Consider the following 57,671-nt stretch of genomic DNA (forward strand, 5'->3'; position numbering starts at 1 on the left):
CAAAACTGAAAAGACGAGAAAAGCAAGGATTGAGCAATTAGCTGAACTATCTGCGAAAGGAGAAAAATTAAAGGGAAGTTAAGTAATAAGGTGGGAAATAAGAGCTATCGTATCCCGGGTCAAGTGCATTCTCCCAATTGATAATAAAATTTTATGATTATCCGATTTCGCACCCGTAACCATATTTTATTACGCACACACCTTAAAATCAGCTGTTTTTGACTGTTGCCCGTCAAGATTATCAGCTTGATTCTTTCGTTTTATTAAATTACTGGTGTCATAGCGGATAATCATGTAAAATTGTTTGAAGAAACCTCACTCAATTTCAATTGCCAAACTCGACACTTTCTTAAAAACACAACTGACAATAAACCAATAGGTAAGGATTTTATTTTGTAAAGAGAAAGGGATTACCCGTACCCTCATAGCATGCCGCACTGCCACTATTGAATCTCCCTATAGTCGATTTCGAACTAGGTTTGTTTGGAGAGTATTCTCATCCTTTATTCATTCTATTCACGTAATCTTTAGGAAATAAAAAAACCAACTCTATTTCTAAAGTTGGCTTTTAGCAGAGAGGAAGGGATTACTCGTACACACATGGCATGCCGCACAGCCCCTCGTGAATCTCTCTTCGGTCGATTTCGAACCAAGTTTTTATTAAAAGGGCTCTCATCCCTTCCTCCTACTATATTCGTCGAATCTTGTGGAAATAAAAAAACCAACTCTATTTCTAAAGTTGGTTTTTTTGCAGAGAGGAAGGGATTCGAACCCTCGATACCCTTTAGGGGTATACACGCTTTCCAGGCGTGCTCCTTCAACCACTCGGACACCTCTCTAGTTGCTGTCTTGTTGATTCGGAGTGCAAAGAAAATTATAAAATCTACCCTAAGCAAACATTGACCCATATTTTCTTTACTTAAGATTGGATCGGACTGGAGGTTAGGGGATTGGGGATTAGTTATTGGGGATTGGGGATTGGGGATTAGGGATTAGTGGTTATTGGGGATTAGTTATTGGGGGATTAGTTATTGGGTAACTGTGTAATTGATTAATTGTGCAGAGTTTTAATCGATTACACGATTACACAATTCATCAAGAAATTGGGGATTTCAAATTTTTAGTAACCCGTATTTCTCCTTTATAACTGATAAATATTACCTTATTTCTTGATTAGCTCAACTTAAACCTGAGCAGTCAAGGACATCTCTCCTGCTATAGGTTGGATGAGCTTTCTTCGGATTTCGGAGTCGCTGTTTTCATTAGCGAGAAGAAACATCAATTTGGTGATGGCAGCCTCCGTGGTGATGTCTCCTCCACTCAAGACACCAATGCGCTTGAGGTCTTTGCTTGTCTCGTACCTACCCTGAATCACCCTGCCTCCATTGCATTGAGACACATTAAGGATAATTAGCCCTTTTTTTACTGCTTTTTCCAAAGACTCAATAAACCAACGCTCACTTGGACTATTTCCAGAGCCATAGGTTTCCAAAACCACCCCTCTCAATCCTTTTGTCGCAAAGCAACTATCCATGATGTTTTGGGTAATACCTGGGAATAGTTTGAGTACCATGACATTGTTATCCAATTGATTGAAATACTTGAGTTTCTTCCCTTCCTCAAATGGTTTGATTGAAGCATAGTTATAATCTATCACAATTCCCGATTCGGCCAAGGGAGGGTAATTCTCAGATTCGAAGGCATCAAAATGCACACTTTGTACTTTCTTAGATCTATTTCCCCTGAGAAGCATGTGGTTGAAGAAAATACAAACTTCGGGCACAATAGGCTTACCATTGGCTTTTGCCGTAGCAATCTCTAGGGAAGTCATCAAATTCTCCCGCGCGTCGGAACGCATGGCAGAGATGGGCAACTGCGCTCCTGTGAATATCACTGGCTTGCTCAAACCTTGGAGCATATAACTCATCATGGATGCGGAGTAGGCCATGGTATCTGTTCCATGAAGTACTACAAAACCATCATAGCTATCGTAATTTTCATAAATGATATAAGCCATATCTACCCAATGTTGCATGTTGACATTGGACGAATCAATAGGCTCGGGAAAGGAGATGACTGTAATCGCTGCATTCATACTAGTCAAGGTGGGGATTTTCTCCAAGATCTGCCCAAAGTTGAATGGAACAAGGGCACCACTTTCGTCATAAGCCATTCCCAGGGTTCCCCCTGTGTAAATGATCAAAACAGAGCTAGTAATCTCGCTCTTTGCAGCAGTATTCAGTCTTACGATTTTATAATTCATGGCTGAAAACGATGAAATATATTTTGGGTATTTGTTTCGGTGATTCTGGAAACCTCCTCTAGGCTGGTTTCACAAAGGTCTGCCACACGCTGGGCAATGATTGGGATATATTCCGGGGAATTTCTCTTTCCTCTATGGGGTACAGGGGCAAGATACGGTCCGTCAGTTTCTAATACAAGGTGTGCTAATCCTATCTCAGGAATAACCTTATCAAGCCCTCCATTTTTGTAGGTAGATACGCCTCCGATTCCCAGAAGAAAACCAAGATCGATGATGGCTTTTGCTTGCTCAACTGTACCCGTAAAACAATGAAAAATCCCTCTCAATCGATCATCTTTCAATTCTTGTATGATGGCGATGGTCTCATCCATGGATTCCCTACAATGCAGGATGATCGGCCACTCTTTGTCTTTTGCCCATTGTATTTGAATCCTGAGGGCTTCCTTTTGTTGCTCAAAGAAGGTCTTATCCCAATATAAATCCAAGCCTGTCTCCCCAATCCCTGCAAACTCCCGCTTATTGATCCAGTCTTCCATGATGTAAAGGTCTTTTTCAAAATCCTTTTTGACATCACAAGGGTGTAGTCCCATCATGGGGTGGCATTGATCAGGATGATTCAACTCTACTTCCAGCATGGCATCGATGGTCTCCACATCCACATTGGGCATGTAGATCTTACTTACACCTGATTCAAAGGTTCTTCGAATCACCTCCTCTCGGTCTGATTCATATTTGCTAGAATATATGTGTGCGTGCGTATCTGAGAATTGATGCATTTGAGATCTTAGATTTTAGTCCCGAGAAATCAGGGAGATTTTGGATTGGTGTTGAGAGGGTGATTGGAAATGGCCTACAATTCAAGAATAATAACTTAATACCTTAATACTATTAAATCCGCCACGGCGGACAAGCTATTCCAACTTTCAAACTCCTATAGACTCCTTCACACTTCAATACTTTCTTCCTTTCCAGTTTGTTTTGGATGGCCAAAAATAGTAAAGTATAGTGGTCCAAGCTGTAAATAAGTAATAAATTTCAAAGAAGATCAGGGCTAGGATGTTCGCCTTTTGTGAGATTTTCTTTTTGAATAGGTAGATAAAATATGACTGAATGGACCATTTTGTCAACCAAAACAGCCAGCCTAAAAATGTATAATTGACAATCAATAAGATCACCAATGGAAGAAATAGAGCCTGCAAAGCCAAAAGTGCTTTGATGGTCAGTGGCAACTTCATCGCTCCATGCATCCAGCGTTTGCGCTGCTCCAGCAGGCTAAATAGATTGGGCTGCGCCTTAGTGGTGATCAGATTTTGATCGCTAACCTGATGAATCCCTTTGAAGCCTTTCTGTTGAATGGCCTGTGCAATTTCAAAATCTTCGGTAAGGGAAAACTTCAGCCCAGAAAAGCCTCCTACGGCGTCATAGGCTTTTTTGGTGATCAGCATGTTATTGCCCATAGTCGTCACTGATAGTCCCAGATCTGATAACACCTTGACCATCCCAAGGGTAAAGAGCCAGTCATAGTCCTGCATCTTGGCATAAAACCCTAGAGACTGCACTGAAGTCACACCAGTAACGAAGCCAATTTGCTCACTGCTCTGTACTGCTAGTACCATTTCTTTGGCCCAGGAAGTAGGAACTATACAATCTGCGTCAGTAAAAAGCAGGTATTCACCCGTGGCAAAATCACCCATCTGTGCCAAGGCATTGGCTTTTCCATTGATTTTTCGAGTTCTCTCAGCAACAGTGGGCACAATGTCGACCAAAGAAGCATAAGGCTTTTCTGCAACCCATGCTTCTATGATCTCAGCAGTATCATCTATACTCTGATCATTGCCTAGGATTACCTGAAGCTTTGTTGTGGGATAATCCAATTGCTCAAGTGCTTGCAGACAGTGACGAATGATGCCAGCTTCGTTTCTTGCAGGGATCAGAATACTGATTTGAGGAAGTTCTTGGGCTTCTTTTTGATGGTATGATCTGAAATTTGTACGAAAAAAAACAACCAGGAATAAATTCTGGCAAAGTAAAAGCATTACACAAATTAGTTCTATCGCGACCATTATAATAAAGCTGTTTCAAAACCTGCATCTTGAAGATACGACAAATAATCATCGAGCATGGATTTCAAGATAGGAAGAGATTTCTGTTGGTCGTGAAATACAATTACCGAACCATTCCGCGTATACTTGATGGCCTTTTCCAGACATTTTTCTGGTGATTGTCGCTGATCATAATCTCCTGTCAAGACATCCCACATGACCAACTCCAGGGATGCGTCAATTTGCTTGAATTGACTTTTCTTGATCCTGCCGTAAGGTGGACGAAAAAGTTTCACCTCCATATCCAGTATCTCTTGGATGATTTCTTGGCAAGCTTTGATTTCTTCAAGGTAAAGCGCATCGGCTGTTTTAAAACCATTGACATGGTGGAAAGTGTGGTTGCCTACACCATGACCTTGGCTCTGAACAGCTTTGGCTAGCTGAGGATGTTTACGTACATTATCTCCAACCATAAAAAAGGTCGCTTTCATTCCTCTTTTTGCTAATAGCTCCAAGACAAAATCCGTCACTCCTGGTACAGGTCCATCGTCAAATGTCAAGTAGATTTTATTGACTTTCCTATCCCGATTCCAGGTGACTTCTTTGAATATCTTAGGAAAGAAAAAGGGTATATGGTGAATGATCATGCTTATTGAAATCTAAGGCTCATCAAGGTGATGTCATCAGAGCGCTCTTTTCCATTCGAAAATCTATCTAATTCCTCAAAAAAGTCTTTGTGGAAAATTTCTGGATCTACACAAAGTTGTGTTTTGATGTATTTTTCAAAGCGCTCATCTCCATACTCCTCTCCTGCCTCATTGAAGCTCTCGGTCAAGCCATCTGTATAGAGATGTATGCTGAAACCTTTCAAATGAGCACGATGTCCGACTTCCATAAATGGCAAGGCTTCAAAAGCCCCAAGAATCGTGGTGCCAGCGCCAAGTTTTTCGCTTCGCATCTCCCCTTCCCAACACAAAATTGGCGCGTTGTGCCCCGCATTGATGTAGGAAAGCTCTCTGGTTTTGTAATTGTAATACCCCAAAAAAAAGGTAATAAACTTCTCTCCATTGGTGTTTTCAAAAATAGTGTAATTCAATTGTTCCACGATCATTTTCAGATCGGAGGTACTTCTGAGTAAAGTTCTCAAAGCTGCCTGAAAATTGGACATGAGCAATGCCGCTGGCATTCCTTTACCCGACACATCGGCTATACAAAAGAAAACCTCATCTTCAGACTTTCTAATCAGATCATAATAATCTCCTCCTACGGTAGAATGAGGTATATAGGTCACTTTCGCTTTGAGCTTCCCCCCATCTGGTAGATTGGCAGGAAATAGCATCCGCTGCACATTGGATGCTATCTCCACTTCTCGCTTCAATCGCTCCTGCTCCAATTGTCTCCTTGCAAAGCGCTTATTCTCCAAAGCTACTACCAAGATATTGGTCAATGCTTGCGTAAAATCAAGGTCTAGCTCTAGGGAATCATCTTTCTTTTTGAGAAAAAGAATGGCGAGCATTTTATCCTTGTGATAAACGGGCAGGTATGTTTCCAATTCAGCAAAGGAATAGCCTTCCTCCACGATGATATTTAAGGCTCCACTTTCCTTGTCATCTTTTACACTATCCAAAGGGATTTTATCAGGGACTTTAGCTTTGATACCATGTGCTATACTTTGGGCATAGCCTTCCTGATCTGCTACGTAAAGGATCATGGATCTGATATTCAAATGCACCAAGCAAGTGAATTTGAATATATTTAAAAGAACAGAGGAGGTCTTGTTTTCATTGATAGCCTGTGTGATCTCCAGCAAGGCCTTCAATTCCAATTCTTTTCTTTGATATTTGAGCGTTTCTGAAGTCAAGGGGAATTTTTATAGTGCGTGATGGTTCATCAATCCTTTTTTGGTCGCCAGAAAATAGAGTTCCTTGCCTGAAGCCATTAGGTCGATCTTGGTGAAAATTTCCAAGTCAGGTTCTTTGAGACATTTGATATATTCTTTTTCAAAAAGGGATTGCAAGGTACTCAGGAGTATTTCATCCTCCCAACCCAATACCTCTTTGAGGTAAGTGTAATGCTGAACAAAGTACAGCTCGTCAATCAAATCAAATTCTCTATCTGTCATATTGAAGTATATAATCGCTAAATTATGGCTTTTTGATGATTCAATAAGGTTAAATTAGAAAATTTAAGATAAAGTATATGAGTATCCGCAATGTTTCATGTTATAAAAAATAAGGCATTACATTATGCGAATACTTATCAACAGACAACAGTCAACGAAATTGAAATCGTTCATTCTATCATTAATTGTTCGGCTACGCGCCAATAAGCGGATATACATAACAAAGTATAAAGCTGGATTAAACTCGAAGTAAATCTGGAAATTACTCTTATCCCCTACCTTTCCAATGATAATTTCCTCCAAATACTTTGACTACAGTGAAGATCACATAAAATGGATGTATCATACTTGTCCTTAACAAAGCCTGCATTGGTACTTCGTATTTTAAACTCTTCAATACTTTACCCAATGCTATCCATTCTGCCATCAACTTCATTGTCCAGAGTATACCCAAAGCTATCAACCCACAAGTAAAATCAATAAAAGTCAAAGTAAAACTTCCTAACCAAAATAGCTGTAAAAGGGCTGGCATAAAAGAAAACAAGGCATGCAACCTATTATGCGCTTTCCACTTAGATGCCCATCTAACCCTTTGGTCAAATAAGGATGCCCAATCCTTATGAGCATTGGTCATTACCAAACAATTGGGGCTATTTTGATATACTACAGCAGATGCTCCGTACTTACTGGTTATTTTTTTGAGAAGAAATTCATCATCACCTGATGCGACTGCTCTATTCCCTGCATAGCCTTCTACGGCGATAAATGCACTTTTACGGTAGGCCAAGTTTGCTCCACTACACATCAAGGGCTGCTTCATTTTGATAGAAAAATTGGATACCAATAAGATGCTTGCCCAATCAATCTGTTGAAATTTATGAAAAAAAGAATTTCCACTTTTAGTCAACACAGGACCTGCGACAAGTTGTGTACCCGTATTTTGAAAACCGTAAATCATCTCTTTTACCCAATATCGAGGCAAAACACAATCCGCATCAGTGGTCAAGATAATTTCACCAGTCGCTCGCTGAACGCCAGTTTCTAAGGCAGCCTTTTTACCTATTCCTGAAGAGGTTAGGACAAGATGATCGAAGCTACTACTCTGCTTGCCAATCAAAGCAACAAGCATTTCCAAAGATTCATCTTCGCTATGGTCATTGATCCAGACTACCTGCATGTGATCCATATCGAGTTGTTCAATGGAGTGGAAAATTTCAGGCAAATTATTTACTTCATTTCTAAAAGGAACCAAAAGGCTGACTGAATGAATGTTGGATATTGTGCCAGACATATCCTGCTCGCTCGACCATTTTGAAGCGAGTAGTAGCAAGGTAATGGCATAAACTATCCCAACAAAAAGAGCCAATATTATCATGAATTGAATTAAATTGCAGCGATGGGTAAAGAAGAGAAAAAAGCGCCAAAGGAAAAAATAATTTTAGGAATTGACCCTGGTACCAACATCATGGGTTATGGTTTGATTCTGATTGAAGGCAAAAAGTACAGCTTACTACAATTTGGCGTCATCCATCTCAAAAAGTACAATACGCATGAATTGAAACTGAAAAAGATTTTTGAAAGGGTCACTGGAATCATTGATGAATTCAATCCCGATTCAGTAGCCCTTGAAGCTCCTTTCTATGGGGAAAACATACAATCCATGCTCAAGCTGGGTAGGGCACAAGGCGTGGCCATGGCAGCGGCATTGGCAAGAGAAATCCCGATCACGGAATATTCTCCAAAGAAGGTAAAGCAGTCCGTCACGGGTAATGGAAATGCTTCCAAGGAACAAGTGGCTGAGATGCTCAAAACCCTTTTAAACATCAAGGAATTACCCAAGCTCCTGGATGGGACTGATGCATTAGCAGTGGCTTTATGTCATCATTTCCACGACGGTAGGATTCAGTCTAGGGGAAGAACAGCTGGCTGGAAATCATTTTTAGAAGAAAACCCAGACCGAGTGAAAGGCCTATAAAAAAAACCGCTCTATGATTCTAGAGCGGTTTTTTTATTGGTTTGATGTATATTAGAAACTGTAACCAAGAGATAATTTAAATCCTCTGTTATAGATAGCTGCGTCTGAATCTTTGAAGACAGGAGAAGTTCCGTAGTCATAGCTCCCTTGGATATTCAAGCCCTTGGGCAAGTTATAACCTATACCGACAACAAAACCTAGGTCTGTTTTGGTAATGGCATCTGTTTCATAACTGAATGAGGACCCAAAGAAATCCCCTTCAAATCTTGAACCTGTCAGAAAAGAAGCTTGAGGACCTCCAAAAACATTCAAGCCATCAGATAGGTAAAGTCTTAAAAGTAAAGGAACATCTACGTAGTTAAGAATTGCTCTGCTATTAGCAAAATCATCATTCTGTGTACCCTTGATCGAGTAATACACCCCGGGCTCCAACGCAATTCTAGAACCTAAGAACATATTGGCATAAAGCCCCCCATGAAAACCTACGCGATTGTCATAGTCATTATTGGAAGCATCAGACCCACCGAAATTGAAAAAATTAGCACCACCTCTGATACCGAATCCTCCAATTGCATCATTTCTATCATAATTCTGTGCATTGATATCAAATGTGAACAATGCCAATACTGCAAATAATAAAATGGATTTTTTCATAGTAATAAATAATAGTTGGTTATAGTAATAAGTTCTCCAAGACCATGCCAAAAAAATACCCGAATGTCGTCATCCGGGCTTCAACTTATTTTACAAAGATGACAATCAGCTACTTATCTTTTTATCGACATAGCTAGAGTTCATGATACTCAAGGCTCCCATGTATTTCAGCCCAAACTTAACTGTATCACCCACCTTGTAATTCTTTGGATTAAGGCCAAGGTTGAGGATGATCATATCCGAACTTGCCCCTAATATTTCCAACTCACCATCCTCTGCGATCAGGTATTTGGGATCTACATCTAGCAGTCCAATATCTAAGATTGCTCGGTAGGAAGATTTCCCGTATAAGCTTTCATCTATTTCAATTACTTCGCCTTGTGGATTGGCTGCCAAGGAGCCAGAAGGCAACATGGGTTTTTCCTGCATCTCGATAATTTCTGCAAAGAGCTCAAAAACATCACCATTCATCCCCTCTATCACTTTCTCTTCAAATAAATCCACACCAAAATAAAGCGTTTCTCCCACCCTGAAGTGATTGACTCCTTTAGGCAATTGCTTGTGCAGGAGCAACGGGATGGTCACAGATGTACCTGCAGAGACCCAAGGAATTTTTTTATTAAATTTCAATTCAATGATTTGCTTGTATAGAGAAAGCTGAATCAATTTATCAGCTGAAGGCATCACACCATTGAGACAGTTGAGGTTGGTTCCTAGACCTACGATTTCTATGTTGGGTAAATCGAAAATCTTCGCATAGAAATCTATCAGGTGATCACCCATGACTCCTTCACGCAGGTCTCCTGTTTCCACCATGATGATAATCTTATGCTTTTTATTTTGATTGACAGCTTCTTCACTGATCCACTTAATAGTAGTGAGCTCACTATTGAGGCTGACATCTGCATATTTGACCATTTTAGGGATATTCCTTTTGGATGCCGGCTTGATATAAACCGTCTGCACACTTGGCTCTATTTCCTTGACTTTAGCCAAGTTGCTGATTCTTGAATCATGAATTTCTCTGACACCTAAGCTGATCAGTTCATTCAAATAGGTTCTATTACCACAGAAAAGCTTGGATACCACTCCCCAAGAAATATTTTCTTCCTCGAAGATATCCTTGAGGTAATCGAAATTCTCCTTGAGTTTTCCTTTATGTAAATTTAAAAATGCCATGATTTATTATTGGTTTTGAATAGATAAATAGTATGATGCAAAAGTCTGAATTGGAAGCAGATTAACCTTATTCCCAATATTTACTGATATTATCCTTATGCTACAGGGTTAGATATTAATCAGTAACCCATAATTAGCCTTATTTTTTCAACCTCATTTCAAGGTACTTATTGGTAAAGCCTAATTTTTCGTAGAGTTTTCTAGCTGGGTTATCCGGCTCTACATGAAGTGCAATATCACCATTGGCCATATCGATGGCTGTCTTCATTAATTTTTGGCCCACTCCCTTACCTCTTTGAGAAGCATCTACAGCAATATAAACCAAAATATTCTCAGGAATATAACCTGACATACCCGTTTTATTCATAACTACAGCTCCTACAATTTGATTACCTTCTCTTGCCATCACAGTAAATCCACCTTTATCGACAGCCTGATCGAGTGCATAATCAAGACATTTCATGATGTCATCTATGGGATCTCCATATTGCTCTAGGTGCGTAAAAAGAAAATCTGCTATCTCTTTTTTCTGAAGGTAGGTTGCATGATCGAGTGCTGATAGGGTTTCAATTTTAAGCATATTTATAATTTTATTTTGAATGAATCGATTTTCTACCGTAGTATACAAGCAAATACATTGCTAAAGACGTAAAAACACCGAAAAAATTTGGATCTAATCCAAAAGGTAGGCCAACATCAAGGATTCCAAGCCCGGCAGTTACAGCTCCTCCCGACAGCATGGCAGTCAAGGCGGCGTATGGATCTTTCTTCGAAGAGAACAAGCCAAACAAAACTGGAATCAAAAGACCTGACACCATAAAAGCATAAGAATATAGCATCAGGTCTAGTACATTGGTCATTTGCAAAGCCACAATTAGCGCAATGGCTCCTAAAATCAATGTGAATAGTTGCGAATAGCGAATTTGAATTTTCTCTGATTTTCGATTGAGCCAACCACCAAATATATCCGTACTTAAATTCCCCGAGGCTGCCATCAAGCAAGAATCAGCTGTAGACAATACCGCTGAGAAATATGCTGACATCATCAAACCTAGAATTCCCGATGGAAGAATAGTTCTTAGCAAAACAGGAAGACCCATCTCCGGATCTAAATTCTCTACATCGAAAATCAAAAGGCCTTGTTCAAATGCCACGCGAGAAAGTAATCCCAAAGACACTCCCATAAAAGCCATGATCGGCCACTCGAAAAGACCAGCGATAAACCATGCTTTTTTAGCTGAAGCTGTATCTCTGCTAGCAAAAATCCTTTGGTATAAGGTCATACCAATAAACCAAATTGGCAAAATGGTAATTCCCCAGTTGGCAAAATCCTGCCAAGTCAAATTGGTTAAGGTAAAAAATTCAGGTGGCAATGTCTGTCGGATTACTTCCCAACCACCCACATGATAATAAGCCACAGGTAGCCCAATAAAGATGAATCCAAGCATTAAGATGATCCATTGCACCGTATCCGTGTAGATCACAGCTTTGAGCCCTCCCAGTACAGTGTAGACTACAGCAATCGCACCCATGATCCAAAGTGCTTGGGTGATGCTTAATACCTCGAATGTCCCTGCTGCTAATTTCGCTCCTGCAAGGAGCTGGGAAGATGTAAAACCTAAGTAGCCTATCAAACAGATCGCTGCCGCTACAAGACCTGCTTTTTTGTCAAATAGAAAATTGAAAATCTGAGGAAATGTATAAAACCCTCCAAATGCCTGATCCTGCTTGACTCTTGGAATTAAAAAAACAGCAGCTAACCAAGCACCAAACAATCCAGTAAAGAGCATCCAACTTCCTGAGAGCCCCATCACAAAACCTAAGCCACCTAAGCCAACAGAGAAACCTCCTCCTACATCAGTAGCCACCACCGACAGCCCGATATGCCAACTACCAATGTTTCGACCACCAACGTAATAATCGTCTTGATTTTTATTCTGATGCATGAAGTAGTACCCTACTCCCAACATGACCAACATGTACCCGACAAATATGCCTAGGTCGATGTAATTCATGAGCTCCCTTTCTTCTTTGTTTAACTAAAATTAAAATTGGATATAAACTTAAAGATACGCAATCTCAATGGGGGCTAAAAGGATACGCTAATCTAATTGGCAGATTAGCAAAATATTAAAAATTTGCCTTCTAATAATCCCATGAACAGGTATCAAAAGCAAAGAGCCGGACTAGCCGGCTCTTCTAAATATACTACTACTGTTCGTATTACAGCGTATCACTGCTCACTACTGCAGAAAAGTATTCTCTGTTCATTCTAGCAATGTTGGTAATGCTGATACCTTTTGGACATTCTGCTTCACAAGCACCAGTGTTGGTACATGCACCGAAACCTTCTGCATCCATTTGAGCCACCATTTTCTCTGCACGGATTTTCCTTTCAACTTGTCCCTGTGGCAATAGAGCCAATTGTGACACTTTAGCAGAAGTAAATAGCATGGCAGATGCATTTTTACAAGCAGCTACACAAGCACCACATCCAATACATTGAGCAGCGTCCATCGCCAAGTCAGCGATTGACTTAGGGATAGGAATCTCGTTGGCATCAGGCACACCTCCTGTATTGACTGACACATACCCCCCTGCTTGGATGATTCTATCGAATGCTGATCTATCTACCACCAAATCTTTCATTACTGGGAAAGGCTTTGCTCTCCAAGGCTCGATCGTGATCACATCACCATCACTGAAAGATCTCATGTGTAATTGACATGTAGTCGTCTGCTGCGGACCGTGAGGCTTCCCATCGATGTACAAGGAACACATTCCGCAGATACCTTCTCTACAATCATGATCGAAGTGAACTGGATCCTCCCCTTTTTCAGACAAGTTTTCGTTCAATACGTCCAACATTTCGAGGAAAGACATGTCTTTAGAAATGTCAGAAATTTTATATTCTTTAAAATCACCTTTGTCGGCGTTGTTTTTCTGTCTCCAGATTTTTAAGGTTAAATTCATAGCTCAGATGAGTTTAATACTTTTCTATTATTTGTAACTTCTTTGGGTCAACTTCACATTTTCAAACACAAGAGGCTCTTTGTGCAATTCCTCTTCTTGTCCTTCACCCAAATATTTCCAGGCTGCTACATATGCAAAGTTTTCATCATCTCTCAGAGCTTCGCCTTCAGGAGTTTGGTATTCTTCCCTGAAGTGACCTCCACAAGATTCATTTCTGTGAAGCGCATCATCTACCATCAGCTCTCCCAATTCTAAGAAGTCAGATACTCTATTTGCTTTCTCCAATGATAGATTCAATTCTTCATTGGAACCTAATACGTTTACATTGGTCCAGAATTCTTTTTTCAATTCTTTGATCATGGCCTTTGCCTTAGTCAAGCCTTCTTCTGTTCTGGCCATACCGCAGTAATCCCACATGATCTTACCAAGCTTCTTATGGAAATAATCTACAGTCTTCTCTCCCTTGATGCTCAGAAGCTTCTGAAGTCTATCGCTTACCTCTTTCTCAGCTTTTTTGAATTCTGGATGATCTACTGGAATTCTATCAGCTGAATTTGAAGCCAAATAGTCTCCAATGGTGTAAGGAATTACAAAATAACCGTCAGCAAGCCCCTGCATCAAAGCAGAAGCTCCAAGTCTATTGGCACCATGATCAGAGAAGTTAGCTTCTCCAAGTGCATAAAGACCAGGGATAGTTGTCATCAAATTGTAATCTACCCAAAGGCCACCCATGGTGTAGTGTACAGCAGGATAGATCATCATCGGTACTTCGTATGGATTATCACCAGTGATTTGCATATACATATCGAAGAGGTTGCCATACTTTGCCTCGATCACATTTCTACCATCTCTTTTGATAGCATCTCTGAAATCCAAGAATACTGCTTCACCAGTTTCGTTTACCCCTCTTCCTTCATCACATACATATTTGGCATTTCTAGAGGCCACATCACGCGGTACCAAGTTTCCAAACGAAGGATATTTTCTTTCTAAATAATAGTCTCTATCCTCTTCCTTGATGTCATTTGCAGTGATTTGACCTTTTCTTAACTTTTCAGCAGTCTCTACAGTAGCAGGTACCCAAACTCTACCATCATTTCTCAATGATTCAGACATCAAAGTCAATTTAGACTGATGATCACCCGATACAGGGATACAAGTTGGGTGAATCTGAGTGAATGATGGGTTGGAGAAGAAAGCACCTTTCTTGTGCGCTCTCCATGCAGCAGTCACATTAGATCCCATAGCATTGGTCGAAAGGAAGAATACATTTCCATATCCACCAGTACAAAGCAATACTGCATGAGCGCTGTGTGATTCAATAGCTCCTGTGATTAGATTTCTAGTGACAATTCCTCTAGCCTTGCCATCGATCATCACCACATCCATCATTTCAGTTCTTGGATAAAGCTTCACTTTACCATTGGCTACTTGTCTACTCAAAGCAGAGTAAGCGCCCAAAAGCAATTGTTGTCCTGTCTGTCCTTTGGCGTAGAAAGTTCTAGAAACCTGTGCTCCACCAAATGAACGGTTGGCCAACAATCCTCCATATTCTCTTGCAAAAGGTACACCTTGCGCTACACACTGGTCAATGATATTTACTGAAACTTCAGCTAGTCGGTACACATTACCTTCTCTTGCCCTGTAGTCACCACCTTTGATGGTATCATAGAAAAGTCTGTAGACAGAGTCGCCATCATTTTGATAGTTTTTTGCAGCGTTGATACCACCCTGAGCGGCGATAGAGTGTGCTCTTCTAGGGCTATCTTGGAAACAAAATGCTTTCACATTGTACCCAAGTTCTGCGAGTGATGCAGCAGCAGAGGCTCCGGCAAGCCCAGTACCTACTACAATCACATCATATTTTCTTTTGTTGGCAGGGTTGACCAACTTGACATTGAATTTATGTTTGGTCCATTTATCAGCCAATGGGCCTTCTGGTATTTTGGAATCAAGTATCATCGATCTTTTGATTTTAATTTCTCATTTAATTAACTACTAAACTGGCTACTAGTTTTGAAAAAACATCACCAAGGGTATCAATGCAAATAAAGCGGGTATCAAAATCGAAAAACCCAAACCAACTTTCTTGATCAATGGAGAATATTTCACGTGATTCAAACCCAAGGTCTGAAATGCACTCGCAAAACCATGTGATAAGTGGAAGGCCAAGAAACCCATACTCAAAACATAAAATGCCACATAAAGTATGTTACCATAGGCATTAGCAACGATGGCATACACATCCTTGAATTCCACTCCTTCATAAGAAGTCATAGGAACAGAACCAAACTTAATTTCATAATAGAATCCCTTTAGATGGACAATTAGGAAAATCAGAATAATGGTACCCAAAATCCCCATGTTTCTAGACGCCCAAACACTGTTGGTCGATGCCTTAGAAACAGCATAAGCAACCGGTCTGGATTGCTTGTTTCTTCTAGTTAAGATGATAGAGTAGATGACGTGAAGGAGGATAAAGGCAAAGTTTCCGATAGAAACTACTCTGATAAAAGGATTGCTAGCCATGGTGGCTGCATACTTATTGAATGATTCCCCACCATCAGGGAACAATAACTGAAGATTACCTGCTAAATGTACTACCAAGAATAAAATTAGAAATAATCCAGTGAGAGCCATCAATAATTTTTGGCCCAATGTGCTACTTAAGGTCTTAGATACCCAGCTCATATTTTTTGATTAGATGTAGAATGTTTACAGATTATACTTTGGGCTCAAATTTACACGTGGAAAGTTTAGCAAACAATCAAAGCGCAATCGTTTGAACTTATTTTAAAACGTTCTAAATAGAGCCTCAAAATAGGCCTCTTTTGGGTGAATTAATTTGATTTAGTAACCAACTGTCTAATTTTATTGTTTCATATTAGGTAATAAATTCTCCATCCTTTAGTTATTTTCGTATATCTTGTCAACTATAAGAAAGGCATCCATGAAAATTCAATATTTACTTTTATCCTTCTTGGCGCTAGTTCTCTGTATCTCCCAAGAAGCTTTGGCAACACACATCCGTGCCGGGGAGATCATCGCCGAGAGAGTATCTACTCAAACCCTCACCTATAGGATCACTGTGGTCGGTTACACTGATACCCGTTCCAACGTTGTATTCGGACCAGGGAGCATCAATTTTGGTGATGGCAGGGAAGTTCAATTGAACACCGAAAGTGATTTTGTTGTGACAGAAGCATTGGGTAACCAAATAGAAAAAAATACTTTTGTCATTACCCATACCTATCAAGGACCTGGCGAATACATTATTCGTTTCAAGGAATTTAATAGAAATGATAATACTTTAAACATGGATAATTCCGTAGATACGCCTTTCTATGTAGAAACCATGATTAGAATTGATCCATTTTTTGGGGTAAATAATTCCCCCGTATTGACCATTCCGCCTGTAGATAATGGTGGTGTCAATATCAGATATATCCACAATCCAGGCGCATATGACCCTGATGGAGATAGCCTGGCCTATTCCATGGATATTCCTAAGCAAGATTTTCAAAGAGCTGTTAATAATTACAGAAGCCCTGCTTCATCAGAATTTAGCTTCAATAGAGAAGATGGAGGCACCCCGCCGTTTTTAACCTTGGATCCAAGAACGGGTGACTTAATATGGGATGCGCCAGGATTAGCAGGTCAATATAATGTAGCCTTTAGAATTGAAGAATACAGGAAAATAGATGGGCAGTTTAGATTGATAGGCTATGTGGTGCGTGATATGCAAATCATCATTGAAAACACCAACAACCAAAGACCTGAATTGATCCTGCCTGATGACCTTTGTGTGGTAGCGGGAACTAATATCGAAGAGATCATCCAAGGCTCAGATCCTGATGGAGATCCTATAAAAATTGAGGTTTTCGGTGACCCGATAGAAATATCATCCTCGCCAGCATCTTATTCTCCTGTATCAGTTTTCCAACCAAGTCCAGGTATTGTCAATTTCAATTGGCAAACGGTATGTAGTCATGTGAGAGAAAGAGAATATCAGGTAAGAGTCAGAATCACTGACCAACCACGGTCTGGTCCTGCATTGGTTGATATTCGAACTTGGAATATCCGAGTCATCGGACCTCCTCCCGTTATTGATGATATTGTGCAAGAGCAGGGCCGATCTGTGGACATCAAATGGGATCCATATACTTGTGGTAGCACTGCTGAGACTATGCAAGTATGGAGAAGGCTGAATAGTGACCCATACGAGCCAGATTCATGTGAGACAGGAATCAGGGCTGGATATGAACTGGTAGGAACTACTAATATGGGCACTTTCAATTTCCTTGATACTAATGGTGGAGAGGGACTCTCACCAGGTAATACATATTGTTATAGACTAGTAGCAGGTTTTCCTGCTCCAAGATTGGGAGAGAGTATTGTTTCTGAGGAGTTTTGTGTGACAGTGGATGTGGATGTACCCTTGATTACCAATGTAAGTGTAGAAAACACGGATACCAATGATGGAGAAATCCTGATCAGGTGGACTCCTCCCTATGATATAGACGCGGAGCAATTCCCTGGACCATTTACCTATGAATTGGTGAGAAGTACAGGCTTTACAGGGAATCAAAATAGGGAATCTATCATTACGACATCAGATACAGTCTTCACAGATACTGGACTCAATACTGAAAACCTTGTATATAATTATCGAGTTCTCTTACGCGAAGGCCAAACTCTGATAGATAGTTCTAGTACAGCTTCTAGTGTACGTCTGGAGCCAGTCATCATCAATGAAGCCATAGAATTGAATTGGTCATTTACAGTTCCTTGGAATAATTTGACCTCGGAGTTTAGGCACGAAGTATATAGAAATAAAACAGATGCTGATGCCCAAGATGCGGATACATTTACATTGATAGCAGAAGTAGATGTAATCGCTGATGGTTTTACTTATTTTGATGATGGCAGTCATAATGGTATCCCTTTGAGAAAAGAGATAGAATACTGCTACTATGTCATCACCAAAGGGTCTTATAATGTGGACCTCCTCACTTATCCTTTGGAAAACAAATCTCAGATCATCTGTGCAAGACCAGATGATGACCGCTTGCCTTGTCCTCCAATTTTGGCCTTCGAAGGGCCAGCGTGTAGTGAGTTTCTGGCTGACAAGCCATGTGGCTTCAATTCATTTGAGCATAACCTAAGCTGGGAAGGCGACTTTACTGGTGAGTGTGATGATGAATTGAGTGCATATAGACTTTATTTTAGTACTGATGGTGAAGATGGTGAATTTACGCTAATCCAAACTTTACCTGCCATCAGTAGCACGGCTAGAATCACCAATCTACCAACCTATAAAGGTTGCTATTACATCACCGCAGTAGATAGGTCAGGTAATGAAAGTGACCCAAGCAATATCGTATGCGTGGACAATTGTCCTTATTACGAGTTACCTAATGCCTTTACTCCTAATGGAGACGGAGCAAATGATACTTTCATGGCTTTTGACAATCCATTTGCTAAATGTCCGCGATTTGTGGAAGGTGTAGAAATATTCATTGTCAACAGGTGGGGCGTAGAAGTGTTTAGCTATAATTCTTTCACAGCCAATGAATCCGACATTTATATCAGATGGGATGGAAGAGATAAAAATGGAAAAGAGTTGCCAGCAGGGACTTATTTCTACAATGCTGTAGTTCGCTTTGACGCCTTCGATCCAGCCCTAAGGGAGCAAAAGATGAAAGGAACCGTACAAATAATTCGATGAGAATTCAAGACCAATATAAAGTAGTTTTATTTGATGGGGTCTGCAACTTATGTAACAATGCTGTGGACTTTATCATCAGAAAAGATAAAAAAAATAGGTTTAAAGTAGGTGCCTTGCAAGACGAGCAGGTCAAAGAAATCTTAGAAGATTATACCATTGATTCAGATTATTTGGATTCGCTCGTATTGATAGATGGTGATCAAGTATATTACAAAAGCACTGCAGCGCTTCATATTTCAAAGAACTTAGGAGGCTTGTGGCCATTATTATATGGGCTTGTAATCTTACCAAAAATTCTTCGTGACCCCATTTATGATTGGGTAGCGAGAAATAGGTATAGGTGGTTTGGCAAAAAAGAAACATGCAGGCTGCCTACCGAAGAAGAAAGGAATAAATTTATTTGAGTATCTAAAACAACCGAGAGGGAAGTGATCAAAAGATTGCTTCTCTTTTTTTTGATATATTTGTTTCGAATTTCAAATTAGAAAATAATGAAAGCATATGTTTTTCCGGGACAAGGCGCCCAATTTTCCGGAATGGGAAAAGACTTGTATGAAAGCAATCCAATCGCAAAAGAGTTGTTTGAAAAAGCCAATGAAATATTGGGCTTTAGTATCACAGATATCATGTTTGAGGGTTCGGAAGAGGACTTGAAGCAAACAAAGGTCACGCAGCCTGCTATATTTTTGCATTCCGTAATCTTGGCTAAAACCAGTGAAAACTTCAAACCAGACATGGTGGCAGGTCACTCTTTGGGTGAGTTTTCAGCTTTAGTTGCCAATGGTACTTTGGCATTTGAAGATGGATTGAGATTAGTCTATCAAAGGGCACTTGCGATGCAAGAAGCCTGCGAAATCAATCCTTCTGGAATGGCAGCCATTCTAGGACTAGAGGATGCGAAAGTAGAAGAAATCTGTGCTGCTATCCATGGTGAGATAGTTGTCGCTGCTAATTATAACTGCCCTGGTCAATTGGTCATCTCTGGCTCAAACAAAGGCATAGAAATCGCCTGTGAGAAAATGAAAGAGGCGGGCGCCAAAAGAGCCCTTCCCCTTCCTGTTGGTGGAGCATTTCACTCTCCGCTGATGGAGCCTGCTAGGGAAAAACTACAAGCAGCCATTGAAAACACGACTTTCAATGAACCTTCTTGTCCTGTTTATCAAAATGTGAGCACTACAGGTGTCAGCGATGTGGCAGAAATCAAAAAGAACCTGATTGCCCAATTGACCGCACCTGTGAAATGGACTCAGTCTGTGCAACAAATGGTGGCTGATGGAGCGACGGAGTTTGTAGAATGTGGCCCAGGAAAAGTACTCCAAGGGCTTGTAAAGAAAATACACAAGGAATCAGAAGTTTCCAGCATCTAATAATAAAAAGCCCGGTCTCAGAACGGGCTTTTTTGATAGATATCCACACTTGATTCATCTTGACATCGCGCCAATATTTCACGATTAGTCAATTTTAGTGTAGGATGCTGCTGATCAGGAAGGATTTCAGTCAATGGTATCAACACAAACTGTCGCTCTGGTAAATAAGGATGCGGTATTTTTAAATGATCTTCTGAAATGACCAAATCATTATAATATAAAATATCAATATCCATGGTTCTGTTTCCCCATTTTTCCTCCCTAATTCTTCCTAATTCATTTTCGATATTTTGGATAGTCTTTAATAATTGATTTGGCGATAAGCTTGTATTCAAAACTAAAACTTGATTGAGGTAGGCGCCTTCAGAATTCCCTCCCCAGGCGGCTGTTTCATAAATGGAGGAGCTTTTGTCTAAAGGACCCACTCTATCGATAAGCTTTTTGGTAGTCTCTGCTATCAATAGTGCTCTGTCTCCAAGATTGCCCCCTATGATCAATACGACAGTATTCTTTTGAATTAATCCCATGGTCTGTTTATCCATAAATAAAATTACAGTATTTTAGGAGCTTAATTAGAATTAAATATGAAATTTCTAGGAAACGTCTTAGCTGTTATAGTCGGGTTATTGGTATTCTCGGTGCTCAGCTTTTTTATTTTAGCAGGAATCATTGCCATTGCTTCATCTTCAGATAGTGATGTCAAAATCAAAGAAAATACCGTTTTGGTACTTAATCTCAACGGAAGAACCATTGTAGAAAGGACAAATGATGATGATATCGATTTATCGTCTTTCGGTCCATTTGGCTCTGCTCCTACCATCGGTTTGATGAATTTGAAAACAGCCATCAACACCGCCAAAGACAATGAAAATGTCAAAGGTATCTACTTACGTAGCGGAATGCTCTTCGCTGGTCAGTCCATGCTGGAAGAACTCAGAAATGAATTACAAGCGTTTAGAAATACTGGCAAGTTCATCATCGCCTATGATGAAATATACACAGAAAGTGCCTATTTCCTCAATTCGGTAGCCGATGAAGTCTATCTCAATCCGCAAGGCGGAATTGAGTACAATGGCTTTTCTAGTGAAATCATCTTTTTCAAAGGCTTATTCGAAAAACTGGAAATTGAGCCAGTCGTATTCCGTGTAGGTGAATTCAAAAGTGCTGTGGAGCCATTTCTTTTGGATAAAATGAGTGAGGAAAACAGACTACAAACTACCTCATTTCTAAATGATTTGAATGATTATGCCATTTCCAAAGTAGCAGAAAGTAGAGGAATTGCTTTTGATAGCTTGAAGGTTATCAATTCCAAAATGTTGGTAAGAAAAAATAAAGATGCCTTGGATTATGGCTTGGTGGATGGACTTTGGTACGAAGATCAAGTTCGGGATTTGATCAAAGAAAAACTGGGCTTGGAAGAAGATGATAAGATCAATACGATCAATGTGACCACGATCAATAAAAATGCAAAAGCGAAAAACAGGTTGTCCAAAAATAAAATCGCAGTCATCATCGCTGAAGGGGAAATCGTAAGTGGCAAGGCTGATGGCGTAATCGCTTCCGAATCACTCGTGCAAGAAATCAACAAAGCCAAAAACGATAAGGATGTCAGAGCCATCGTTCTGAGAGTAAATTCTCCGGGAGGTTCTGCCTTGGCTTCGGAAGTGATTTGGAGGGCATTGGGTGAAGCTAAGAAAGAAAAACCGCTGATTGCTTCGATGAGTGAACTCGCAGCATCAGGAGGATACTATATCTCCGCCCCTGCAGATACCATCATCGCTCAGCCAAACACCATCACAGGTTCTATTGGGATATTTGGGCTTTGGTTCAATGCAGAAGGCTTATTGAAAAACAAAATGGGAATCACCACTGATGTGGTCAAAACTGGAGAGCTTTCAGATTTCCTCAGCGTGACTAGAAAGCTAACCGATATTGAAAAATCCATCTATCAGGAAACCATAGAAGATGGCTATGATACCTTCATCTCCAGAGTAGCAGAAGGCAGAGGTATGAGCAAGGAAGAAGTATTGCAAGTGGCTGGAGGTCGTGTTTGGTCAGGAATTCAAGCCAAAGAAAATGGCCTCGTAGATTTATTAGGGAGCCTAGAAGATGCCATAGCCATCGCTGCTGAGAAAACAGAAGTAGCCGATGACTTTAAAGTGGTGTACTACCCACAACAAAAACCATGGTTCGAAACCCTGCTAGCTAGCCTAGGAAATGATGTACAATCCCGCTACATGAAAAATAAATTCGGAGACCTTTATCCAGTTATCCATCAACTGGAGGGTTTGAAAAAGTATGAAGGCGCATTGTATAGGACGCCGTTTGATATTGTTATCAAGTGATCGATTATCCGCAAGGACATCTGAACCCATTTTAATCACAAATAATCTTGCGGGTAATCGTCATTGGTGATTAATCAATTAGTTATCAGTGCAAGAATTGCTTTAAAATAGCAGCACTTGGGTGGCATCAGGAAACAAGAATGATATTTATAAAAATTACAAAGCCTGCTTGAAGTTTCAAGCAGGCTTCTGTTTTTTAGGCACATATTGAATTGCTTTCGCGATTACTATGTTGACCATTTAACGGCGAATAGACATCTAATCTTGTAAAAGTACTTTCCATGCATCCATCACTAAGCCTTCTTCGAGTAGGGATTTGGCGTGTTCATGGAGGAAATAAACCATGCTTTCTGGATCATTTTGATACCTGATTTTCATCTCTACAATCTCTGGTCTATCGCCATATTCTAGTATTTCAAACTTTGATGGTAGTGCCTCTACATTACCAAGTCTTCCAAGATTGTTTCCAGTGAGCACTAGACTATTTTTGATCTGATCTGGGATTTGATCTACACCAATTCCCTTGGTCCGAAGTGGTTTGGGGATTTCAAACAAAGCGGACCCATTGGCTCGACAATACCAATCTCCTCCCATCCGAGCGACTGCATCCAATTTGAATGGGTCGATCTTTCCATCAGCATCCAAAATAGCATCATCCACCCTAGCTAAAATCACCTCACAAATAATCAAATTCCCCGCTCCTCCCTGATCACCAAGAGAAATGATATCTTTGACAACACATTCAAAGGCTACAGGTGCTTCTTTTACCCTTGGCGGTTGGACTTTTTCGGAGGGCTCTTCTGTCAATCCTGCTTTGGTAAATTCATTGATCCCTTTGTCATACTCAGTGCTGGATAAGGACATCTGCTCCACCATGGCAAAATCCACGATGTTGATCACCACTTCTTTGACTTCCTGCACATTCTCCAAAGTATGCTTGGTCGTATTGTCCCTGACTCTCCTAGATGGTGAAAAAACCAAGATCGGAGGATTGGAACTGAACACATTGAAAAAACTAAATGGGCTGAGGTTCACTTGTCCCTCAGCATTAATGGTGCTGGCAAAAGCAATCGGTCTCGGCGCCACTGCTCCTTGCAAGTAGGCTTGAAAAGCAGCTGGGGATATGTTTTTCGGGTCTATGATCATGGTCTTATCACACTTATAAAGAAATGCTCCTCAAAATCAAATTTATCAAATCAGATGAACTAGATACAATTGATTCATAAAGTATCAAACAAAAAGTAAAATGAAACGGGTCAAATGACCCGTTCCCTTTTACTTGGTAATCGCTTCCAAGATATCATGCTTGGTAATGATATGAATCTGATGCTTATCATCCCGAACTAAGACTGCCTTCTCTTTGTCCACCATGGAAGAAAGTACGTCTAGCGTACTGTCCAAAGCAACAAACTTCATGGAGTCTTCCATCACTTCCGATACAGGTGCATCTTTCAAATCAGGATTATCAATGATCTTACTCAAGAGCTTGTTGTCCGTCAGGCAACCCACCACATGGTCTCCATCCATGACAGGGATTTGAGATACGCTGGTCTTATTCATCAGTGCAATGGCAGCTTTGACTGTATCAGTTTGCTGTGTGACCAAAAGTTGATAGTCACCATTGCGCGCGGCGATGATATCTCTGGCTGTACCAAAAGTCTTGTCTTCCAAGAAGCCATGATTGCGCATCCAGTCATCATTGTAAATCTTCCCTAAGTAGCGCGTACCATGATCAGGCAGGATGATGACCATGCGGTCGCCCTCTTTGAGGTTTTCCTTGGCATATTCCAAAGCACCATGCACTGCCGAGCCACATGACCAGCCTACAAATAAGCCTTCCTCGCGGGAAAGCCTCCTCGTCATCACTGCCGCATCCTTGTCTGTTACTTTCACGAAGTGATCGATCATGTCAAAATCCACATTCTTTGGCAAGATATCCTCTCCTATGCCTTCTGTCAGGTAAGGATAGACTTCATTTTCATCAAAAATGCCAGTTTCCTTATACTTCTTGAAGACCGAACCATAGGTATCAATTCCTACTGTGACGATTGCTGGATTTTGCTCCTTGAGGTATTTGGCTGTCCCACACATGGAACCACCAGTACCTACACCAGCTGCATAGTGGGTGATTTTGCCTGCTGTATCCTTCCAAATCTCCGGACCAGTCGTCTCATAATGCGCAAGTGCGTTGGAGAGGTTGTCATACTGATTTGGATAAAAAGAATTGGGGATATCTTTGTTCAACTTCTTGGCTACAGAATAATAAGATCTTGGATCCTCAGGTGAAACATTTGTAGGACAGACTATCACTTCTGCACCAACTGCCTTAAGAATATCTATTTTTTCCTTTGACTGCTTGTCAGCCATGGTGAAGATACATTTGTATCCTTTAGCAATCGCAGCCAATGCTAGGCCCATTCCTGTATTTCCACTTGTCCCTTCGATGATTGTACCTCCTGGCTTGAGGATACCTGAGGCTTCAGCATCCTCCACCATTTTGATAGCCATCCTATCTTTCATGGAATTGCCTGGATTGAAGTATTCTACTTTTACCAAAATCTCACCCTTGATACCCTGATTAACCTTATTCAGGCGGACCAATGGTGTATTTCCTATCGTTTCAATTATTGAATTATAAATCATAAAATGGTAATTGCTAATTTGACGGCAAGTTACAAATAATTTTAAAGGGCTTTGTTGGAAAAATTGATTTTTCAGAAGATTATTTGGTAAGTTGTATTCACATGCATGAGCTTAACTTTATTTAACAGTTTCGTTTCAAGAAACTATAATCTATTGGAGTAACTTACACTAGTTAATTCAAAGTAATAAGTAAATAACTTAATTTTTCAACAAAGGAAATGGTTCATTTGAATCAAATTCACCTACTCTATCGGAGTTATCGATTAAAAAATTTTGCTTCAAAATTTTACAATGCTGAAAATTATTTTATTTGGTTTCAGAGATTCAGTCTACAGTGAGAAATAAGTACCATTTGATCTATATGGAGTTAACTTCTTGACTGAGAATAAAATATTGGAATCTTCAATGAATGAGTTAGCGTTTAAATTATCATCTTAAATTTTTGTGTTTAACAAGGTTTTTTTTGTACAAAATTATAATAAATCATGAAATATAAATCTATTTACATATACATACCTTTGATTATCTTTGGATGCAGAAATCCAGAGACTCCACAAACAATTTCAATTAACGAAAACACAAAAATATCTAAAGAATTACCACTCGTTGAAGATAAAAAGTTTAATCAACTTTTCGAATATGTCGGTGGTACACCTTATGAATTTTTTGAAGTTGACACAGGAATGTACATTTTTGATATAAAAGCGAAAGAAAATAAAATCATTCATTTTTTTAGTTTTGGTGAGCAGGAAATAATTAAAAGTATGATTAACAAGGGAAATGGTTTATATGAATCTTTTTCTCCTAAAACCACAAACATTAAAAATGAAATCATGACAATTCATGATTTTTCAATGAAGAAAATCATAGAGTTAAAATTAAATTCGGATGAATCAGTTCGCGAAGTAAAATTACCTAATTACTTTAATGAAGTTAAAATCATAAATAAATCTTCTTTAATCGGAAATGGCTCTTTAAATTCTAATAAAAAATTTCAAATAATCAATTTATCAAATGGTGAAATCATGGAAGAATTTGGAGACTACTTGAATATCCCAGAAAATCTAATTACCGAAACACTTAAGCAATACTTTCAATTCACTTCAACAACAAACCCCGATGGATCAAAAATTGCATCGGGGTACAGATGGCATGATCAAATTGAAATTTTCAACTTGGAAAGTAAAAAAAGTTTTGCAATCAAATTGCCAACTCTTATAAATAATCTCTTTGCACTACAAATAGATCCTTCTGGCAGATATTCCCTTGAGAGAGGTGGTGAAATCCAACATTGCTTTATGAACATTTCCTCTACTGAAAATTATATCTATGGATTGTTTTCAGGAAAAAAAGATTTTGAAGAAAATGCTTTTTTTGGAAGACATGTATATGTTTATGACTGGGAAGGTAATCCTATCAAACAAATCAATCTTGATAGAGATGTGATGACCATTTCTGTTTCACCCGATGATAAAAGACTTTATGCTTTTGATATAGATACAAGTGAGGTTTTATTTATCGATTTATGAAAACTGGTTTGAAAATCACCCCTTTCATCATTATAGTTTTAGCATTCTCGTTTTGTAATACTAAAAACAATACAGAAAATGTAGTAAGGAATGAGGAGAGTTTGGCAAATACTGTCCTTACTCTTCCTGATTCCTTAAGGCGCTACAAATCAGAGTTCAGCGAAGTTCCAAGATCTGTAGCAATCAATTCAACTTCCGTTGTTGTGTTCATCAATGTGTCTTGTGTAACTTGCATAGGTGATCTTGATTATTGGATGGAAAATTCAGTAAAACTTCAAGAGAAAAACATTCCAATGATCTTTATTTTAAGGGCGAGTGATGATTTTTATTTCTTTAAATTCCTCGTAGAAAATGAAAATAAAGAACTCCCAGAAGGAAGTTTCTACTTAGATATCAAGGATGAGTTTAGGGTCTTGAATGAAAAATTATTGACCCATGAAGTGAATACCTTCTTGATTGACCAAGGGTTAAAAGTTATCAAATCAGGTAATCCCATTAAAAGTTCCTCCTTCGCTAAAGACCTTTTTGAATGGGAATTTTAAAGCCTACATTCGAATGAAAAAGCGCATTGGTAGATTCTAATTTTATATTTAGCTTCTTTATTCTTTATAGACACTAGATCAAACATGTGTATATTTTTTTGTATTTTTGTGTATAAACAAGTGAAGCTATGAGAACCAATATAGAAATAGATCAAAAAGTCATTGATGAGATTTTAGAAAAAACTAATATCAAAACAAAGCGTGAGGCAGTTGATTTAGCATTGAAGGAATTTCTCCGAATGATTAAGTTGAAAGAACTGTCTGAATTGGCTGGTAAAGTCAATTGGTCTGGAGATTTAGATGCCATGAGGACTGACTGAAATGGACAATGTATTGATAGATACAAGTGTATGGATTAATTTTTTTGGAGGAAAAGACCAAAAGATTATCAGTGCTGTTCAGGAATTATTGCACAAGGATCAAGTGATAATCTGTCCTCCTGTCTACCAAGAGATTTTACAGGGAATCAAGTATCCCAAAGAGTTTTTAGACATGAAGGATAAGTTAAATGCATTGAGACAAATCCACGCCGATCCTTTTGAGGCTGCTGAAGGTGCAGCTCAGATATATTCTGTATTGAGGTCAAAAGGTGTTACAATAAGAAAGAGTTATGATTGTCTTATCGCTTGGTATGCCATTACAACTAACTCTATTCTATTTCATTTAGACAGGGATTTTATTTCAATTTCCAAGCACTTTAAATTTGAATGCTTTCAGATAAATTAAGTTAATTTGAGTTACAGTAATTAAAAAAGAGAAGTTTTCCCAATTCCGCATACTCTTTTACCCCTCCTGCTCCTTAAACTCAATCTTGCTGATCAAATCCATGGCTACATGGAGCATCACGCCTGTGACTAGCAGCATCCCTACGCATATCCCAATCATGCCATAAGCAAACTGCTTGCTGATAATAAAGACAAACAGACCGCTTCCTATAGCTGGTAAGAAACCAAACAGCAATACGCCTATTGTCATCACCGGTTTGATCAATTTCCTGTCCCAACCTTCTTCAAAACCCACATTGGTCACCGTAGTCATCGCAAATCCCGACAAGTAAAACATCAGCATCGCCAATACAAATGCAGGAATCAGCAAAAGACTCAATTTGGCGATCAATACGGTAGGCACGATCAGGATCGAAGAGAAAATCAAGGTTTGCATCAGATCCAAGCGGATCAGGTTCCAAAATTTCGCTCCCCACGATGCCGGTATCAGAATAAAGTAGGGCTTCTTCAAGTCTCCCACATTGTTGCGTCCCATTCCAGCGATCCAATAAATAAATATCAAAATCAATAGATAGAAATAGATTACATGGTGGGAAAACCAATCAAACCTAGATAAGGCTGCAAACAAGATCCCCAGTCCAGCAAAACCTAATCCATACAAGCCAAAGAAGGGATGGAAATCCTGCCTTGAGCTATGGACATAGTTTCTCCAATACAAGGCCTTTGCCCCAAATCCAAAATTGGGAATATCCAGCTGCTTTTTGGCATTGAGGCTCATGGCAGATTCTGAAGCTTCTTTTTTGCCTTTTACTTTTTCCTTTGCTTCTTCTTTTGATTTGGTTGACTCCAGCACATCTTCATAGTAGTATCCCGCATGCTGCAATACAGCTTGGAGGATCATGAAAAATGTCAGCAAGTACACCAATGAAAAACCACCCACCAACCAAAGGTTCTCATGGGAAGGGTACAGTATAATCGCCCTGCTCCAGCCTACCAATGGAAAAAAGTCAAACCAAGGAGAGCCTAGCCAGGCAAACATCCCATGCCAAAACTTATCTGCCATCACACCAGGTATCACGATCATCAGCAGCAATATCACTCCAAATCCAAATACACCTCTTTTGATATGCTCCATGATGTCATACTTGGTGTGCAAAGTATAGATCAGAAACTTGATCGGAAAAAGGATGAAAACAAAAAACGCCAAGCCCAGTCCCATCACCACTACTTGAATCACTTCCAATCCCAACTGCTCCACTACTTGTGCACTTGCATAGAGCATAAATAAAATACTCCCTCCCAATATCGGCAAGATTGATCTGATCAGGTAGTAAACCAATATACTGGATGGTGCCACTGGAGCAGTAAAAAGCATATTGACATCCGCCATGGAAAAGAAGCTGATGTTCTTCTTGGTCGCTCTAAACAACTGAAACAGTAAGACACCCAAAGCCAATAGCGTAAGTCCTCCTATGATCGCCAGTTTGGCATAGAGCTTTGCATCTGGAATGACATCCATGGCACTAGCTGCCTCTTGAAGCTGCTCCAAATCCACTTCTTGTATGGAGGCTGAAGATCTCTTGGCTCTTCTGAAATAGAAAAAACTAAAATACCCTACCACAAATAAATAGGGCAATAACCTTAAGGGATTCTTAAGGATCAACTTGATATTATTGATCAGGATAAAAAGATCTTTCCTGAGTAGCAGCTTGAACTCATTCATCCTTTGTCAATTCTAAAAACAAATCCTCTAAACTATACCCCGCTTCCACCATCTGACGCTTGAGGTTCTCCAAAGTATCATTGCCGACGATGTTGCCATCTTTCATGATCATGATGCGATCAGCGATGCTTTCCACTGAATCGATCAAGTGAGTACTGACCAGAATGGTCTTGCCTTGCGCCTTGAGGTCTTTGAAGATTTTCTTGGTATTTCTGATTGCCTTGGGATCTAGACCAATCATGGGTTCATCAAAAAACAGCAACTGTGGATCTGGCAGCAGTGCACAGCAGATTGAAACCTTCTGTCGCATCCCTTTGGAAAGGTCTCTGCCCAATTTGTCCTTTTTATCATTGAGGTCATAGTATTCAAAAAGCTCCTCCGCCTTCTGCTTCCAATCCGGCACCGCATAGGCCTGGGCAATAAACTGCATGTGTTCTTGGACGGTCAATAAGTCATAGACGCTGGGTGTCTCTGGGATATAGGAAAAATATCGCTTGGCAGCCACACTTAAGTGATCATGCCCACCAATATAAATTTCCCCGGCAGTTTTCCTCAAAAGCCCTACAATACACTTCATTGTGGTACTTTTACCCGCACCATTCGGACCGAGCAAACCTACTACTTCTCCACCTTGGAGAGAAAAGGAGATGTCATTGACAGCGTTTTGCTTGCCATACTTCTTGACTAAGCCAATTACTTCCAGCATTTTTCATGTTTATTTCTGGCAAGATAATCAATAGAACTAAAAATCCTCAAAAAACTATACCCCAACGAAGGGAAAGGTTATTGAAAATGTAACTTTCTTCCAAAACGCTATCAAATCCCGGGTTGATCCCTCCAATAGGAGGTCTACCAATAGTGCCAAAACCTTCAAAAGAAGCTGCATGTTGACGCTTGTAGCCTAGCATCCAAGTAAAGCTATGCCTACCTTTTTTTGATTTTTTCCGGATTCCAATGGCTGGAGCTACCATTCCACCTCCTTCATACCAAGCCTCTCTGTTGTTTTCAATCTCACGCTTCTCAAGGCAAGAAGTGCCATAACCTACGTCTAAGGCAAAATTTAAGGTGTATTTTTTAGCAGGATTGAGCTCATGGCGCCATCCAAAGCCAAGTGGCATCAACCTAAAACCAGGATAGGTATCCAAACCCACAAAAAAACCCACACGATTATGATAGTCAATCTGAACCCCATGAAAAGTCTGAAAACTAAGATTGATGCGATCATCATCATTTAATTTCCCCATCAATGGTCCTATCTCAACATGATGAATATAAGAGCCAATCTCCCTTTGAGAAAAGGAAAATTGGCTCGAAATGAAAAATAGAACAAACAGAAGAAAAGTAGATTTCATCAAACCACGATAGGATTTTTAACATCAATACAGCTCAACTGCACGAGTTTTTCAGGATTGGAATAGTCAAACTGACAAACCCCATCAGGTCCGATAACTATCAGGGATTTTGGCCCAGGAATGATATCTACTGACTTAAGAGAACGGAAGTGTTCAATCTGATTTCGAGAAATATTCATCACATCGGCGGCATCAAAACTCTTCAGTCCATGTTTTCCCTCAGCGATATAGAGGTAATCTCCCGCTAATGCAAGCCCGTGTGGATTCTCCATAGGATAGGTTTTGAGTAATTTGGGTTCATACAAGTTTTCGATATTGAGCACATGCAATTCATCCACACCAAACCTACAATTGACGCCTGTTCTCAAAGTGACAAAGGCATGGGTTTCATTGACCACTACTGGATCGCAGGCTGTGACGTGTTGGTAGACCGACATTTTACTTGGAGATGCTGGCTCAGTTGCATCATAGATATGCATCCCCGTATTGGAGCCTATGAAAAGTCGATTTTGAAAAGGGAAAATCGTCTCTATCCCCCAACCCAAATTGATGGTGCTGAGAAAATTTGGCTCTTCTTTGGTACTCACATCAAATACACGCAGGGAATAATCATCCACTGCATATAAGTGCGCATTCATCAAGGTAAATCTAGCCATCGATCCCCCTTGCCCGTAGCTCTCTCCACCTGCACGTGAGGCATCACTACTGAAGGCAAGCATTCCTCCTCGATTCCAGAATACATTACCACCACCCCACCAGCCACGCATAAAGTTTGACTCAGCAGTCAAAACCGTATCCTTCATGGTCATGAAAGTACCAGTAGCCTGATTGGTGTACATGCTGAGAAAAACATCCTCCACTCTCTTGATTTGCTGAATATTTCTTGGATCAGAAATATCAAAAACCAATAAGTCTAGGTAATTATCTGCATAGAGCATATTGGCATTGACCGCCATATCTACATTTCCAGGTACCTTGATAAAATTGATATTGATCGGATTGGCAGGATTGGAATTGTCCAGGATGTGGATTCCTTTTTGAGGTTCATTGATCAATAGAAAGTCACCATAGATGTATATTTTGCCAGGGTTTTCCAATTGCTTACCTGGCTCTATGATTGCTTCATTGGTTCTAAAGTCACTCATCTGCATGTACACGGGCACCATAGCTCTGTAAGTATAAGTGCTTGAAACCTGATCTTCGCAGGAAGAAAAAGTAAACAATAATGCCAGCGAAAAAATATATGCAGGCCAGTTAGCGAGTAGTTGGTTGATCTTTTTCATAAGCATGTGGTTTGGTAAAAATGATTCAAAGACGCATTTGTTTTTGCAATACAAACCTAGGACGCAAACGACATATCAAACGCTACAAAGCATTGCCACTTTTTTTCTAATTTTCTAATCTTGCCGTCATTTTTCTATTGAAATTTTCGAAAAGACTGATAAAATCTTTTAGTATCCTGCTGACTAATTCGTTATGAGCACTTTCTGGATAGATCGGATTATACTTGATTCTCAAAATGATCATATCCATCCAGCCTTTTCCATCATCGATCAAATCCTCGTTGAAGGCTTCTACAGTGATGTCTCGAGATCCAGAAAATGTCACTTGATGCTTTTGTTGTCTGAAAAACTCTGTAATAACCTTGAGTGCTAATTCATGGGTGAGCTCAAAACTCCTCACAAGTTGGGCTTCTGTCTTGGCATCCATCTGCTTAGATTTTCCGCATTGAACAGATAGCTTCAATTGCTCCAGAGCATCTTGAAAATCAAGCAAGCACTTCTCACATGTTAGTGTAGGTGATTTCATAGGTTTATCTTTCTGTTCAATTTACAATAATTTAATGGTAATCCATCACCTCACTGTGTAACTTTGCATGAAAGGTTGCCCATTAGGTGTGAGCCCTTCTAAGCGAAGACGTCCAGAGAAATTTTCCAAAAACTGCCCAACTTTCTCTGGATTCCGTGCGGCTTCACCATTGATTTGAGTCAGCACAAAACCATTGTTCAATCCTAATTCTCTTAAATAACCCCTTGTCAAGCCAGTGATTTTGATTCCATAATCTATGCCTAATCGATCTCGCTCTATTGCATTGACAGATTCTAATCTTGCACCTAGGATATTTGAACTGTAAAATTCTCTTTTGAGCACTCCTGTACCCCCATCAAGGTTTTGCAAAGTAACCTTGGCCGTTTTTCTGTCGGATTTGCGCTGGAAGGTAAATGTCAACTGATCTCCAGGATAGTAGTAAGACAGTACTTCCTCAAAGCTTCCCTTACCCATAACAGGGAAACCTTCAATCTGTGTAATCACATCATCCTTTTGAATGCCAGCCTTCTCAGCAGCCCCCCCTCTCAGCACGTTGGTAACGATGACTCCGTCGAGTGTTTTTAGATTCATTTCATCCGCCAATTCTGGGGTGATTTCCACCACATCCACACCTGGTAGCGCCTTTTGTACCTCCCCGTACTTGATCAAGTCATTAGCGATTTTGACTGCTATGTCCACAGGCACCGCAAAGCCATACCCCGTGTATGATCCAGTTCTTGAAAGAATGGCTGTATTGATCCCTACCAGTTCTCCTTTGGTATTAACAAGTGCTCCACCTGAATTACCAGGGTTGATAGGAGCATCTGTTTGAATAAATGATTCCAGCGGAAAATCCCCTCCAAGTATGTTGATTTGCCGTTCTTTGGCCGAAACAATACCAGCGGTGACAGTAGATGTCAGGTTAAACGGATTGCCCACAGCGATGACCCACTCACCTATTCTCAGGTCTCGGCTACTGCCCTGCTTGATAGCAGGAAGATTAGCTGCGTCAATTTTGAGTACAGCAATGTCTGTATTTTTGTCAGTACCTATCAGTTCAGCTTTGTAGGTCCGCTTCTGATGCACCACTTCAATGGTCTCTGCTCTATCTATCACATGGTTATTGGTAATGATGTAACCATCCCTGCTGATAATCACCCCAGATCCTGTACTGACACGCTGGGTTGGACCTGAACCAAAGAAATAGTCAAAAATACTGTAACGTCTGTAATCCGAGCCTGAAAAGTTTTTAATAAATACGACTGATGGCGTACTCACTTCGGATGCTTCGACAAAAGAAGTTGGAGCAGAAGGCACTGACTCTTCCTTATAAGCGTCATAATTAACCTGTTGTCTTCCAAAAGACTCACTTTGATTATATTCATACGGCAATTGTGGTTTTTCAGCAATAAATTCCACAAAAACAAAAGCGCCTGCGAGACCCGCTACAAATGCTAGGAGAATTATTTGGATATTTTTCATCATGATGTTTAACGAAAATTCAATTTCTAAGTTAAAAAGAAGGTTTGAAATCCATCAAAAAAATTACCGATTTCCGTGCCAAAAGTACCAAAGGTCAAAAAGACTGAGAAATCATAAGGAAAAGTCTCTGATCCTTGTAATTTTGTCAGTTGGTAAAATGACCTGAAAAAAATTTTAGAGATAAACCCATTCGGAGGTAAGCCATCATTCATGTCAGATAAAAAAAGAGTTGCCATCTTAGGTTCCACAGGCAGCATAGGGACACAGACTTTAGACGTCATCAAATCCCACCCAGACAAATTTGAAGTAGAAGTATTGACTGCTCAGAATAACTGCGATCTGTTGATTCAACAGGCATTGGAGTTTAAGCCAAATTGTGTGGTCATTGTCAATGAGTCCCACTACGAAAAAGTAAAAGAAGTACTTCTTCCTCAGGACATCAAAGTATATGCTGGAGAAAAGGCTTTGAGTCAAGTAGTAGAAATGGACAGCATCGATGTGGTTTTGACCGCATTGGTAGGATATTCTGGTCTGATTCCCACTATCAAAGCTATAGAAAACGGAAAGCAAATTGCCTTAGCCAATAAGGAAACCTTGGTTGTAGCTGGAGAATTAGTCACCAAGCTCGCTAGAGAAAAAGGTGTCAATATTTACCCTGTTGATTCAGAACATTCAGCGATTTTTCAATGTCTGGTTGGTGAATTTCATAATCCTATAGAAAAGATCATCTTGACTGCTTCTGGGGGACCATTCAGAGGAAAGGATAGGAAATTCCTAGCATCAGTTACCAAAGAGCAAGCCCTCAAACACCCCAATTGGGATATGGGTGCAAAGATCACTATTGACTCAGCTTCCTTGATGAACAAAGGTCTTGAAGTCATAGAGGCCAAATGGCTCTTTGGCCTTAAGACTGAACAAATCGATGTAATTGTCCATCCACAATCTATCGTACATAGTCTGGTGCAGTTTGAAGACGGGTCCATCAAAGCACAACTTGGGCTACCTGATATGCGTATTCCCATTCAGTTTGCATTGAGCTATCCAGATCGATACAAGTCAGATTTCCCAAGGTTCAATTTCGCACAATATCCCAATTTGACCTTCGAACAGCCCGATATGGAGACATTCCAAAATCTCAGGTTAGCCTTTGATGCTTTGGAAAAAGGAGGAAATGCACCTTGTATACTCAATGCTGCCAATGAAATTGTTGTGGCCGCATTTTTGAGAGACGAGGTTGGATTTCTCGAAATGTCAGACCTTATTGCAGCTGCATTGGATGAAGTCAAGTTTATCAGTCAACCAAAACTAGGTGATTTTGTAGAGACAGATAGGCTTACAAGAATATTTACAGAAGAATTAATTAAGCGTAAAAAATAAGTAATGGATACATTGATCATGGTAGCTCAGCTTTTACTGGGGCTATCGATTTTAGTAGGACTGCATGAACTCGGGCATTTGCTTACAGCAAAGATGTTTGGCATGCGTGTGGAGAAGTTTTCGATCGGATTCCCTCCAAAAATCATCGGTTTTCAGTGGGGAGAAACAGAATACTCTATTGGAGCGATACCCTTAGGTGGATTTGTAAAGATCTCAGGTATGGTAGATGAGAGCATGGATACTGAGCAAATGGCTTCTGAGCCACAGCCTTGGGAGTTCCGTTCTAAGCCAGCGTGGCAAAGATTGATCGTGATGCTAGGTGGTATCATCGTCAATGTAATTACAGGTATTTTGATCTTTGTGGTACTGGTTTATCAAAAAGGAGAAACATACTACTCGCAAGAGCAAATCGCAGAACACGGAATAGTAGCTTATGAAATAGGGCAGCAGATTGGTTTCCAAGATGGAGATAAGATCTTAGATATCAATGGACAGCCCTATCAAAGCCTCGGCGATCTCAGCAGTGGTGAAGCCCTATTGAGCACAGATGGTTATTATACTGTAGAGCGAAATGGCGAAATCATCAGAATTGATATCCCAAGAGGATTTATCAATTCCTTCTCGAACGAGGAGAGCATGTCTAAGTTTATCAGCATCAGGATGCCATTTGAGATCATAGATACACCAAAAGGCGGTGCAGCAAGAGAGGCAGGCTTACAGAAAGGAGACAGAATTCTGGCTATAGATGGACAACCTATCAATTACTTCAACGAGCTTCAAAATAATCTTGCCGAAAGGGCTGGCTCAGAGGCAAGGCTCACAGTCCAAAGAGACTCCGAGACCTTCGAAAAAACACTAGCCGTAACAGAAGAAGGCACCATAGGAATTCAGATCAATCCATTATTGGCACCTGTTACCAATAGGTTTGGTTTTGGGGAATCTATTGTCAAAGGCACCGAGAGGGCCTTCGGCGTAGTGATCATCAATGCCAAGGCATTGGGAAGAATGTTCACAGGTGAAGTATCTGCCAAAAACGTATCTGGGCCAATTGGAATGGCTAAGATCTATGGTAATAAATGGGATTGGACCAAGTTCTGGAGCATTACTGGTTTGATCTCTATGATTTTGGCCTTTATGAATTTGCTACCGATTCCTGCATTGGATGGAGGTCATGTGGTATTTTTGCTTTATGAAATGATCTCAGGCAAGACCCCTTCAGATCGATTCTTAGAAAATGCCCAAAAAATCGGCATGGTTATGTTACTGGCGCTGATGGTTTTCGCTATTGGAAATGACATTTTGAAGTTGTTCACGGGCGGGTAAACCAACTTTATATAAAAAAGTTTAGTAGGTCAATGAAAAATTTCATTGACCTATTTTTTTGTTTGATTTTTTTGATTAGAATTGATGGTTTTAAAGCCTATATATGAAGAAACTATTTACCATTACTTTCCTGATTTTTTTATCAGGATTTACAATCCCTTTTTTAGCCATAGCGCAAAAAGAAATCCCAACAAAAGACCTACTTTACCTTAAAGACGGCTCAGTATTATCAGGCAGCATTCGATACAATCCTAAAAAGTCTGCTGAAACAGTCATTCTAATTTCTGAGGGCGTTGAAAAATCATACTCAGTAAATGAAGCTGATGGTTTTCTATTCGAGTTTCAAGAAAAATATGTTATCAAAGATCTTAACACAAAGGATTTTGATTCAAAGCGTTTTTTCAGCAGGTTGATTATTGATGGAGATTTGAAGCTTTACCAACTCTTTGGCAGATTTTATATTGAGGATCAATCTGAAAAAATCATTCCTTTACAAAAGTCAGAGATTGGGGAGTTTACCAAGAAAGAAAAAAGCAGCAAGTACCATTTGTCTATTTTGAGCTTTGTAACCCAAGGTGATTGTAGTTCGAATAAAGGTTCAAGCTTAGACAAGGTTCAGCTCAATGATGAAAGCCTAAATGATTATTTAGTAGCTTACTTAGCATGTCTGGGTTCATCTTTTACAAGTTATATTGACAACAGGCCAAGGGCTCAATTGAACTATTACGCACAAATTGGCGGTGTTCACACAAGGTACAAGTATGCGAGGGAATCTGTCCCAGTGCGACAAAACATTCAAAAAAACACCATTCCTGCTATTACAACAGGGGTTAGATTAGATGAATTAAGAGGCAAGCCTAGAGTTTCTATGGACTTTTTGTTGGGGATAACCTCCCAAAACAACTCCTTGGACTACTTTTATGAAGATAATGTTTACAGATATGTAGGCACATCAAATTATTCATTGTTTTCTTTGACAGGCAATTGGTTTGTGAATTACACTTTGTTAAAAAAACAAAAATTTGATTTGTACGCAGGTGTAGGACCGATGACTAGGGTGAATTTTTTCAAAGAAGAATTTGCAATAGCTGAGACAATTAGGACTACTAATGGATTTACGGTTTTAGACGAAGGTCAAGCTTTTGATGTAGCTCCTTATACTCTTGGATTAGGTTACAAAATAGGAGCTGTTTTGGCTAAAAATACAAGAAGCAGAATTACGGCTGAATTGATAATGGATTTTACCCCTCGAAGTGTCAATATCAATATCGCCAACAGATCAAATCTTGACCAATTTAGTACCGCATTTATGATTGGTTACTCATTTAGACAATTGAAAAAATGAAGAAGTTTTTTAACATTCTGCTGCTGATAGTCTTCTTATCGTCTTGCGAAGAGGAGAAACTTCCTGAGTTGGTAAATCCTAGGTTTAGTGTGGCATATATTCAGGAAATAGATGAAAACGGTGTCACATTCGCCGCCAACATCTATGATATAGGGAAAAAAGAAATACTGGAATATGGATTTTTTTATAGTCCAAAATCTTTTGACCCTGTGAATTCAGGAGAAAAGATCAGTTCAACTGGTCAGCCTGAAGGTTTCTTTGAACTGACAGCAAACTACTCCATGGTAGCAGGACGTGAGTATCATGTTGTAGCGTTTATTAGAACTGAATCAGGGTTGATTGTTTCTAACCCACAATCTTTTATAAGCCAAGGCTCTACAGGTTTTATATTTGAAAAAATAGAGCTTCCAGATCATGTTTATTACTTTGACACTATAAAAATTTTTGGTAAGAACCTGACTCAAAAGATTGACCAAATCAGGCTAAGAATCAACAATAGTGAATCTACAATTGTAAGTTTAAATCAAGAATTTTTTGAAGCAATCGTACCAAATACTGCATATGAATTTGGGGGAAATGCGACTTTCAATTTAACAGTAAGTGAAAAACAGCTCACCTTAATTTTACCATTCAGCTTAACTGAACCAGAATTTGAACTCCACGCCGATTTTGAGCAAAAACTTTCAGAGCCATTGGTCATTAAAGGTAAATATCTCAGAAACATAACTTCACCCTTTACAGATTTTATTCAAGGTACAAACGAGGAGTTTAATATTAATGCTACGACAACTGATTCAACTATTACCTTTGAACCTAGGGCAATTTTTAATTCCAATACCCCCTCTTTTAAAATAAAAATTAGGGGCAAAGAATATGTAATCAATAATAGTGTCAAACTAGCACCGAAAATTTTTGAGCCAAATCAAATCATCCAAGTGTGGCCACGCAACAAAGTGAAAATTAAAGGCTCCAATTTCAATACATATGGCTCACAATTCAATAAGTTATCGCTAGATAATGAAGCTGTCAAATTCCATATTTATGAGGTGACTGAAAATGAAATGGTTATTGATTTTTACAGTGATAATTTTTTTATTGATCAGGATCTTAAATTCACTGTTTTCTCACATGGTGAATTATCAAAGAACACGGTACAAGTGGGGATTTCAGATCCAAGGTCTATCTATATGGATTTAAACATGGATTTAGCAAGAAAATTCAGATCAATTGGTAATAAAGTTTACTATATCGACAATGGACAAATCAATGAAATTGATTTGAATACAAAAAGTCAAAGTATAAAAGCTGATATTCCTTACGAGTATTTCCCATTAGAAAATCCAGAAATATTTTTGGAACATATGGGATCACTCTATTTCTCTGATAGCTATAACTCTGAAGAGGGTAATATCAATAACTTTTACAAATATGACCCAGTCACCAATGTCGTCACTTCACTTCCATTGATTCAATCCGACCCATTCCTTCAAAAATGGGTATTTGCCTACGGGGATTACATCTATTTAGGTGGAGGTGAATATATTCAAGGGCCATCAGATTTTACGATTAATTATCACACATATAAATTCAACATCCATTCATTAAGTTGGCAAAGAATCCCACCTAGCAATTATCCAGCAAATTTTGGGCTCTATACATTTACTCATAACAATGAAATATATGGCATGCAAGGGAGCAATCCCCAATCTAATAATACTTCACTTTACAAATTTAACCTTTCAACAAATCAATGGGTAAAACTTAAGACATTCGAAACTTACGCCATTATCAACCAAAGTTCTCCTAACACTACAATAGGGGATAAAACCTTCATAAGTTCAAATGACAATCTGTATTCCTTAGATATGAATTCATTGTCACTCGAAAAAGTAATACTCCAAGGGTTTAGTTATCTAGACAGCTTCCGTCAAGGAACTGTAATTGATAATTATTACTACTATCCATTAAAAGTCAATGGAAAAATGAAACTGGTTAAGTTTAACCCCTTAAAATAAGTAATCATGAATTTTATGATAGTATAAAACAAAATATTCTCAACAAATTAACACTTAACTAACTTTAATCTGCGAGAATGTTCTCTTCTATTTTTATAGGGTTTTTGGATATTACTGAGAATTTGATAAAAAGTATTGGAGCCTCCCCTGACAAATTGCCAATAAAATAAGCTTGGCATAAGCATTGAATTAATTGGAAGAACCTTCTAAATTGAGGGTTCTTTCTTATTTTATGATTTAACATGACAGCCAGCCTGTCATCTTGTCCTTTATGAACAATTACGAAAATCAATTATATCAATCTTTAATGGTAGGCGACTATGCCGGAGAAGGCGATCTGATCCAACTCATCACTGATGATGAAGCAGATGATATCTCACAACAAGAAAACTACTCCAGCGAAATCCCAATCCTCTCTGTCAGAAATACTGTACTTTTCCCCGGTGTCGTGATTCCTATCACTGTGGGCAGACAGAGATCGATCAAATTGGTCAAAAAAGCACAGCGTGGCGATAAGCTCATCGGTGTTTGTGCTCAAATCAACCCTAACAATGATGACCCTTCTTGGGAAGACATCTACCATGTAGGTACACTGGCCAAAATCATCAAAATGATCGTGCTTCCCGATGGAAATACGACCATCATCATCCAAGGGAAAAAGCGATTCCAAATCACGGAAACACTTACCGAAGACCCATACTTCACAGCGAGAGTGGCTTATCTGGAAGAAAATTTCCCCAAAAACAGCAAAAAAATCGAGGCACTGGAAGAGTCACTCAAAGACGCTGCTGCCAAAATTCTACACCTGAATCCAGAAATCCCTAGAGAAGCGCAAGTTGCATTAGATAATATCGATAATACCCCTTTTCTGACACATTTCCTTTCCTCTAATATCAATGCGCCTGTAGAGGCCAAGCAAAAACTCCTCGAGATCAATGATGGCGTGGAGCGCGCTACCTTGCTGCTGGAGTTTATGATGAAAGACATCCAAATGCTGGAGCTGAAAAGTGAAATCCAAAAGAAGGTTCATACTGATATCGATCAGCAACAGCGAGACTACTTTCTCAGACAGCAGATGAAGGTCTTGCAAACCGAATTGGGAGAAGAAGGTCCAGAAAAAGAAGTAGAAGAACTCAGACTCAAAGGCGCCAAGAAAAAATGGCCTCAAGCTGTAGCCAAACACTTTGAAAAAGAACTGGATAAAATCCTAAGAATCAACCCATCCGCTGCTGAATACCCCATAGCACTCAACTATGCAGAAACGCTCGTAGAGCTGCCTTGGAATGAATTAACAGAGGATAACTTCGACCTGAAGAGAGCTAAGGAAATCCTCGACAAGGACCATCACGGTCTTGAAAAAGTCAAAGAAAGAGTCATTGAATACTTGGCTGTACTGAAGCTGAAGAATGACCTCAAGGGGCCCATTCTATGTCTCTACGGCCCTCCAGGCGTTGGTAAAACATCCCTTGGGAAATCCATTGCCAAAGCGCTTGGTAGAAAATATGTACGCATGTCTCTCGGCGGCGTCCATGATGAAGCAGAGATCCGCGGACATAGAAAAACCTACGTGGGAGCCATGCCAGGTAAGATCATTCAAAACATGAAAAAGGTAAAAACCAGCAACCCCGTCTATGTCTTGGATGAAATAGACAAGCTGAGTTCAGACTTCAGGGGCGATCCTTCTTCTGCATTTCTTGAAGTCCTAGATCCTGAGCAAAACAGCACTTTCACAGATAACTATTTGGAAGTAGAGTACGATCTTTCCAAGGTACTATTCATCGCTACTGCCAATTCCCTTGATAGTATTCAGCCTGCCTTGAGAGACAGAATGGAGATCATCGAAGTGACTGGCTACACCATGGAAGAGAAGTTGGAAATTGCCAAAAAGCATTTGATCCCAAAGCAAAGAAAAGAACATGGCTTAAAGGCAAAGGACTTATCCTTTGACAAAACTGCCATTGCCAAAATCATAGAAGACTATACTCGTGAATCTGGCGTAAGAAGCCTAGAGCGCGCAGTAGGTAAAGTAGTTAGGAATGTTGCCAAATCCATCGCTATGGAGGAGGAATACAGCAAGAAGATCACACCTGAAGCAGTAAGAAAAATCCTTGGTGGAGAGATCTTCGATAAGGAAATGTATCAAGACAATAGTGTGGCTGGTGTGGTAACTGGTTTAGCTTGGACTTCTGTAGGCGGAGAGATACTCTTTATAGAAACAGCCTTGAGTAGAGGTAAAGGCAAACTTACTCTCTCAGGTCAGCTTGGAGATGTGATGAAGGAATCAGCCATGACTGCACTCTCCTACCTCAAATCAAAAGCCGAAAAACTTGGCATCGACTACAGAGTCTTTGATCAATACGATCTCCACGTCCACGTGCCTGCCGGTGCTGTACCAAAAGACGGTCCGTCAGCAGGTATCACCATGCTGACAGCGATGGCTTCGCTTTATACACAGAGAAAAGTAAAATCAAAGATTGCTATGACTGGAGAAATCACCCTCAGGGGAAAGGTGATGCCAGTGGGTGGTATCAAAGAAAAAATTCTAGCAGCTAGAAGGGCTGGTTTGAAGGAAATCATACTTTGTCAGAAGAATAAAAGAGATATAGAGGAAATCGACGAACAATATTTAAAAGGTATCAATTTCCACTTTGTCGACAATGTAGATCAAGTATTGGAAATCGCCTTGATGAAATCCAAAGTAGAGGAGCCCATGAAGTTTACCTTCACTAGCGAAAACAACAACCATTGAAAACAAGGCTGCTCTATAGCATTTTGATCATGCTGGGACTTTTAGGAATGTCCCAGCAGGTCATTTTAGCTCAGACCAGTCAGGCAGCATTCAATTTTGTAGACCATCCCAGTCATGCTAAGTTAGCCGCACTGGGAGGAGTCAATTTGACAGCAGGCAATGACCCCTTGATGTTCCTAGCCAATCCAGCCTTGTTGGACAGCAGTAGATCAAATACCCCTTCATTTCATTACCTCAATTTCCCAAGTGGAATCAATGTAGCTACCTTAGGCTACACCTTTGAAGGCTTCTCAGATGGGATCTTTGGCATTGGCTTACAATACTTCAATTATGGAGATTTTCAAGGATTTGATGATATAGGTCAGCCCACTGGAAAATTCAATGCCAACGAGTTTGCACTCACAGCGGGCTACGCCAAAAGTCAAGGAGTATTTCGATACGGTGCCAATTTGAAATTACTGGGATCAGTATTAGAAAGTTTTCAAGCTTATGCTTTGGTTATGGATTTTGGGGTGAATTACCATCATCCAGTCCAAGACTTGGTACTGGCTATCAATCTTAGAAATATAGGGTTCAACATCAAGAACTATATCGCAGGTCAAGACCTCCAACTACCTACCGACTTAAGGATTGGAGCTAGCTATAAGCCAGAATTTGCGCCATTTCGATTTCATATCAGTTTGAGAAACCTGCAAGGAAGAGAAGTAGATTTCTTTATACCTGATCCATTTAGAAACAATGAAGAGCTAGGGACTGTTGATCAAATATTCAGGAGAGCTGTATTTGGAGTAGAAATATTACCTTCGGAGCATTTCAATCTGAGATTGGGATATAATCACCTGATTAGAAAAGAATTTGAAACAGCAAACGGAGCAGGAGCTGGTGGATTTTCGGGAGGATTTTCATTTATGCTTAAGCAGTTTGAGCTCTCCTATTCCCGTATGTTTTACAATGTCCCAGGTGGTTCCAATGTATTTGGAATCACCACTACTATCGACAAGAAAAGAACGTTCTAAAAACGTAAAAATATGAGAAGTGATTTTAAAGATTTGACACCGAAGCAGATTGTATCCGAATTAGATAAATATATCATCGGTCAGCATGATGCAAAAAGAAATGTGGCCATAGCCCTTAGGAATAGAATCAGGAGGCTGATGGTGAAGACTGATATCCAAAAAGATATTGTACCCAATAACATCTTGATGATAGGGTCCACAGGTGTGGGTAAGACAGAAATAGCGCGGAGGCTTGCTAAAATCGCCAATGCTCCATTTACCAAAGTAGAAGCTTCCAAATTTACAGAAGTAGGCTATGTAGGTAGAGATGTGGAAAGCATGGTAAGAGACCTTGTAGAACAATCCGTGCATTTGGTACAAGCTCAAAAAAATGAAGAGGTCAAAGAAAAAGCAGCTGCTGCGGCAGAGGAAGCAATCTTAGACATCTTGATTCCACCTGTCAAAGCTGCTGGATTCTCCAGAACTACAGCAACTCCAGCTTCGGATTTCAATCCTGAGCATTCATCAGATGAAGAGCTCAACGAAAGAACACGAGAGCGATTCCGTGAAAAACTCCGCAATGGAGAAATGGAAGAAAGAAAAATTGAGATCAGCGTCAAGCAAAGTCCACCTGTGGGTGTAGGCATGATTGGCAATGGAATGATGGATGATGCTAGCATGGCGGGTCTTCAGGACATGATCAGTGGCATGATGCCAAAAAGGACCAAAAAAAGAAAGGTCACTATCGCAGAAGCTAGGAAAATCCTCACTGAAGAAGAGGCTAGCAAATTGATAGACTTTGATGAGGTAAAAGAAGAAGCCATTCACTTAGCAGAGAACAATGGTATCATCTTCATAGATGAAATCGATAAAATCGCCTCCAAATCCAGTAAATCTGGAGGAGGTCCAGATGTATCCCGCGAAGGTGTGCAGCGTGACCTCCTTCCGATTGTAGAAGGTTCTGCTGTAAACACCAAATATGGCATCATCAATACTGACCATGTATTGTTTATTGCTGCGGGAGCTTTTCACGTGTCAAAGCCATCAGATTTGATCCCAGAACTTCAAGGAAGATTCCCTATCAGGGTAGAATTGAGTAGTTTGACGGAAGAGGATTTCTACAGAATTCTCAAGGATCCCAAAAATGCCCTCACCAAACAATATCAAGCATTATTTGAGTCTGAGGAAGTTTATTTGGACTTCAATGACGAGTCCATCAGAGAGATTGCAAAACTAGCTTTTCAGATCAATGAAGAGGTAGAAAATATCGGTGCACGAAGACTGCATACAGTTATGAGTCACTTGCTCAATGACTTTCTTTTCGAGGTACCTGATACCATTGAGGCTAATTCCAAGATCATGGTCACCAAAGAAATGGTACAAGAAAGACTCAGCGTCTTGGTCAAAAACAGAGACTTATCGCAATATATTCTATAATCAAAAAAGGCTATCCTCATCATGGATGGCCTTTTTTATCTTCTTGAAAATATAACCATGAAATCACTCTACATCATTACAGGATCGAGCAAAGGAATTGGACTGGCTTTACTAAAATCCCTCGCAAAGGATGCGAATAATTTTATAGTAGGGATAGCTAGATCTGAATCAAAGGAACAACATGAAAATGTAAGGAATTTGTCTTTAGATCTTGGGAATTTTGATCTATTGCGACAAAGCTTTGATCAAATTTTTCCAGAAGGAGCATTCGAAAATTTGGTTTTGATCAATAATGCGGGTTGGATAGGTCAAATCGATCACTTGGGGAATTTGAAAGCAAAAAGTATCAGAGATATTTTCAATATCAACACCATCGCCCCTGCTATGTTGATGAATGAATTTATCAGCAGGTACACAGAATCTTCTGGAAACAAAACGATCATCAATATCAGCTCAGGTGCTGCACGCAAAGCAGTAGATGGCTGGTCAGGCTATTCCTCCTCCAAAGCTGCACTCAACATGATCAGTGAAGTAGCTCAAGAAGAAGCCGATTTGGATAATACAGGCATTAAGGTTTTTGCTGTTGCCCCTGGAGTGGTAGATACTGAAATGCAAAGTAACATCAGGTCGGCACCAGAATCAGGGTTTTCCAAACTGGAAAAATTCAAAGGACTGAAGTCTGAAAACGCACTTAGTTCTGCAACGGAAGCTGCTGAAAAAATATTATACCTGGTCAAAAACAGGGATCAATTCAAAGGTGTATTGCAGGATGTAAGAGAATTTTAGCCATTTTTCTTGGGATAATCATCAAACCATACCTCAGCATTTTTCTTGCTTATGTCCAACCAGTTGTCAGTGTGAAAAATAAATCCAAATTGCCCGGCTGTAGGTAAATTGTCAAGTTCACCACCAAGCTCCCATATCAAATCATTGAACCCAGGATTATGACCAAAGACTAATAGAAGTTCAACCGCTTGCGGAACAGCTCTTATTTGCTCAAATATTTCATATGAACTGGCATGATAAAGCTTATTGGAATATTGTATAGCTTTTTTTGGAAAATGCAACTGCTCTGCGATGATTTGAGCAGTTGCACTTGCTCTAGTAGCATCAGAAGAAAGCATCATATCGGGAATCACCCCTCTTTTTTTCAGACGCTGCCCCATCTTAGGTGCATCCCTAAGTCCACGGATGGCAAGAGGCCTTTTGTGATCTCTTAGAAAGGGATCATCCCAAGCAGATTTAGCATGACGAACCAATATCAACCTCTTCATTTTTATATGATTATTTTATTTTGATAGATATACTCAAATTATTTCATTCTTAATTTTGCTTTTTCCAAATGAGTAGATTTTGAGAAACCAATTTAACGAAATATTTTTTTGTTTTTTTAGCCATATTATTTACATTTATCGAACATTTAACCACATAATTTAATATTTCATTATGCTTACCGGTACAGTAAAATTCTACAACGACGCAAAGGGGTTCGGTTTTATCGTAGACGACGAATCTCAAAGCGATGTGTTTGTGCATGCGACAGGTCTATTAGACAAAGTAGCACAAGACGACAAAGTAACCTATGACGTGAAAGAGGGCAAAAAAGGCCCTAATGCTATAAATGTAAAAAAAGTATAGTCACAACCCAGCACTAGGTGAAAAGCAAAAGAGTAGCGATAGTTCGCTACTCTTTTGCTTTTGAAGTCTTTTATTTCCTTAAATTCTTCTGTTCAATACGACTCAGTTCTTTATTTAGTTTTTCTCTGGTAATCCACTCTCCTCTGATGACAATGGATTGAATCGCTTTTAATGCTTCTAAATCTTCTAATGGATTTCCTTCTAGCAAAACGAAATCTGCCGATGCTCCAGAAATCAATTCACCAAATTCACCCTCCTGCTCAAAGTATTTAGCCACATTGATAGAACCTGATTTTAAAATCTCTAAGGGACTAATCCCGGCTTCGGACATGGCAGCGACTTCATGATGAATGGAAAATCCCGGGACATTAAAAACCTGTGGAGAATCGGAGCTCATAATGATCGGGACACCATTTTGATGCAGTTGCAGCAATAATTCCTTCCTAAACTCCAAATATGGCAATACATTTTCTTCCTTTAAAATCTCTTGTGCTTCGAGCATTTTTTTCTGATTGACCCATTGCTGTACTTGTAAGCCCGGCATATATTTCATCTCAGGAGACAGACGAAATTCATCTGCTGGAATGTAACCAAAAAATCGTTCGAATAAAGTCAATGTAGGAGCAATCCATGCTTTTTGCTCCAGAGTCAACTCGATCAAAGCTGGTAGTTTATCCTTGTCAACATCCTTAACCAGCAACATACTGAAAGGTCCTGCAATCTGAGGATCTAGCTTTTCTTTATCAGCAATCAAAGCCTCAATGTAGCCATCCATATGTTCAATAGACCTGTATCCATTCAGTAAAGACTGCTCCAAACCAACATCTAAAGACACATGTCCACCAAATTTTATTCCTTTAGCTTTTGCTGTGGTACTGATTGCCATAAACCTAGGCATATCTAAGCCAGGATGCAGCTTCAAATGATCATAACCGGCCGCTGCTTGTTCGCTAACCATACGATTCCCTGCCTCAGCATCCACTACCGAATCACCATTCAGAGAAGGTCCCGCGGCAAATATTCTAGGACCTGTGATTTCCCCTTTGCTGATTTTCTCTTTGAGAACTAGGTGGGAAGGGTGTCCTATCATACCACGTACATTCAACACCCCATTAGCCAAATACAACCACATCACATCTTGCAGATAAGAGAAGTCTTCGGTATTGGTGGTTGGAATATGGGAATGCATCTCTGCTAGTCCAGGGATTACAAAAGCTCCATTTCCATCTATAATAGTGGTATTCCTATCTGTTGGAAGCCCTTGAAATTCAGGTGCTATCTGATGGATCTTATCTGCTTTTACATGGATATAATGACCCTTAAGAACCTGACCGGTTCGTACATCTATGATGTTAACAGAAGTAAAGATATGGTCCTGTGCTGCCAAATTTGAAAAGAACAGCAAGCATGTAATCAAACTGGAAATCCTGTATATTAGTGTATTCATAAAATGAAAATTTATAGAAATTGACTGAGTGCTTTACCTTGATCAAAGCCATCTTGGTTCAATTTAAGAATTTTAATTATTTTCATGAGTCAATAATCATTTTTCAATGACTATTCGAACAAGCAAAAAAGAGAAGAGACTACTACCTATTGAAAAATCTCTTAAAATAAATTAAAGTCATACTTATCCATGACAGAAGGGCTAACTTGGAGCAGTAAAATCTGCTATCTTGATAGAGAAAGATAAAATTATGATACAGTCCACAACAATCCAATCGGATAAATTTTATTCTAGAAAAGTAAGCGACCTTCACCATCGTAACTTGAGAGTTTGTCATACTGAAACTAAAATTTTTGAAGCAGCACAAATCATGGCAAAAGAGAAAATCTCTTGTTTGTTCATAGGAGAATCTGAACAAAATATCCAGGGATTTGTCACAGACATCACCTTAAGAGACGAAGTAATTGCTAAACAATTGGACCCGACTTTACCAATTGAATTAGTGATGGACAGAGGGATTGTAGCAATTTCTCAAGATGCTTTTTTATATGAAGCCCTTCTCTTGATGTTCCAGACCAAAACCAGATACCTACTCGTGAGAGATAAAGACGAATATGTGGGCTGGATCAGCAGAAATAAGATTCTCACCGAACAATCTCAGGGGCCTTTTATCTTTATCCAATCTGTCAAGCAAGCCATGGATGTATCGGAACTACGTGAAAAGTGGCAGCAAGTTCCTAAAATCATCCACCAACTCGTCACCAATGGATTGAAGGCTGAGATCATCAATCAAATCATCAGTACGGTATCTGACACTATTGCGCTTAGAGTCATTGAAAACACCATCCAAAAAGTAGGCCCTCCACCGGCCAAGTTTGTGTTTTTTGTCTTGGGAAGTGAGGGACGAGGAGAGCAAACTTTAAAAACTGATCAAGATAATGCCATCATTTACGAAGACAAAGCCAATGAACAGCGAGAATTGGTGAGAGCATATTTCTTGGATTTTGCAGAACGCGTATCAACAGATTTAGATTTTATAGGTTTTAGTTTTTGCCAAGGAGGACTGATGGCCAAAAACCCCAAATGGACGCATTCATTGAGTCATTGGAAAAGAAACTATGAAAGTTGGATCCAAGAGTCAACCCAGGAGACAGTCATGAAATATGCGACTTTTTTTGATTGCAGGGCTATCTATGGGGAATTCGGGATTTTGGATGAATTGAAGGAATTCATGGATAGGCAGCTACAGAATCCTACTGAGCGATTCTTTATGAATATGGGGACTAATTCTCTACAATTTGAACCTCCACTGACTTTTTTTAAAAACATCAGAACCTTCAAAATCGATGGGGAAAAGTTCTTCGATATCAAAAAGACCATGAGTCCAATCGTAGACTTGGCAAGGATATTTGCTCTGAAAAATAGAATTTTCGAGTCCAATACGGGATTAAGAATTAAAGCGCTACAAGAAGCTGGTGTGTTTACAGAAAAAGAGGCACAAGAGCTCAGTCACGCCTATTATTACCTGATGGCTTTGAGGCTTGAAAAACAAGCCTTTAGCATGATCGAGCACAGAAAATCTCCTGAAAATTTCGTCAAAATCAAGGAACTCACCAAAGTACAGCTCGTCACCCTTGTAGAAATCTTCAAGGTGATCAAAGAGTTTCAGTTGAAGATTAAAGTGGAGTTTACTAAAAATCTATTTTAATCAGTAAATCTCTAAATCATATTTAGATGACTTTTATCAGATTTTGAGGAAACTTTGATCAACGAAATTAGGGGCTTTTCTAAGGAAATTTGTGGGGTAATCCTAAAAAAAGATGAAAAGCCAACCAACCCTACTTCAAAAATATAATGTCCCTGCACCTAGGTATACATCCTACCCTACAGTCCCCCTTTGGGCAGATGATATGCAGGAAAGCAACTGGAAAGAATTGGTACGGATTGCTTATCAAGATTTCGGAGAAGATGAAGGCGTGACGCTTTACATTCATTTGCCCTATTGCGAGAGTCTCTGTACTTACTGTGGCTGCAACAAGCGGATTACAAAGAACCACGCTGTAGAAACTCCCTACATCGAAACAATCATCAAAGAGTGGCATGCTTACCTGCAGCTATTCGGTACATGCCCAAAGCTCGCTGGCATCCACTTGGGTGGGGGGACTCCTACTTTTTTTTCTCCCGAATCACTTCAACAAATGCTCGGCTATATCTTAGGCACCTCAGAACTGATGCAGCATGCAGCATTGAGCTTTGAGGGACACCCCAATAATACCACGAGAGCGCATTTACAGACATTATTTGATTTGGGTTTCAGGAGAGTGAGTTATGGTATTCAGGATTTCAATCTTGATGTCCAAAAGGCCATCCATAGAATACAGCCATTCGAAAAAGTCAAAGAAGCCACAGACATCGCAAGAGAGATTGGGTACGAATCTGTCAATTTTGACTTGATCTATGGTCTTCCTCACCAAAATATCGCTACAATCGAGGATACTTTTGCCAAAGTAGCTGAATTGAGGCCTGATAGGATCGCTTATTACAGCTATGCCCATCTCCCATCGGCATTTCCTGCTCAAAAAAGCTTTGAGCAATACCTGCCCAAAGAAACTGAAAAGAGAGCGCTTTATGAAAAGGGGAAGGAGATCTTGGCCAGCATGGGATATTTGGAAGTAGGCATGGATCACTTTGCTTTGGACGATGATCCACTCTATCAAGCCAAAATCAATAAAACCCTCCATAGAAACTTCATGGGCTACACCACTTCCCCTTCCAAAATCTTAATTGGACTGGGTAATAGCGCTATCTCTGATGTCTATTATGGCTATGCACAAAATGTAAAAGGAATCAATGAATACAAGGAGGACATTCAGCAAGGGGGTCTAGCTATCAATAGAGGACATGCTATGACCGCTGAGGATATTGCTACCAGAAACCTGATTCTCGATCTGATTTGCAATCAGTCCGCTCAATGGAATTATGATTTTTTTGAAAAAATCTCTGCTGATAATCTAGCGCAACTCCAGGTTTTCCAATCAGAAGGCTTGCTGCAATTTGATCAAGGTGAGATTCAAATTAAGGATGCAGGATTACCTTTTGTGAGAAATATCTGTACTACTTTTGACCTTCGCATGCAAGCCAAGCAAGACCAGCAGTTTGGGTTTAGTAAGGCTATATGAAACTATGTAAAAACAAAACTTTACCAGTAACAATAGAAATTATCGATTTAAGTTAGAATTGATATTAGGATATTAGGATATTAATAGATATTGATGAATAGCAACTGATTTAACCAACTAATTGATATGACTGGCAAAGAGGTGTATTTTCAAATAAAACATTATATCTCGCGAAGATTATGAAGGTTCAAAGTTATCAGCACCAACTTTATTCCCTTGGGTAGCAATCCAAAACTATTAAAAGTTTATCTAATGTCTTGAATCTTGTATCTTATATCTTACATCTCACGTCTTCACCCATCATCTACACATCGTAATCTCTACTTGCTCAGCACCATAATCAAATACTTGAAGCTTAGGACTGATATAATGAATACCTAAACCGAGTCCTCTGACTATAAAAAGTATGCCTATAAACATGGCAAAATAGGGTAAGGCTTTGGTGAATCGAGTTCTCCACTGCAGAGAAATTAGCTTTCCAGAAAGCATGATAACCATCAGCATGGGAATGGTTCCTATACCAAAGAAAAACATATACATCGCTCCTTCTATGGGGCTTTGGAGTGCCAATGATGCGATCAAAGCAATATACACCATCCCACAAGGTAAAAGGCCATTGAGTAGACCTGAAGTAAAAAAAGCAGTGCTACCCCCTCTTTTGAGGTATTTCCCAAGTTTGGATTTCAATTGATTGACTCCGCCAAAGAATCCTGATTGTGTGATCAAGCGCTCTGATCGCTTATAAAAAAATGCCATCAATAAAATCACAGCTCCCATCAAAATGGAAATCCATTGCTGAATCCCTGCCAAGGCTAATGAAAACCCAATAACTCCTATCAAGGCACCTAAAAAAGTGTATGTAAGTGTCCTTCCTAGATTATAGATGATTTTGTTTTTGAGAAAAGGGGATCTGTCTTTGGCTGATACAGCCAAAGCGATCGGTCCACACATACCCAAACAATGGAAGGAACCTAAAAAACCCAACAGGAAAGCCGTCCAAATCATTAAATATTGATTTGTTTTTCTTGATAATACGCCTTGCCTTGATCTTCCCAGGTTAGCTTCACTCTCCAATAGCCTGGCTTCAAAGCCCCAACATTTACTGCATTCTCAGCAGGATTGGCTATATCAAAATCAATCTTTTGATCTAACCGCGCGTCAGAAGGTCTGAAAAGATGTAGCGTCCCTTTGGCTCCAATAGGCAGGTTGAGCGCTACAATTTTTGCTTGTGTGTCGAAGGTCAATACCTCTTCTTCTAGCAAAGTCGCATTGATGATCTTTTCAATCTGATCTTGGTATTTGATTTCTTCTTCATAATAATTTTGTGTTACAAGATGAATATCATCCTGCTTCACGCAGATGGTCACCATACTGATCATGATGATCACAAATGCTGCTATGGTCAATACTATTCCTTTTCCCCAGTCCATGTTAGTTATTGGTTGATTTAGTGATTAGGTTGTTGAGTTATTAGTTATTAGTTGATTTAGTGATTAGAGTTGAATTGGTAATATCAACAAGTATCCAACTTGCCTGCGTCGGGCAGGGATCAATTAATAACTTGTCCGATACGGCGGATCAGAAGTTAGATAAATCGGAATATTGTAATGTTATTGGCATAGTTCCGTATATCCATAATATCCAAACTCAATATTTCTAGAATATATAATTCACTTATCTTATCGGCGCTATAAAGGTTGTTTTGATTTTATCTATAATTTCACCGTTTTGAAGCAATAGCAAAACCACCTTGTCTTGATTGGTCTTTACATCTTCCTGTTCTTTGACCAAGAAGAACCTCCCATCAAATTTACTCTGACTTTCCAAAGTCCAATTCTGATCACCTACAACTTCAATCTTGTAAGTAGGATCTTCTGGTCTTAACTCGATCAGCTGATCTTTGAAAGTTTTATTGATGAAAGATACCTCATACAAATTACTAATTTCTCCTGTATCTCTTTCCTGATAAGTCATTCCTCTAAATTTGGTCACTGTTGCGCTCAAGTCATCTCTTGTGGCAAGTAAGGTTATAAATACCCCTGTCAATATGACCAAAAGCAGCGTGTAAACCTTAACTCTAGTAGTGACCAACTTTTGTGTTTGCTTGAGAACGCTATTATCCGAGGCATAGCGAATCAAACCCTTTGGCCGATCTACCTTTTCCATGACTTCATCACAGACATCAATACAAGCGGTACAATTGACGCATTCCATTTGTACACCATTTCGGATATCTATTCCAGTAGGGCAGACTTGCACACAAAGTGTACAATCTATGCAATCTCCTTTGGGTAGCTCTTCTACTTTGTTTTTCCGAATCATTCCTCTAGGCTCTCCTCTGACATGGTCATAAGTGACATTGATTGAGTTGGCATCTAACAATACCCCCTGTAATCTACCATAAGGACAGACCACGATACACGCTTGCTCTCTAAACCAAGAGAATACAAATAAGAATATCCCAGTAAATGCCATCAAACCAATAAACCCCGAGATATGGGCAGAAGGAGGTTGGGAGACTATCTCCACCACTTGATCTATTCCGATCAGATAAGCCATGACTGTGTGTGATATCAGCAAGGAAATCAATAGAAAAACAGACATCTTCAAGCCTTTTTTCCAAAGCTTCTCACTATTCCATGGCATGGCATTGAGCTTGCGCTGTTGGCTTGCATCTCCTTCGATGAGATACTCGATTTTGCGGAAAACCATCTCCATAAACAGCGTCTGAGGACAAGCCCATCCGCAGAAGACCCGTCCAAAGACTGCTGTAAATAGAATGATAAAGATGAAGAAAATGAGTAAAAGGAAAATCAATATATGCGTATCCTGAGGCCAAAAAGCAGCCCCAAAGATGATGAACTTCCTTTCGAAAATATTAAAGAGCATATATGGCCTGCCATCTATTTTGATAAATGGCCCTATAAAAAGGATAGCCAACAGAACCCATGACAGGTAACTTCTCCAACGATAAAACTTACCAGATACCTTCTTAGGATAAATCCAGTTGCGCTTACCATCTTCTTGAACAGTACCTAGTGAATCTCTGAAAGACTCTGGGGTAATATTGCTTCCCTTGTTACGCATTTCGATCTATTTTATTGGTCTTCTTCAGGCACCATTTCGATTTCGTCCTCAGTCAGGGCATCAAGTGGCTCCTCAATAGCAGGTACATATTTCTCACCTTCAGGAGCTTTTGGATTTGCCGGAGTAGTCCCCTGAAGTGTCAAGATATAGCTGGAAACCTGCTGCATTTCTTCAGGGCTGAGTTGATCTTGCCATGGGATCATTCCCTTTTCGATTACACCGTATTTCACTACCGTGAAAATATCTTTGATACTTCCACCATGAATCCAATATTCATCCGTCATATTGGGACCTACTCCACCGCCACCATCAGCAGCATGACATGCTGCACAGTTGGCATCATAGATCTTTTTACCAGCTGTAATTGCAGGGCCAGAATTATCAAAAACCACGGAGTTTTCATCAATCATACTCAGCTGTTTGGATTTGTATTCTTCGATTTGAATTGCAGCTAGCGTAAGTTCTTGTTCGTATTCTTCGATTTGGGTCTTACCCAAGCCCAATACAGAATAGTAGGTGAAATAAACTACAGCAAAAGCAATGGTGATGTAAAATACACTTACCAACCATGGCGGCATGTGGTTATCCAATTCCACGATACCATCATAGCTATGATCTAGCATCATTTCTTTTTCTTCCTTGCCACCGACAGGTTTCATTTTACCTACAATGTACTTTTGCTTGAATTCAGCCCACCAGGATGGTTTCGAGGCAAGTTCTGGACTATCCTGCTTGAATACCGATACCATAAATGACATCAAGTATATCATCAAAATCAACAAGAGCACGATTACCCCTAATACCACGGCCAGAATGATCAAAAGGGTCAATTCACTGCTGTCCATTTTTTGGAGATTATTCACCCACTCAATATCCGTAGACTGGGCAAATGTCGGCAGGGTCAAAAACATCCCTACCAATAGAAGTAGTATTGATTTAAACTTTTTCATAGCCGCTATTTTTTGATGTTGCATCATCGAAAGGCAAATCTTTCATATGATTGATATATTTCTTATCTACCCTGATCACCCAAATGAACATCCCAACAAAGAAGATCACGAAGATCAACAAGCTGATGATTGGGTAGATTTCTATGTTCTCTATTGAACTTAAGATATCTTTTTTCATGTCTTTTTCTGATTAAGGGTTAGCAGCTGTAGTTTTCTTTATATCTGTACCCAATCTCTGTAAGTAAGCAATCAGAGCCACTATTTCAGAATTAGGAAGCACATCCACTCCTGAACCTTTGAGATTAGCTACGATTTTATTGGCTTGGAAATCCAAATCTTCATTGGCCTGTGCATCATAGCCTTCCGGATATGGTACCCCCAATTTTTGGAGCGTCCTGATCTTGGCTGGAATATCACTGTGATCCATGATATTGGTAGCCATCCAAGGATATGGAGGCATCAATGAACCTGGAGACATACTCGTAGGATCGACCATGTGGTGATAATGCCAGCTATCTGGATACTTGCCACCAACTCTATGAAGATCTGGCCCTGTTCGCTTGGAACCCCATAAGAATGGTCGGTCATAGACAAATTCACCCGCTTTGGAATATTCTCCATATCGCTCTGTCTCCGAACGGAATGGTCGGATCATTTGTGAGTGACAACCGACACAGCCATGTGATATGTATAAGTCTCTTCCTTGAAGTTCTAGTGGTGTATAAGGCTCTACACTCGTGATAGTAGGTACATTAGACTTGACCAGGATGGTAGGAATGATCTCTATCGCACCACCGATCAAAATAGCTACAGTAGCCAAAACAGTGAAGAAAATTGGTTTTCTTTCCCATGCTCTATGCCAGAATTCACCTTTCTCTTCTGTATGTGGAGCAAGTGCAGGAGCTTCATCCGTTTCTTCAGCCATGAATTTGCCTTGCTTGGCCGTCTTCACCATGTTATAAACCATCAAGAATGCTCCAGATAGGTATAATAGACCTCCAAAAGCTCTCAACATATACATTGGAACAATCTGAACAACCGTCTCTAGAAAGTTAGGATATACCAATCTACCCGCCTCAGAGAACTCTTTCCACATCAACGACTGTGTCAATGCCGCTACATACATTGGGAGCGCATAGAAAATAATCCCTATGGTACCCATCCAAAAGTGAGTTGTAGCCAACTTGGTTGAATACAATTTGGTGTTCCACATTTTTGGCCATAACCAATAGAGCATCGCAAAGGTGAAGAATCCATTCCAGCCTAGGCCTCCAATATGCACGTGAGCTACAATCCAATCAGTGTAGTGAGCAATCGCATTGACATTTTTCAGTGAAAGCAATGGTCCTTCAAAAGTCGCCATACCGTAGGCCGTCACAGCTACTACCATGAATTTCAAAACAGGGTCAACTCTCACCTTATCCCAAGCTCCTCTCAAAGTCAAGAGACCATTGACCATCCCACCCCAAGATGGAGCGATCAGCATCACTGAGAAAACTACGCCCAATACCTGCGCCCATTCTGGTAAAGCAGTATATAGCAAATGGTGAGGACCAGCCCAGATATACAAGAAAATCAGTGACCAGAAGTGGACAATAGACAATTTGTATGAATAAACTGGTCTATTGGCTGCTTTTGGCAAATAGTAATACATCAATCCCAAGAATGGGGTAGTG

At 39.8% G+C, this 57,671-nt stretch carries 52 protein-coding genes and 1 tRNA gene (2 of these 53 cut by a window edge); 21 read left to right on the forward strand and 32 right to left on the reverse strand.

Annotated elements, in window-relative coordinates; translation table 11 throughout:
* On the forward strand, positions 1-82 hold the 3' portion of the coding sequence (locus tag BW935_RS13235) for a YdeI/OmpD-associated family protein (RefSeq protein WP_076502198.1). 497 nt of this gene lie to the left of the window's left edge; the window shows 82 of its 579 coding nt (coding positions 498-579); the start codon falls outside the window, past its left edge; its stop codon occupies positions 80-82.
* 669 nt (positions 83-751) lie between these two features.
* Here the strand turns inward: BW935_RS13235 and BW935_RS13240 are convergent.
* The 8 genes from BW935_RS13240 to BW935_RS13275 all read right to left on the reverse strand — a co-directional run bounded on the left by BW935_RS13240 (position 752) and on the right by BW935_RS13275 (position 7,802).
* Positions 752-839: transfer RNA gene (locus BW935_RS13240), tRNA-Ser, on the reverse strand.
* 344 nt (positions 840-1,183) lie between these two features.
* Positions 1,184-2,263 (reverse strand): asparaginase, encoded by a 1,080-nt coding sequence (locus tag BW935_RS13245; protein WP_076502200.1) that lies wholly within the window; start codon positions 2,261-2,263, stop codon positions 1,184-1,186.
* On the reverse strand, positions 2,260-3,039 hold the full coding sequence (locus BW935_RS13250) for a TatD family hydrolase (RefSeq protein ID WP_076502202.1): 780 nt from the start codon (positions 3,037-3,039) through the stop codon (positions 2,260-2,262). Before BW935_RS13250 ends, BW935_RS13245 begins: the two co-directional genes overlap by 4 nt.
* A 174-nt stretch (positions 3,040-3,213) precedes the next feature.
* The gene (locus tag BW935_RS13255) at positions 3,214-4,299 is read right to left on the reverse strand and encodes a glycosyltransferase (RefSeq protein ID WP_245802701.1); all 1,086 of its coding nucleotides are present in this window, start codon (positions 4,297-4,299) and stop codon (positions 3,214-3,216) included.
* A gap of 26 nt (positions 4,300-4,325) precedes the next feature.
* Entirely contained in the window at positions 4,326-4,952 is a 627-nt protein-coding gene (locus tag BW935_RS13260; RefSeq protein WP_076502206.1) for a polysaccharide deacetylase family protein, read from the reverse strand.
* 2 nt (positions 4,953-4,954) lie between these two features.
* A complete protein-coding gene (locus BW935_RS13265; RefSeq protein ID WP_076502208.1) occupies positions 4,955-6,166 on the reverse strand; it encodes a PP2C family protein-serine/threonine phosphatase in 1,212 nt (403 codons plus the stop codon).
* Between the two features lie 9 nt (positions 6,167-6,175).
* Entirely contained in the window at positions 6,176-6,427 is a 252-nt protein-coding gene (locus tag BW935_RS13270) for a hypothetical protein (protein ID WP_076502210.1), read from the reverse strand.
* A 268-nt stretch (positions 6,428-6,695) separates the two neighbouring features.
* Positions 6,696-7,802, reverse strand: a complete 1,107-nt coding sequence (locus tag BW935_RS13275) for a glycosyltransferase (protein WP_076502212.1) — start codon at positions 7,800-7,802, stop codon at positions 6,696-6,698.
* 21 nt (positions 7,803-7,823) lie between these two features.
* Between BW935_RS13275 and ruvC the strand changes: the two genes are divergently transcribed.
* Positions 7,824-8,402 (forward strand): crossover junction endodeoxyribonuclease RuvC, encoded by a 579-nt coding sequence (gene ruvC, locus BW935_RS13280; RefSeq protein WP_076502214.1) that lies wholly within the window; start codon positions 7,824-7,826, stop codon positions 8,400-8,402.
* 51 nt (positions 8,403-8,453) lie between these two features.
* On the opposite strand, the gene BW935_RS13285 is transcribed toward ruvC, so the two are convergent.
* The 7 genes from BW935_RS13285 to BW935_RS13315 all read right to left on the reverse strand — a co-directional run bounded on the left by BW935_RS13285 (position 8,454) and on the right by BW935_RS13315 (position 15,899).
* Positions 8,454-9,056 (reverse strand): porin family protein, encoded by a 603-nt coding sequence (locus BW935_RS13285; RefSeq protein ID WP_076502216.1) that lies wholly within the window; start codon positions 9,054-9,056, stop codon positions 8,454-8,456.
* A 105-nt stretch (positions 9,057-9,161) separates the two neighbouring features.
* Positions 9,162-10,235 carry an alanine racemase gene (locus BW935_RS13290; protein ID WP_076502218.1) on the reverse strand — a complete coding sequence of 358 codons (1,074 nt, stop codon included), beginning with the start codon at positions 10,233-10,235 and terminating at the stop codon, positions 9,162-9,164.
* Positions 10,236-10,374: 139 nt separating this feature from the next.
* Positions 10,375-10,815, reverse strand: coding sequence for a GNAT family N-acetyltransferase (locus BW935_RS13295; protein WP_076502314.1), 441 nt, complete (start codon positions 10,813-10,815; stop codon positions 10,375-10,377).
* A gap of 10 nt (positions 10,816-10,825) precedes the next feature.
* Positions 10,826-12,250, reverse strand: coding sequence for a sodium:solute symporter family protein (locus BW935_RS13300; RefSeq protein WP_076502220.1), 1,425 nt, complete (start codon positions 12,248-12,250; stop codon positions 10,826-10,828).
* 208 nt (positions 12,251-12,458) lie between these two features.
* The gene (locus BW935_RS13305; RefSeq protein WP_076502222.1) at positions 12,459-13,208 is read right to left on the reverse strand and encodes a succinate dehydrogenase/fumarate reductase iron-sulfur subunit; all 750 of its coding nucleotides are present in this window, start codon (positions 13,206-13,208) and stop codon (positions 12,459-12,461) included.
* A 27-nt stretch (positions 13,209-13,235) separates the two neighbouring features.
* Positions 13,236-15,170, reverse strand: a complete 1,935-nt coding sequence (locus BW935_RS13310) for a fumarate reductase/succinate dehydrogenase flavoprotein subunit (protein ID WP_076502224.1) — start codon at positions 15,168-15,170, stop codon at positions 13,236-13,238.
* A 48-nt stretch (positions 15,171-15,218) separates the two neighbouring features.
* A complete protein-coding gene (locus BW935_RS13315; RefSeq protein ID WP_076502226.1) occupies positions 15,219-15,899 on the reverse strand; it encodes a succinate dehydrogenase cytochrome b subunit in 681 nt (226 codons plus the stop codon).
* 259 nt (positions 15,900-16,158) lie between these two features.
* Here BW935_RS13315 and BW935_RS13320 point away from each other — a divergent pair, with 259 nt between their 5' ends.
* From BW935_RS13320 to fabD, 3 genes are all read left to right on the forward strand, one after another.
* Complete coding sequence (locus tag BW935_RS13320; RefSeq protein ID WP_076502228.1) at positions 16,159-18,936, forward strand: T9SS type B sorting domain-containing protein; 2,778 nt, start codon at positions 16,159-16,161, stop codon at positions 18,934-18,936.
* Positions 18,933-19,340 carry a thiol-disulfide oxidoreductase DCC family protein gene (locus BW935_RS13325; protein ID WP_076502230.1) on the forward strand — a complete coding sequence of 136 codons (408 nt, stop codon included), beginning with the start codon at positions 18,933-18,935 and terminating at the stop codon, positions 19,338-19,340. Before BW935_RS13320 ends, BW935_RS13325 begins: the two co-directional genes overlap by 4 nt.
* Before the next feature lie 87 nt (positions 19,341-19,427).
* Positions 19,428-20,303, forward strand: a complete 876-nt coding sequence (gene fabD, locus BW935_RS13330; RefSeq protein ID WP_076502232.1) for an ACP S-malonyltransferase — start codon at positions 19,428-19,430, stop codon at positions 20,301-20,303.
* 17 nt (positions 20,304-20,320) lie between these two features.
* On the opposite strand, the gene folK is transcribed toward fabD, so the two are convergent.
* A complete protein-coding gene (folK, locus tag BW935_RS13335; RefSeq protein ID WP_245802702.1) occupies positions 20,321-20,845 on the reverse strand; it encodes a 2-amino-4-hydroxy-6-hydroxymethyldihydropteridine diphosphokinase in 525 nt (174 codons plus the stop codon).
* Positions 20,846-20,887: 42 nt separating this feature from the next.
* On the opposite strand from folK, the gene sppA reads away from it, so the two are divergent.
* Positions 20,888-22,648 (forward strand): signal peptide peptidase SppA, encoded by a 1,761-nt coding sequence (gene sppA / locus BW935_RS13340; RefSeq protein ID WP_076502233.1) that lies wholly within the window; start codon positions 20,888-20,890, stop codon positions 22,646-22,648.
* A 258-nt stretch (positions 22,649-22,906) separates the two neighbouring features.
* Here the strand turns inward: sppA and BW935_RS13345 are convergent, their stop codons facing one another.
* Together BW935_RS13345 and BW935_RS13350 are read right to left on the reverse strand one after the other, a co-directional pair.
* The gene (locus BW935_RS13345) at positions 22,907-23,794 is read right to left on the reverse strand and encodes a flavin reductase family protein (protein WP_076502235.1); all 888 of its coding nucleotides are present in this window, start codon (positions 23,792-23,794) and stop codon (positions 22,907-22,909) included.
* A 129-nt stretch (positions 23,795-23,923) separates the two neighbouring features.
* On the reverse strand, positions 23,924-25,291 hold the full coding sequence (locus tag BW935_RS13350; RefSeq protein WP_076502237.1) for a pyridoxal-phosphate dependent enzyme: 1,368 nt from the start codon (positions 25,289-25,291) through the stop codon (positions 23,924-23,926).
* Positions 25,292-25,776: 485 nt separating this feature from the next.
* Between BW935_RS13350 and BW935_RS13355 the strand changes: the two genes are divergently transcribed.
* From BW935_RS13355 to vapC, 4 genes are all read left to right on the forward strand, one after another.
* Positions 25,777-26,820, forward strand: a complete 1,044-nt coding sequence (locus tag BW935_RS13355; protein WP_076502239.1) for a BF3164 family lipoprotein — start codon at positions 25,777-25,779, stop codon at positions 26,818-26,820.
* On the forward strand, positions 26,817-27,362 hold the full coding sequence (locus BW935_RS13360; protein ID WP_076502241.1) for a hypothetical protein: 546 nt from the start codon (positions 26,817-26,819) through the stop codon (positions 27,360-27,362). Before BW935_RS13355 ends, BW935_RS13360 begins: the two co-directional genes overlap by 4 nt.
* Before the next feature lie 128 nt (positions 27,363-27,490).
* The gene (locus BW935_RS13365) at positions 27,491-27,682 is read left to right on the forward strand and encodes a type II toxin-antitoxin system VapB family antitoxin (protein WP_076502244.1); all 192 of its coding nucleotides are present in this window, start codon (positions 27,491-27,493) and stop codon (positions 27,680-27,682) included.
* 1 nt (position 27,683) lies between these two features.
* Positions 27,684-28,088 (forward strand): type II toxin-antitoxin system VapC family toxin, encoded by a 405-nt coding sequence (gene vapC, locus BW935_RS13370; protein WP_076502246.1) that lies wholly within the window; start codon positions 27,684-27,686, stop codon positions 28,086-28,088.
* A gap of 57 nt (positions 28,089-28,145) precedes the next feature.
* Here the strand turns inward: vapC and BW935_RS13375 are convergent, their stop codons facing one another.
* The 6 genes from BW935_RS13375 to BW935_RS13400 form a co-directional block, all read right to left on the reverse strand.
* On the reverse strand, positions 28,146-29,810 hold the full coding sequence (locus BW935_RS13375) for a putative ABC exporter domain-containing protein (RefSeq protein WP_076502248.1): 1,665 nt from the start codon (positions 29,808-29,810) through the stop codon (positions 28,146-28,148).
* A complete protein-coding gene (locus BW935_RS13380; protein ID WP_076502250.1) occupies positions 29,803-30,516 on the reverse strand; it encodes an ABC transporter ATP-binding protein in 714 nt (237 codons plus the stop codon). The genes BW935_RS13375 and BW935_RS13380 overlap by 8 nt, the downstream gene beginning before the upstream one ends.
* Before the next feature lie 46 nt (positions 30,517-30,562).
* A complete protein-coding gene (locus BW935_RS13385) occupies positions 30,563-31,162 on the reverse strand; it encodes a hypothetical protein (protein ID WP_076502252.1) in 600 nt (199 codons plus the stop codon).
* The gene (locus BW935_RS13390) at positions 31,162-32,445 is read right to left on the reverse strand and encodes an LVIVD repeat-containing protein (RefSeq protein WP_076502254.1); all 1,284 of its coding nucleotides are present in this window, start codon (positions 32,443-32,445) and stop codon (positions 31,162-31,164) included. The genes BW935_RS13385 and BW935_RS13390 overlap by 1 nt, the downstream gene beginning before the upstream one ends.
* A gap of 106 nt (positions 32,446-32,551) precedes the next feature.
* Positions 32,552-32,971 (reverse strand): nucleotidyltransferase substrate binding protein, encoded by a 420-nt coding sequence (locus BW935_RS13395; RefSeq protein WP_076502256.1) that lies wholly within the window; start codon positions 32,969-32,971, stop codon positions 32,552-32,554.
* A 45-nt stretch (positions 32,972-33,016) separates the two neighbouring features.
* Positions 33,017-34,453, reverse strand: coding sequence for a S1C family serine protease (locus BW935_RS13400; protein ID WP_394333611.1), 1,437 nt, complete (start codon positions 34,451-34,453; stop codon positions 33,017-33,019).
* A 210-nt stretch (positions 34,454-34,663) separates the two neighbouring features.
* Here BW935_RS13400 and BW935_RS13410 point away from each other — a divergent pair, with 210 nt between their 5' ends.
* From BW935_RS13410 to BW935_RS13450, 8 genes are all read left to right on the forward strand, one after another.
* Positions 34,664-35,830, forward strand: coding sequence for a 1-deoxy-D-xylulose-5-phosphate reductoisomerase (locus BW935_RS13410; protein ID WP_076502262.1), 1,167 nt, complete (start codon positions 34,664-34,666; stop codon positions 35,828-35,830).
* 3 nt (positions 35,831-35,833) lie between these two features.
* The gene (gene rseP, locus BW935_RS13415; RefSeq protein WP_076502264.1) at positions 35,834-37,153 is read left to right on the forward strand and encodes an RIP metalloprotease RseP; all 1,320 of its coding nucleotides are present in this window, start codon (positions 35,834-35,836) and stop codon (positions 37,151-37,153) included.
* Between the two features lie 103 nt (positions 37,154-37,256).
* The gene (locus BW935_RS13420) at positions 37,257-38,498 is read left to right on the forward strand and encodes a hypothetical protein (RefSeq protein WP_076502266.1); all 1,242 of its coding nucleotides are present in this window, start codon (positions 37,257-37,259) and stop codon (positions 38,496-38,498) included.
* Positions 38,495-40,513, forward strand: a complete 2,019-nt coding sequence (locus BW935_RS13425) for a Kelch repeat-containing protein (protein ID WP_076502268.1) — start codon at positions 38,495-38,497, stop codon at positions 40,511-40,513. Before BW935_RS13420 ends, BW935_RS13425 begins: the two co-directional genes overlap by 4 nt.
* Positions 40,514-40,784: 271 nt before the next feature.
* Entirely contained in the window at positions 40,785-43,262 is a 2,478-nt protein-coding gene (gene lon / locus BW935_RS13435) for an endopeptidase La (protein WP_076502273.1), read from the forward strand.
* A gap of 29 nt (positions 43,263-43,291) precedes the next feature.
* Positions 43,292-44,278, forward strand: a complete 987-nt coding sequence (porQ, locus tag BW935_RS13440) for a type IX secretion system protein PorQ (protein WP_245802703.1) — start codon at positions 43,292-43,294, stop codon at positions 44,276-44,278.
* A gap of 12 nt (positions 44,279-44,290) precedes the next feature.
* On the forward strand, positions 44,291-45,694 hold the full coding sequence (gene hslU / locus BW935_RS13445) for an ATP-dependent protease ATPase subunit HslU (protein ID WP_076502279.1): 1,404 nt from the start codon (positions 44,291-44,293) through the stop codon (positions 45,692-45,694).
* 57 nt (positions 45,695-45,751) lie between these two features.
* On the forward strand, positions 45,752-46,480 hold the full coding sequence (locus tag BW935_RS13450) for an SDR family NAD(P)-dependent oxidoreductase (protein ID WP_076502316.1): 729 nt from the start codon (positions 45,752-45,754) through the stop codon (positions 46,478-46,480).
* Here the strand turns inward: BW935_RS13450 and BW935_RS13455 are convergent.
* A complete protein-coding gene (locus BW935_RS13455) occupies positions 46,477-46,968 on the reverse strand; it encodes a SixA phosphatase family protein (protein ID WP_076502281.1) in 492 nt (163 codons plus the stop codon). The two genes, BW935_RS13450 and BW935_RS13455, sit on opposite strands and share 4 nt — an antisense overlap.
* A 172-nt stretch (positions 46,969-47,140) precedes the next feature.
* Between BW935_RS13455 and BW935_RS13460 the strand changes: the two genes are divergently transcribed.
* Entirely contained in the window at positions 47,141-47,332 is a 192-nt protein-coding gene (locus tag BW935_RS13460; protein WP_076502283.1) for a cold-shock protein, read from the forward strand.
* Between the two features lie 70 nt (positions 47,333-47,402).
* On the opposite strand, the gene BW935_RS13465 is transcribed toward BW935_RS13460, so the two are convergent.
* Entirely contained in the window at positions 47,403-48,779 is a 1,377-nt protein-coding gene (locus BW935_RS13465) for an amidohydrolase family protein (RefSeq protein ID WP_076502285.1), read from the reverse strand.
* A 250-nt stretch (positions 48,780-49,029) separates the two neighbouring features.
* Between BW935_RS13465 and BW935_RS13470 the strand changes: the two genes are divergently transcribed.
* Complete coding sequence (locus BW935_RS13470) at positions 49,030-50,487, forward strand: DUF294 nucleotidyltransferase-like domain-containing protein (protein WP_076502287.1); 1,458 nt, start codon at positions 49,030-49,032, stop codon at positions 50,485-50,487.
* A gap of 112 nt (positions 50,488-50,599) precedes the next feature.
* Positions 50,600-51,958 carry an oxygen-independent coproporphyrinogen III oxidase gene (gene hemN / locus BW935_RS13475; protein ID WP_076502289.1) on the forward strand — a complete coding sequence of 453 codons (1,359 nt, stop codon included), beginning with the start codon at positions 50,600-50,602 and terminating at the stop codon, positions 51,956-51,958.
* Between the two features lie 300 nt (positions 51,959-52,258).
* Here the strand turns inward: hemN and BW935_RS13480 are convergent, their stop codons facing one another.
* From BW935_RS13480 to ccoN, 6 genes are all read right to left on the reverse strand, one after another.
* Entirely contained in the window at positions 52,259-52,963 is a 705-nt protein-coding gene (locus tag BW935_RS13480) for a sulfite exporter TauE/SafE family protein (RefSeq protein WP_076502290.1), read from the reverse strand.
* A complete protein-coding gene (locus BW935_RS13485; protein ID WP_076502292.1) occupies positions 52,963-53,388 on the reverse strand; it encodes a FixH family protein in 426 nt (141 codons plus the stop codon). The genes BW935_RS13480 and BW935_RS13485 overlap by 1 nt, the downstream gene beginning before the upstream one ends.
* A gap of 244 nt (positions 53,389-53,632) precedes the next feature.
* Positions 53,633-55,045, reverse strand: a complete 1,413-nt coding sequence (gene ccoG, locus BW935_RS13490; protein ID WP_076502294.1) for a cytochrome c oxidase accessory protein CcoG — start codon at positions 55,043-55,045, stop codon at positions 53,633-53,635.
* A gap of 11 nt (positions 55,046-55,056) precedes the next feature.
* Positions 55,057-55,995, reverse strand: a complete 939-nt coding sequence (locus tag BW935_RS13495; protein ID WP_076502296.1) for a cbb3-type cytochrome c oxidase N-terminal domain-containing protein — start codon at positions 55,993-55,995, stop codon at positions 55,057-55,059.
* Complete coding sequence (locus BW935_RS13500; RefSeq protein ID WP_076502298.1) at positions 55,982-56,173, reverse strand: cytochrome C oxidase Cbb3; 192 nt, start codon at positions 56,171-56,173, stop codon at positions 55,982-55,984. Before BW935_RS13500 ends, BW935_RS13495 begins: the two co-directional genes overlap by 14 nt.
* A 12-nt stretch (positions 56,174-56,185) precedes the next feature.
* Positions 56,186-57,671: the 3' portion of a cytochrome-c oxidase, cbb3-type subunit I gene (gene ccoN / locus BW935_RS13505; protein ID WP_076502300.1), read on the reverse strand. Its footprint extends 647 nt past the window's final position; only the last 1,486 of its 2,133 coding nucleotides appear in the window; its start codon lies off the right edge, out of view — the gene reads right to left on this strand; it ends in the stop codon at positions 56,186-56,188.

The organism is Belliella pelovolcani (assembly GCF_900156785.1).
Taxonomy (GTDB): Bacteria; Bacteroidota; Bacteroidia; order Cytophagales; family Cyclobacteriaceae; genus Belliella; species Belliella pelovolcani.

Bases quoted from the DNA above. Each gene is read 5' to 3' on its own strand.
- BW935_RS13290 (WP_076502218.1), bottom strand. From the start codon at position 10,235: ATGGCATTTTTAAATTTACATAAAGGAAAACTCAAGGAGAATTTCGAT.
- BW935_RS13345 (WP_076502235.1), bottom strand. From the start codon at position 23,794: ATGATCATAGACCCGAAAAACATATCCCCAGCTGCTTTTCAAGCCTAC.
- BW935_RS13325 (WP_076502230.1), top strand. From the start codon at position 18,933: ATGAGAATTCAAGACCAATATAAAGTAGTTTTATTTGATGGGGTCTGC.
- BW935_RS13275 (WP_076502212.1), bottom strand. From the start codon at position 7,802: ATGATAATATTGGCTCTTTTTGTTGGGATAGTTTATGCCATTACCTTG.
- BW935_RS13360 (WP_076502241.1), top strand. From the start codon at position 26,817: ATGAAAACTGGTTTGAAAATCACCCCTTTCATCATTATAGTTTTAGCA.
- BW935_RS13355 (WP_076502239.1), top strand. From the start codon at position 25,777: ATGAAATATAAATCTATTTACATATACATACCTTTGATTATCTTTGGA.
- BW935_RS13380 (WP_076502250.1), bottom strand. From the start codon at position 30,516: ATGCTGGAAGTAATTGGCTTAGTCAAGAAGTATGGCAAGCAAAACGCT.
- BW935_RS13455 (WP_076502281.1), bottom strand. From the start codon at position 46,968: ATGAAGAGGTTGATATTGGTTCGTCATGCTAAATCTGCTTGGGATGAT.
- BW935_RS13390 (WP_076502254.1), bottom strand. From the start codon at position 32,445: ATGAAAAAGATCAACCAACTACTCGCTAACTGGCCTGCATATATTTTT.
- BW935_RS13350 (WP_076502237.1), bottom strand. From the start codon at position 25,291: ATGATTTATAATTCAATAATTGAAACGATAGGAAATACACCATTGGTC.
- BW935_RS13320 (WP_076502228.1), top strand. From the start codon at position 16,159: ATGAAAATTCAATATTTACTTTTATCCTTCTTGGCGCTAGTTCTCTGT.
- folK (WP_245802702.1), bottom strand. From the start codon at position 20,845: ATGGATAAACAGACCATGGGATTAATTCAAAAGAATACTGTCGTATTG.
- BW935_RS13480 (WP_076502290.1), bottom strand. From the start codon at position 52,963: ATGATTTGGACGGCTTTCCTGTTGGGTTTTTTAGGTTCCTTCCATTGT.
- BW935_RS13485 (WP_076502292.1), bottom strand. From the start codon at position 53,388: ATGGACTGGGGAAAAGGAATAGTATTGACCATAGCAGCATTTGTGATC.
- BW935_RS13315 (WP_076502226.1), bottom strand. From the start codon at position 15,899: ATGAGCTGGGTATCTAAGACCTTAAGTAGCACATTGGGCCAAAAATTA.
- BW935_RS13420 (WP_076502266.1), top strand. From the start codon at position 37,257: ATGAAGAAACTATTTACCATTACTTTCCTGATTTTTTTATCAGGATTT.
- BW935_RS13255 (WP_245802701.1), bottom strand. From the start codon at position 4,299: ATGCTTTTACTTTGCCAGAATTTATTCCTGGTTGTTTTTTTTCGTACA.
- BW935_RS13425 (WP_076502268.1), top strand. From the start codon at position 38,495: ATGAAGAAGTTTTTTAACATTCTGCTGCTGATAGTCTTCTTATCGTCT.
- porQ (WP_245802703.1), top strand. From the start codon at position 43,292: ATGCTGGGACTTTTAGGAATGTCCCAGCAGGTCATTTTAGCTCAGACC.
- BW935_RS13300 (WP_076502220.1), bottom strand. From the start codon at position 12,250: ATGAATTACATCGACCTAGGCATATTTGTCGGGTACATGTTGGTCATG.
- rseP (WP_076502264.1), top strand. From the start codon at position 35,834: ATGGATACATTGATCATGGTAGCTCAGCTTTTACTGGGGCTATCGATT.
- sppA (WP_076502233.1), top strand. From the start codon at position 20,888: ATGAAATTTCTAGGAAACGTCTTAGCTGTTATAGTCGGGTTATTGGTA.
- BW935_RS13395 (WP_076502256.1), bottom strand. From the start codon at position 32,971: ATGAAATCACCTACACTAACATGTGAGAAGTGCTTGCTTGATTTTCAA.
- fabD (WP_076502232.1), top strand. From the start codon at position 19,428: ATGAAAGCATATGTTTTTCCGGGACAAGGCGCCCAATTTTCCGGAATG.
- BW935_RS13245 (WP_076502200.1), bottom strand. From the start codon at position 2,263: ATGAATTATAAAATCGTAAGACTGAATACTGCTGCAAAGAGCGAGATT.
- BW935_RS13305 (WP_076502222.1), bottom strand. From the start codon at position 13,208: ATGAATTTAACCTTAAAAATCTGGAGACAGAAAAACAACGCCGACAAA.
- BW935_RS13375 (WP_076502248.1), bottom strand. From the start codon at position 29,810: ATGAATGAGTTCAAGCTGCTACTCAGGAAAGATCTTTTTATCCTGATC.
- BW935_RS13270 (WP_076502210.1), bottom strand. From the start codon at position 6,427: ATGACAGATAGAGAATTTGATTTGATTGACGAGCTGTACTTTGTTCAG.
- BW935_RS13250 (WP_076502202.1), bottom strand. From the start codon at position 3,039: ATGCATCAATTCTCAGATACGCACGCACACATATATTCTAGCAAATAT.
- vapC (WP_076502246.1), top strand. From the start codon at position 27,684: ATGGACAATGTATTGATAGATACAAGTGTATGGATTAATTTTTTTGGA.
- BW935_RS13295 (WP_076502314.1), bottom strand. From the start codon at position 10,815: ATGCTTAAAATTGAAACCCTATCAGCACTCGATCATGCAACCTACCTT.
- BW935_RS13400 (WP_394333611.1), bottom strand. From the start codon at position 34,453: ATGAAAAATATCCAAATAATTCTCCTAGCATTTGTAGCGGGTCTCGCA.
- BW935_RS13410 (WP_076502262.1), top strand. From the start codon at position 34,664: ATGTCAGATAAAAAAAGAGTTGCCATCTTAGGTTCCACAGGCAGCATA.
- lon (WP_076502273.1), top strand. From the start codon at position 40,785: ATGAACAATTACGAAAATCAATTATATCAATCTTTAATGGTAGGCGAC.
- BW935_RS13460 (WP_076502283.1), top strand. From the start codon at position 47,141: ATGCTTACCGGTACAGTAAAATTCTACAACGACGCAAAGGGGTTCGGT.
- hemN (WP_076502289.1), top strand. From the start codon at position 50,600: ATGAAAAGCCAACCAACCCTACTTCAAAAATATAATGTCCCTGCACCT.
- BW935_RS13495 (WP_076502296.1), bottom strand. From the start codon at position 55,995: ATGAAAAAGTTTAAATCAATACTACTTCTATTGGTAGGGATGTTTTTG.
- BW935_RS13310 (WP_076502224.1), bottom strand. From the start codon at position 15,170: ATGATACTTGATTCCAAAATACCAGAAGGCCCATTGGCTGATAAATGG.
- BW935_RS13465 (WP_076502285.1), bottom strand. From the start codon at position 48,779: ATGAATACACTAATATACAGGATTTCCAGTTTGATTACATGCTTGCTG.
- BW935_RS13385 (WP_076502252.1), bottom strand. From the start codon at position 31,162: ATGAAATCTACTTTTCTTCTGTTTGTTCTATTTTTCATTTCGAGCCAA.
- hslU (WP_076502279.1), top strand. From the start codon at position 44,291: ATGAGAAGTGATTTTAAAGATTTGACACCGAAGCAGATTGTATCCGAA.
- BW935_RS13450 (WP_076502316.1), top strand. From the start codon at position 45,752: ATGAAATCACTCTACATCATTACAGGATCGAGCAAAGGAATTGGACTG.
- BW935_RS13285 (WP_076502216.1), bottom strand. From the start codon at position 9,056: ATGAAAAAATCCATTTTATTATTTGCAGTATTGGCATTGTTCACATTT.
- ruvC (WP_076502214.1), top strand. From the start codon at position 7,824: ATGGGTAAAGAAGAGAAAAAAGCGCCAAAGGAAAAAATAATTTTAGGA.
- BW935_RS13365 (WP_076502244.1), top strand. From the start codon at position 27,491: ATGAGAACCAATATAGAAATAGATCAAAAAGTCATTGATGAGATTTTA.
- ccoG (WP_076502294.1), bottom strand. From the start codon at position 55,045: ATGCGTAACAAGGGAAGCAATATTACCCCAGAGTCTTTCAGAGATTCA.
- BW935_RS13260 (WP_076502206.1), bottom strand. From the start codon at position 4,952: ATGATCATTCACCATATACCCTTTTTCTTTCCTAAGATATTCAAAGAA.
- BW935_RS13470 (WP_076502287.1), top strand. From the start codon at position 49,030: ATGATACAGTCCACAACAATCCAATCGGATAAATTTTATTCTAGAAAA.
- BW935_RS13500 (WP_076502298.1), bottom strand. From the start codon at position 56,173: ATGAAAAAAGATATCTTAAGTTCAATAGAGAACATAGAAATCTACCCA.